The sequence below is a fragment of the Flavobacterium terrae genome (genome assembly GCF_900142035.1).
In the GTDB taxonomy this organism is placed as follows: domain Bacteria; phylum Bacteroidota; class Bacteroidia; order Flavobacteriales; family Flavobacteriaceae; genus Flavobacterium; species Flavobacterium terrae.
Window position 1 is genome coordinate 57,672 of sequence record NZ_FQZI01000006.1, and the last position, 57,671, is coordinate 115,342.

The following is a 57,671-nucleotide window of genomic DNA, read 5'->3' on the forward strand; positions in this document are numbered from 1 at the left end:
TTCTTCTCCTTTAGCCGTTTTAACTGTAGCCTTTACTCCTGCTCCAGTAGTATCAACTTTCTCAACAGAAGCATTTGTCATTACATTTATTCCAGCTTTCTTTAAAGAACGCTCAAATTGTTTTGAAATATCTTCATCTTCAACCGGCACAACATTTGGCATGAACTCTACAATAGTAACCTCAGTTCCCATAGAGTTATAAAAATGTGCAAATTCTACTCCAATAGCTCCTGATCCTACTACAATCATTTTCTTTGGTTGATCAGGTAATACCATAGCTTGACGGTATCCTATTACTTTTTTACCATCCTGTGGTAAATTAGGTAATTCTCTTGAACGAGCTCCTGTAGCAATGATAATATGGTCTGCAGAATATTCAGTTACTTTTCCATCTGCAGCAGTAACATCAACTTTTTTTCCAGGTTTCACTTTTCCAAAACCATCAATAACATCAATCTTGTTTTTCTTCATTAAGAATTGAACTCCTTTGCTCATTCCTTCAGCAACACCTCTTGAACGTGCAATTACAGCTCCAAAATCTTTATCAACATTATCTACTTTTAAACCATAATCTGAAGCATGTTTTAGGTAATCAAAAACCTGAGCAGATTTTAATAATGCTTTCGTTGGAATACAACCCCAATTCAAACAAATTCCGCCTAAATTTTCTTTTTCAATAACGGCAACTTTAAAGCCTAATTGTGATGCTCTGATGGCAGTTACATATCCTCCAGGACCACTTCCTAAAACAATAATATCGTATTTCATAACGTAAAATTTTCTAAATTTCAGAGCACGAAAATACATAATAAATATAGAGTAGTAAAATATTCTTATAATTATTTGGGCGTTACCCTTCGGGTCACGTGTTACGCGCTACATGGTAGCAAGCTTCACCCGTTAACGCATTAAAATGTTAACCCAACACCTATTAAACTTTACTAATTAAAAAAACTTCTAACTTCAAACATCTAACTTTTTTACACTGAGCTTGTCGAAGGGCAAACTTTACACTATCTTTGCACGCTCAAAATTAACATCATGCGATTACATAGAAACTTAGTTTACACAACAATAGACTCTTTAAATGCCATTTTTAATGAAGGTGAATATGCCGACAAAGTAGTTGCTCGTGCATTAAAAAAAGACAAACGTTGGGGAAGCGCTGACCGTAAATTTGTGGCAGAAACTATCTATGAAATTGTACGTTGGAAACGTTTGTATGCTGAAATTGCAGAAGTTAAAGAACCTTTTACTCGTGAAAATCTTTGGAGAATATTTGCAGCTTGGGCTGTTCTAAGAGGTTATACTATTCCAGATTGGAACCAATTACAAGGAACCCCAGAACGTAAAATTAAAGGTCGTTTTGATGAACTATCAAAACACAGAGCTATCAAAGAATCTATTCCTGATTGGATGGATGAACTTGGTGTAAAAGAATTGGGAGAAGAAACTTGGAAAAAAGAAATTAAAGCACAAAACGAACAAGCAAAAGTAATTTTGCGTGTTAATACTTTAAAAATTACTCCAGAAAAACTTCACTCTCGCTTAATGGATGCTAACATTGAGACTGAATTTATTAAAAACCAATCTCAAGCATTAGTTTTAAAAGAACGCGCTAATGTTTTTTTAACGCAAGAGTTCAAAGATGGTTTGTTTGAAGTTCAAGATGCATCTTCACAACTTGTAGCTCCTTTATTAGATGTAAAACCAGGAATGCGTGTAGTAGATACTTGTGCAGGCGCAGGAGGAAAAACATTACATCTTGCAGCAATGATGGAAAATAAAGGCCAATTGATTGCTTTAGATTTGTACGAAAGTAAATTGAATCAATTAAAACTTCGAGCACGTCGTAATGGTGTACATAATATCGAAACTCGTGTAATTGAAAATTCAAAAACTATAAAGAAACTACATGAAAAGGCTGATAGAGTTTTAATAGATGCTCCATGTAGTGGTTTAGGTGTTCTAAAACGTAATCCTGATAGTAAATGGAAATTACAGCCAGAATTTATTGATAATATAAAGAAAGTACAGGCAGAAGTTTTAGAAAATTACTCTAAAATTGTTAAACCTGGGGGAAAACTTGTTTATGCAACTTGTTCTATCTTACCATCTGAAAATCAAGAACAAATCAAACGATTTTTAACTACAGAAAGCGGAAAAAATTTTACCTTTGTAGAAGATCATAAGATTCTTGCTCATGAGTCAGGATTTGATGGTTTTTATATGGCTTTATTAGAAAGAAAAGCATAACAAAACTAAAAAAGTTCAAAAAAATAATTATTCCAAAAAGCAATACAATTAAAAATTACGATTGCTTATATTTTTTATTCCCAAACTAAATAAATTATTTTATGAAAAAAATCTACTTTTTTATCTGTTTGTTAGTATCTATTACAGCTATATCTCAAGATGGAGCTCCAGCTGCACCCTATTATAATGGATTCAATTGGACTATAACAGGGCAAAATTTGAAAAATGCCTTATCAACAAAAATTATTGATACGCATACTAATTTTCTTTCTTACACTCCAGGGGTTTGGGAAGCATCTAAGATAACTGATTTAGACCCAACAGATGCTACTAACACAAATGTTTTATTGCTTTATGGATTTAGCAATAATATTTGTCCAACATCAACATCTGACGATAACGACCATAGACGTAGAAATAAAGATTCTAATGGAGGAAATAACACATGCGAATGGAACAGAGAACATGTTTATGCAAAATCTCTTGGTACACCTGCTTTAGATGATGCTGCACCCAGTGATGCTGGTGAAGATGCTCATCATTTAAGAGCTTCTGACGTGCAAAGAAATGGAGCACGTGGAAATAGAAAATTTGCTGCTGGCTCTGGTAATTCTGGAAATGTAGGAGCAGACTGGTATCCTGGAGATGAATGGAAAGGGGATGTAGCAAGAATGATGATGTACATGTATTTGCGATATCCATCACAATGCTTACCTATAAATGTGGGAACAGGAGCTACAGTTGCTAACGATCCAAATATGCTAAATCTATTTTTACAATGGAATGCAGAAGATCCAGTTTCTCAATATGAAGATAACAGGAATACTTATCATGATTCTAATGGAACATATGCACAAGGAAATAGGAATCCATTTATTGATAATCCTTATTTAGCAACTGTTATTTGGGGTGGAACACCAGCTCAAAATCGTTGGCCTTCTGTCTTCCTTTCAACCAATGAATTTGTAGCACTTGAAAGATCATCAGTATATCCTAATCCATCCAATACAAACTCAGTAAATCTCTATTCTGAAGTAAATATTGAAGAAATTCAAATCATTAATTTGAACGGTCAATTAATACAAATTATCAAAAATTCAGAAACAGATAAGAAAAGTATTACAGTTAACAATTTACCTCAAGGCTTTTATTTATTGAAGTTAAGATCTGGTAATGCAATTTCAACAAAAAAAGTAATCATAAATTAATTGTTATAATATCTTTTTTGATAGATTTGTTGCCCCATTCTTAAAATAAAACTTAAATGTTTATGAAACAGAAAATTACTTTTCTTTTATTCTTAATTTCAGGAATAACTTTAGCACAAATTCCTGCAGGATATTACAATACTGCAACTGGCTCTGGAGCAGTTTTAAAAACTCAATTATATAATATAATTAAAGGACATACTAATAATGGATATGATGGTCTCTATACGACTTATCAAACGTCTGATATTGATAGTTTTTACGAAAATGATGGAACAATAATGGACATGTATTCAGAGCGTCCAACTGCTGCAGATCCATACAACTATGGTTCAGGTCCATCTCAAAGATGTGGAAATTATAGTTCGGAAGGGGATTGTTATAACAGAGAACACATAATACCACAATCAACTTTTAGTTCTGCTAATCCTATGGTTGCTGATGCACATTTTATTACCCCTACTGATGGTAAAGTTAATGGTATGAGAAGCAATTACCCTCACGGAAATGTTGCTACTGCATCATGGACTTCTCTTAATGGTGGAAAATTAGGTAGTAGTGCAGTTAGTGGATATACTGGAACTGTTTTTGAACCAATTAATGAGTTTAAAGGAGATATCGCTAGAATGTATTTTTACTTTGTAACACGTTATGAAAATACTGTTTCAGGTTATTCTTATGCTGCATTTAGTGGAAATACTTTTCCTGCATTAGATTCTGCTTTTTTATCAATGTTAATGACATGGCATAATAATGATCCTGTTAGTGCGTTTGAAATTACTAGAAATAATGCAATCTACGCAAGACAAGGAAACAGAAATCCTTATATTGACCACCCTGAATATGTTGCAATGGTTTGGGGAGGTGGAAGCTGTCCTGCAGACTCAGTTGCTCCTTCAGTACCAACAACATTAACTTCAACTGGAAACTCATCAAGTACAATAAGTTTAACTTGGGGAGCTAGTACTGATAATACTGCAGTAACAAATTATGACGTTTATGTAAATGGTGTGAAATGGGCATCTAGTGGTGGAACAACTTCTATTACATTATCAGGACTCGATCCATCAACAACTTATAGTATTTATGTAGTTGCAAAAGATTGTCAAAACAATGTATCTTCACCTAGTAATACTATTAACGTAAATACAGCAGCCCCTGGAACATGTTCATCAAATGTAAATGAAACTTTTGAAACAATTCCTGCTAATTCATCTGCATATACGACCAATTCTTGGACAACTGGAGGAATTACATGGACTGCAACAGATTCTAGAACTGATCAAACAATAACAAGTAGAGCAATTACTGTTAGAAACGGTACTTTATCTGCAACAGCATTTGCCGAAGGAATTGGAAGTTTAACAGTAAAAACACAATTAAAATTTGCGGGTTCAAGCGGTAGCTTTAACTTAAAAGTAAACGGTACAACTGTAGGGACAATACCATATAGCTCAACAGCAACTTCAACTACTATTTCTAATATAAATATTCCTGGAAATGTAATTATTTCCTTCGAAGATAACTCTACAACAACTAATAGAGTTGCTTTCGATGATTTAACTTGGATTTGTTTTGCTACTCTTAGCACAGAGAATTTTACAGAAAATACCTTTTCAATCTACCCTAACCCATCAAATGGTAATTTTAGAATTGAGTATGATCCAGCAATTGGAAACATAAATGTTGAAATTTTCTCCGCTATAGGACAAAAGGTATTTGAAAAACAAAATATAAACGATACTAACATTTCAACTAACAATCTTCAAAAAGGCATTTACCTGCTAAAAATCACAAATGATTCAAAATCAATTGTTAAGAAAATTGTTATTAACTAATTTAAAGCGGTCGTTTGACCGCTTTTTTTTTAACTATTTTTGAACCAACAACAACAAAAACAAACACTAACTAAATGAAAACAAAACTGTTATGGGTAGTGCTTCTATCCTCATGGCTTTGTGATGCCCAGGCTCCCTCTGGTTATTACAATTCCGCAACTGGAACTGGCTACACTCTAAAAACCCAGTTGTACAACATTATTAAGGGACATACTGACAGAGGTTACGCAGGACTCTGGACAACCTATCAAACTTCGGATAGGGATAATCAAAACGAAAATGACAACACTATTTTTGACCTGTATTCAGAAAACCCAAACGGAATTGACCCTTACAACTATTTTTACAGTACCGATCAATGCGGAACCTATGCTAAAGAAGGCGATTGTTATAATCGTGAGCATATGGTTCCGCAGTCTGTTTTTAATTCATCCTCACCAATGGTATCTGATGCACATTTTATTCCGCCAACAGACGGTAAGGTTAATGGTATGCGTTCAGACTATCCACATGGTAATGTTGCATCTACTAGCTGGACATCATTAAACGGAAGTAAATTGGGAACAAGCGCTGTTTCAGGATACACTGGAACAGTTTTTGAACCAAACCCTGCTTTTAAAGGAGATATTGCAAGAATGTACTTTTATTTTGCTACTCGCTACGAAAATGTTATTGCTAGTTATACTTATCCTATGTTTAACAAAACGAGCAATCAAGTTTTTACAACAGCATTTAGAGATATGCTCTTAGCTTGGCATGCTGCTGATCCTGTAAGCGCAAGAGAAATTGCTAGAAATAACGCAATCTACGCTAGACAAGGAAACAGAAATCCTTTTATAGACAATCCAAACTATGTAAACATGATTTGGGGTGGAGGAACATCTGATACTACTCCACCATCAGTTCCATCTAATTTAATAGCATCAAGTATAACTGCAACAAGTTTTACACTATCTTGGACTGCTTCGACAGATAATGTAGGTGTAACTGGTTATAACGTGTATCAAAATGGTTCTTTGAAAACAACTGTGACTGGTACTTCAACTACGGTATCAGGGTTAACTTCTTCAACAACATATTCATTTACTGTTAAAGCTAAAGATGCAGCTGGAAATATTTCAGGTTCAAGTACAACATTAAATGTTACTACTTCATCTTCAGCTCCAACAGTGTCTGATTTGTATTTTTCAGAGTATGTAGAAGGTTCTTCTAACAATAAAGCGCTTGAAATTACTAACAGAACTGGTGTTTCAATTAATTTATCTGCTTATTCGATAAAAAAACAAACTAATGGTGCTGGATCATGGAGTGCCGGATTAACATTAAGTGGGACTTTAGCAAATAATGGTAAATATGTAATTGTAAATAGTTCAATATCGACAGCTTGCTACTCCTCTGCAAATGTTTCGACATCAGCGACTGAAATGGCATATAATGGAAATGATGCCGTTGGATTGTTTAAAAATGGAACTCTTATAGATATTATAGGAACTTTTAATGGAGGCAGCGCGAATTTCTCTGCAGATGAAACATTAAGAAGAAAAACAACTGCAAATGTTCCTAAAAATACTTTTAATAAAACTGCCGACTGGGATATATACACAATAGATACTTGCAATGATTTGGGTAACAAAATGAGCAATGAAAATAATATAAAAGATAGTTCAGATATCAGTTTTGATATTTATCCTAATCCCGCTAAAGGTTATTTTAATATCTCTTTAAACAATTTCCAAAAAGGATTTATGGTTGAAATTTATTCTGTTTTAGGAAATAAGGTTTATGAAAATAACGATGTAACATCACAAGAAATAAATATTTCAAATCTGCAAACTGGGGTTTACTTGATAAAAATCTCAAAAGATTCTGAAACCAAAATCAAAAAAGTAATTATCAACTAAAAAATAAAGTGCCAATTGGCACTTTATTTTTTTTATTTAAAATTTGAAATAGTAAATTTGCAACACAAAACACAACAACACACTCATAATGATTCATTTTTTTGGTAACTCAACCAACACAGTCTTTGCTGTACAATCGCAAAACGAATTATCGACTGAAGACATCAACAAATTAAACTGGCTTTTTGGCAACGCACATAAAATAGAAAAATCCGTATTATCGGATTTTTTTGTTGGACCCCGCGCCGCTATGATCACGCCTTGGAGTACCAATGCTGTTGAAATTACTCAGAACATGGGGATTTCAGGAATTATCCGAATTGAAGAGTATGAAAAATCAACTGCAGATTTCAACGCTTTCGATCCGATGATTTCTCAAAAATATGCAGAATTAAACCAAGATATTTTCACCATCAACATTCAGCCGGAACCAATTCTGGACATTGATGATATCGCTGCTTACAACAAACAGGAAGGTTTGGCTCTAAGTGATGAAGAAGTAGAATATTTGAATAATTTAGCAACCAAATTGGGAAGAAAACTAACCGATTCAGAAGTTTTCGCTTTCTCTCAGGCCAATTCAGAGCACTGCCGTCACAAAATTTTCAACGGAACTTTTGTGGTAGACGGTGAAGAGAAACCAACTTCTCTGTTCAAATTAATCAAGAAAACATCGGAAACAAATCCAAACGATATCGTTTCTGCTTATAAAGACAATGTTGCTTTTGTAAAAGGTCCAAAAGTGACGCAATTCGCTCCCAAAAGTGCTGACAAGCCAGACTTTTATGAAGAGAAAGAATTTGACTCGGTACTTTCCCTAAAAGCGGAAACCCACAACTTCCCTACTACAGTGGAGCCATTCAGTGGTGCCGCTACAGGTTCAGGAGGGGAAATCCGTGACCGTTTAGCGGGAGGACAAGGTTCTTTGCCACTGGCAGGAACTGCAGTTTACATGACTTCTTACTCAAGACTAGAGGAGAACAGAGCTTGGGAAGAAGCGATGAACGAAAGACCTTGGTTATACCAAACACCAATGGATATCTTAATCAAAGCTTCCAACGGTGCTTCTGATTTCGGTAACAAATTTGGGCAACCGCTAATTACAGGTTCTATTTTAACATTCGAACACGAAGAGAAAGCTTCGACAGGCTCAGCTCAGGCTCGCAAAATTGGTTACGATAAAGTAATCATGCAGGCGGGTGGAATCGGTTACGGAAAAATAGACCAAGCTATTAAAAAGAAACCACAGGAAGGCGATAAAATCGTAATCTTAGGTGGTGAAAATTATAGAATCGGAATGGGCGGTGCTGCGGTTTCTTCTGCAGACACAGGTGCTTTCGGTTCAGGAATCGAATTGAATGCCATCCAACGTTCCAATCCGGAAATGCAGAAACGTGCCGCTAATGCCATTCGTGGTTTAGTGGAAAGCGACAACAACCCGATTGTTTCCATTCACGATCACGGTGCGGGTGGTCATTTGAACTGTCTTTCGGAATTAGTGGAAGATACGGGTGGTTTAATCGATTTAGATAAATTACCGGTTGGCGACCCTACCCTTTCGGCAAAAGAAATCATCGGAAACGAATCGCAGGAGCGAATGGGGTTGGTTATCGGTGAAAAAGACATTGATATTCTTCAGAAAATTGCCGACCGTGAGCGTTCGCCAATGTATCAGGTGGGTGATGTAACTGCGGATCATCGTTTTACGTTTGAATCCAAAACAACAGGCGCAAAACCAATGGATTATGCGTTGGAAGATTTCTTCGGAAGTTCGCCAAAAACCATCATGACCGATAAAACGGTTGCGACAAATTACTCGGATTTAAACTATGCAACAGAAAATATTCCAACCTATCTAAACCAAGTGCTTCAATTAGAAGCAGTAGCCTGTAAAGACTGGTTAACCAACAAAGTAGACCGTTGTGTGGGCGGACGTGTAGCGAAACAACAATGTGCCGGACCCTTACAATTACCCTTGAATAACGTTGGGGTTATGGCGTTGGATTTCAAAGGAAAAGAAGGAATTGCCACAACAATAGGACACTCTCCTGTTGCTGCTTTGGTTGATCCTGTTGCTGGTTCAAGAACTGCCATTGCAGAAGCGCTTTCAAACATCGTATGGGCTCCGCTAAAAGACGGTTTAAAATCGGTTTCGCTTTCAGCAAACTGGATGTGGGCTTGTAAAAACGAAGGTGAAGATGCACGTTTATACGAAGCCGTAAAAGGTTGTTCGGATTTCGCTATCGAATTAGGAATCAACATCCCAACAGGAAAAGATTCCCTTTCCATGAAACAGAAATACCCGAATGATGAGGTAATCGCGCCGGGAACGGTTATTATTTCAGCAGCTGGAAACTGTTCAAACATTACTAAAGTTGTGGAACCTGTTTTACAAAGAAATGGCGGAAACATCTATTATATCAATTTATCACAAGATACTTTCAAATTAGGAGGTTCTTCTTTTGCACAGATTTTAAATAAAGTGGGGACAGAAGTTCCAACCATTAAAGATTCTGTTTATTTCAGAAAAGCATTCAATGCGGTTCAAAACTTAATCAAAGAGAGAAAAATTAAAGCAGGACATGATATTGGAAGCGGCGGTTTAATCACAACTTTATTAGAAATGTGTTTTGCAGACGTGAATCTTGGTGCTCGCTTTGACTTGAGTGCTTTAGGAGAAACTGATACGGTAAAAGCTTTATTTAATGAAAATATTGGAATCGTATTCCAATCTACCGAATCTGAAGAAGCTATGGATTTGGCTTTTGCAAAACGAAATGTAAAAGTCTTTAAAATTGGTGAAGTAGTTGAAGGAGATTCAATCTCAATAACCAATGGTAATGATAATTTCAATTTTTCAATTTCTGAATTAAGAGATACTTGGTTTAAAACCTCTTTCCTTTTAGATTCCAAACAATCTAAAAACGGAACAGCTTTAGAGCGTTATAACAATTACAAAAACCAACCGTTAACCTATACTTTCCCTTCACATTTTGACGGAACCCTTCGACAAGCTCAGGGAACAATTGCTCCAGTTGGTTCAAGACCGAAAGCGGCTATTATTCGTGAAAAGGGAAGTAATTCGGAGCGTGAAATGGCAAATGCAATGTACCTGGCAGGATTCGATGTAAAAGATGTTCACATGACCGATTTGATTTCAGGTCGTGAAACATTGGAAGATATCCAATTCATCGGAGCTGTTGGTGGATTCTCGAATTCAGACGTTTTAGGTTCAGCTAAAGGTTGGGCCGGAGCGTTTTTATACAACGAAAAAGCAAAAACTGCGTTGGAGAATTTCTTCAAACGCGAGGATACGCTTTCTGTAGGAATCTGTAACGGTTGTCAGTTGTTCATGGAATTGGAGTTGATCAATCCGGAGCACGAAGTTCACGGAAAAATGCTTCACAACAATTCACACAAACACGAAAGCGGATTTACTTCGGTAACTGTTCAAAAAAACAATTCGGTAATGCTTTCAACTTTAGAAGGTGCTACCTTAGGAGTTTGGATTTCTCACGGTGAAGGTAAATTCAACTTACCATATTCAGAAGACCAATACAACATTGTTGGTAAATACGGTTATGAAGGATATCCGGCGAATCCAAATGGTTCTGCATTCAACACGGCTATGATGTGCGACAAAACTGGTCGTCACTTAGTAACCATGCCACACATAGAGCGTTCTACTTTCCCTTGGAACTGGGCACACTATCCAGATCAAGGACATAAAGACGAAGTAACTCCTTGGCACGAAGCGTTTGTGAATGCACGTAAATGGATTGAAAAAAAGAACAAATAAAATTTTCATACAAAAAAAAGCACTTTTATAAGGTGCTTTTTTTATGCTGTAATGGTATTTAATATAGTTTCATAAAGTTCTTCCACATCGACAGGTTTACTTAGAACTTTTTTAATTCTTGAAGCAGAAAACAATTCTTTATTGATATCTTCAGAAATGGCAGTCAATGCTATGATTGGTATGTATGGCTTTTTTTTAGAGATATAATCAGAAGCTTCAAAACCATCCATAATAGGCATCATAATATCCATTAAAATCAAATCATAATCATTTTCATCAACTTTTTTACAAGCTTCTAATCCATCATTAGCTACCTCGCAACAATACCCTTTTTTTAGAATAATTTTTTTAGTTATTAATTGGTTGGTTTTATTATCCTCAACTAGTAAAATTTTAACTTTTGAAGGATCTTTAATTTCTTTTATTACCTTTTTGTCATCTAAATTTTCCGAATAAATTTCAAAATCAAGTGAAAAAGAAATTGTAGTACCTTTATTAGGTTCAGAATCAATTGAAATAGATTTATTAAATAATTCTAATGTCTTTTTCACTAAAGTTAAGCCTAGACCAGAACCTCCATATTCATAATTTATTTTCTCTGAACCTTGGAAAAACAAATCATATATCTTCTCTTTGATTTCATCATCTATTCCTATTCCTGTATCTTTAATAAGAAACTGTATTTCAATATTTTTATCATCTCGACTTACTTCATTTAATTCAACGACAACACTTCCATCTTTAGAAAATTTAAATGCGTTATCTACTAGACTCACCAACACTTGATATAATTTAGATTCATCAAAAACTAGTTTTTTTGGTATCCCAATATCATATTTTAAAGATGCTGTATTGTTATTTCCCCTACTCTTTTTTACAGTTGTCAAAATCTTATTAACAAGCTCTTCTAATTTTATAATATCTCTTTTGGGAACGTAATCATTTTCTAAACTATCTATGACATTTATTTCTATGATATTCCCAGATAAACTATATAAGTTTTGTACTGATGCTTGTAGTTGTTCAATATTTTTTTCATAGTTACTCTTGTCTTCTTCCATCAAGTGTAATAATCCATTAAGAGTATAAATAGGTGTTCTCAATTCATGTGAGATAGTATCTAATAATTTTTTCTTAATATTTAACGCTGATTCCAAATCAGAATTTACCTTACGAAGCATTTCGTTTTTTTCGTTAAGCAAGTTATTTATTGAATTTTTAAACTTTGCATTACGATATTGGAAATATAACAAAACAACTAAAGTCAATATTGCAACTGAAAAAATAATAAGAAGATAGTTTTTGTACTTTTCGTTCTCACTTTTAAGTTTATTCTCCTTTATAATTGACTGGAATTCAATGTTTTTTATTTGCAATTCTCTTTTTTGATTTAAAGAATTATTCATTTTTACAATTCTATAAACCAATCGCTTTTTAAAGAAATCACTAGCTATTTTTAAATTTTCTGCCGCTTGTTTGTATTTTCCCTGCTTCTCATATAGTTTACCTAGTACAAAATAGTATCTTGATTTTAACAAAAAGTCTTCATCATGATTTTGAAAAATATTTGAGTTTTTAGCTATTTGCAAATACTTCAATGCATTATCAAAATCAAGCAAATTATAATAACTCTCTGCTATAAGTAAATTTACCTCTGGTTGATCTAAATCACCACCAGTTTCTCTATTAATCTCTAAATATTTCTTGCCATTTTCTAATGTTTTTTTCCAATCTTCTTTTTTTAAATATAAAAGTGTAAGATTGTAGTACATGTCTACTTGCTTAACTTTAGGTGCGTATTTTTTTAAAAATTGTTCGGCAAGCAAAGTATATTTTTCATCTAATTCTTCATTTCCTTGTGAATTGTAAAATACTGCTAGATGTTCATAGTATTCTCCTCTTATACAATTATTGCTATGCTCATTTAAAACTTTCTCGGCTTTATTGAGGACCTTTTTACTAGTAGTATAGTCAAACTTAGTAATGTGATAATAGGAAATTTCTAGATATAAGTAGAGTAATTGATCGAAGTTTTTTTCTTCAATTAACCTTTTTTCTAATTGATTTATGATTTTTGACCCTTTTTGGTAATGCTCATAATCATCTACATCAAGAATTTTTCGGGCATCCTCAAACTCTTTTAAAACTTTTGGGTCTATTGCTGTTTGATCTTGAAAAGCTAAAAGTTGAATAGAAATAAAACAAAATATTATAACAAAATAAGATGATGATTTTTTAAACATCATACTCAAAATTGTGGTAAAATAGGTTTTAGTTTTAAAATTCACCTTATCTGATTAATTTTTATCAATTTACAACAATAATTTATCCTAATCAAATTTTATAGTTCAAGGTGCTTGTTTTCTCGACATAATTTACTTGATATTATTATATTGATGAATTGACCTTTATCACCAGATTAGTATATTTGAATAAAATTTAAAAATGCATTTCCTATTATTAAGCATCATTTGCAGTGTATTTGTTGGTGTTTTACTCAAAGTTTCTCGTAAAAAAGAACTAAATATTTATCAAATTATTTCTTGGAATTACTTATTTGCTTTAGTCTCATTGCTAATATTTTACAATCCTCAATTAAACTTTAATTTTGATTTACCAACAGCAATCATAATAGTTAGTCTTATCATAATTTTACCTGTTGTATTTGTTTTTCAAGCAAATGCTATAAAGTATTCAGGAATCGTAAAAACAGATATTGCGCAACGTTTATCTTTATTTATCCCAATTAGTTTTGCATTATTTATTACCAAAGAAGTATTTAATTTACACAAAATCATTGGTTTAAGCATTGCTTTTATAGCTATCATTTTTACTTTTTATAAAAAACAACAAACAGAAAAAAAACAAAACAAATCCTATTTTCTTTTACTAACTCTCATTGGTTTTGGTGTTATTGATATATTATTTAAAAAAGTAGCTACTATTAGTAACCTTAAATTTACTGAGCTTTTATTAATTGTTTTTTGTGGCGCCTTTTTAGTGTCATTAATAATTTCAGCTTGGCAGTCAAGAAACAAAAAAGAAATTCTTTCTACTAAAAACTTATATTGGGGAATGTTTGTAGGTATTTTAAATTTTGGAAATATATCGTTTTATATAAAAGCTCATCAGTCATTATCGTCTAATCCATCAACAGTTTTTATTGGGATGAATATGGGAGTTATACTACTAGGAAGTTTGATTGGTATTTTATATTTCAAAGAAAAATTGACACAACTAAATTACATTGGACTTTTACTTGCTTTAATCTCAATAACTTTTATAGCTTATTCACAATTTAATTAGGTTTTAAAATTTTAATGTTTTTTTGTTAAGCACATAGAAACTATCTTTGCTTTGCTAAAACGATGTAGTTATGGAAGAATGTATTTCAGTATTTGATATGTTAAAAATTGGTGTTGGTCCATCAAGTTCTCATACACTTGGGCCTTGGCGTGCTGCCGAACGATTTTTAAATGAATTAAAAGAAGAAAACATTCTAAATAAAATCACTTCTGTAAAAGTCGATTTATATGGTTCCTTATCACTTACCGGAGTTGGTCACGCAACTGATTTAGCTGTTATGTTAGGACTAAGTGGTCAAGATCCAGAATATATACCAGTTCAAGATATTGAGGGTATTATAAAAGCAATAAAAACAAATCATAAACTAAAATTAGCGAATCTATTAAATATTAATTTTAATCCAGAAACAGACATTATTTTCAATAAAAACTTTCTTCCTTTCCATGCAAATGGGTTGACTTTTACTGCTTTCTATGATGAATCTCACTATGAATCTACATTTTATTCTATAGGAGGAGGATTTGTAGTTAAAGAAGAAAGAAGTAACGCTAAGGCCAATGAAATTATTAAATGTGCCTTTCCCTATCCTATAAATTTTGCTTCAGAATTATTGGAATACTGTCAAAATCAAAATAGAAAAATCTCTGAAATTGTTTATGATAATGAGAAATCTATTCGTACAGAACAAGAAATTGACAAAGAATTATTGAGAGTTTGGAATACTATGCTCGAGTGTATGTACATAGGCTGTCATAGTGAAGGTATTCTACCAGGAGGATTAAATGTTCGTCGTCGAGCGTTTGACATGCATCAAAATTTAATTGGCCTTGCCAATTATTCATCACCGCAAGAATGGTTAGAAACCATTCGAAAAACCGAAGTGAAATTCCGACAAATACTAAAATGGGTTTCGTGTTTTGCACTTGCTGTTAATGAAGTAAATGCATCACTAGGACGTGTAGTCACTGCTCCAACTAATGGAAGCGCTGGTGTAATTCCGGCTGTTTTGATGTATTATATGGTTATCGAAAATCACCAAGCCAATGAAGAGCAAGTAAAGCAGTTTTTGATGGTTGCTGGTGAAATAGGCTCAATTTTCAAAAAAGGAGCAACTATTTCAGCTGCTATGGGCGGATGCCAAGCAGAAATTGGCGTGTCATCAGCAATGGCCGCAGGAGCGTTATGTGAAGTAATGGGTGGAACACCAGAACAAGTTTTAATGGCTGCAGAAATTGCTATGGAACACCATTTAGGTTTGACTTGTGACCCAATTGGCGGATTAGTCCAAATTCCTTGTATTGAAAGAAATACTATGGGTGCAATAAAAGCTATTAACGCAGCAGAATTGGCAATTGAAACAGACCCAAAAAATGCAAAAGTCCCTTTAGATAAGGTCGTTAATACTATGTGGCAAACAGCAAAAGACATGAACAATAAATACAAAGAAACTTCCGAAGGAGGTCTCGCTGTAGCTGTTAATATGGCTGATTGTTAATCAAATGTCACTAAAGGTAAATTACAATTATTTATTAGTTGCCTTTCTAGTTATCTTTCTTGGAATCATATCAAGAAAAACAAGCTTTATTCCATTATTTATTGGAGATATTCTATATGCAATAATGATTTATTGTATGGTTGAATTTTTCATTTGGTCCAAAAATAATACCCTAAAATTTATTTTCCCATTATCAATTTGCTTCATAATTGAATTATCACAATTAATTGATTTAAATTGGTTAAACGCACTCAGACATACCGCTTTAGGTTATTATATCTTGGGTCAAGGATTTTTATATAGTGATTTGCTTTGTTATACTGTTGGAATTCTAATTGCTTTTACTGTTGATGCCAATAGAAAAGGTTAAATTCTCCTTCTTGTATCTATAATGTGAACAATTTTCCATTGACCATTCTCTTTAAATAAAGTAAATGAATTTACACCACTGTGACTTAATTTACCATCAATATAAAACTCGTAGGGTGTCCAAGCATGTGCCATAGAACCATCAATTTGGACTTTATATCCTAAAATTCTTTCTTCAAATTTTAAGTCTTTAGGAAATGTAGCAAATGATTTGATGAATTCTGATGCTTTTTCTTCCTCAAGCTTTGTGCCTTTTTTGCCCTCCATTATAGATTGTAAAAGCATTCTATCATGGCACACCGATTTTATTTTTGTGGTATCCTTTGCATGGAAACCTTCAAAAAAAGTTTTAATTGTATTTTCAACCTCTTGATTTTGTGCATTGCTATAAAAGGGAAGCAATATCAGCAAATAAATGATTAATTTTTTCATAGTTTTTTGATTTTTAATCGTTTGACGAAAACTTAAGTATTTTGTTACAAAACCATTCTTTTTAGTAATTTTACAATTCCTAAACATTCAAATTATGTCAACAGCTAAAAGTGATTACAAAAGAGTTACCACAAAATCATTAATTGATATGAAAGCCAAAGGTGAAAAAATTTCTATGCTAACTGCATACGATTTCACCATGGCAAAAATTGTTGACTCGGCTGGAGTTGATGTAATCCTTGTGGGTGATTCTGCTAGTAATGTAATGGCGGGCCACGAGACTACTCTACCTATTACACTTGACCAAATGATTTATCATGCTTCATCTGTAGTAAGAGCAGCAGAAAGAGCTTTAGTTGTAGTTGATTTACCTTTTGGTTCGTATCAATCAGATTCTAAAGAGGCGTTACGTTCAGCCATTCGTGTTATGAAAGAAAGTGGTGGACATGCTGTTAAATTAGAAGGTGGAAAAGAAATTAAAGAATCTATCAAAAAAATACTTCAGGCTGGAATTCCAGTAATGGGACATTTAGGGTTAACACCTCAATCAATTTATAAATTTGGAACCTATACTGTTCGTGCCAAAGAAGATGCAGAAGCTGAAAAATTAATCGAAGATGCTCAATTATTAGAGCGAATTGGTTGTTTTGCTTTAGTACTTGAAAAAATTCCTGCAGCTTTAGCAAAAAAAGTTGCTGAAAGTATTTCTATTCCGGTTATTGGAATTGGTGCTGGAAATGGAGTTGACGGACAAGTATTAGTGCTACACGACATGATAGGTATGACTCACGAATTTAGTCCACGTTTTTTACGTCGTTACATGAATTTATATGAAGATATGACTAAAGCTATAGGACAATATGTTTCTGATGTAAAAGCAGTCGATTTCCCTAATGCCAATGAGCAATATTAAAATTGATACCGAAAGAGTTTTTTCAAAACCTCTTGACATTTTAGACTACGAATTCATCTATAAATTACTTAATACAGAAGGATGGAAACGTTTCATAGGTGATAGAAATATTCACTCAAATGAAGAAGCTAAGTTGTATATAGATAAAATTGAAAAGGCTGAAAACATTAAATATTTTGTAATTACTGAGAAAAAAACTCACAAGAAAATTGGCTTATTTACAATCATAAAAAGAGAGTTTTTAAATCATCCTGATATTGGATTTGCTTTTTTACCAGAGTTTAACGGAAAAGGATTTGCTTATGAGACTTCAAAGGCTTTCATGGAAATTTTATCTAAAGAACATTCTGGACTTTCTGCAATTACAAATTTAGACAATGTAAATTCTATTAAACTTCTTAAAAAATTGGGTTTAAAATTCAAAGAAGTGATTAATGAAAATGATGAACAATTAAACCTTTTTGAAATTGAGTTCTAATACTAAAATTATTTCGACAAAAGATAATCTTCAAGTTTTACATGAAGACAATCATATAATTATAATCAATAAACGTGTTGGTGACATTGTACAAGGAGATAAAACTGGAGACAAACCTTTATCTGATATTGTAAAAGAATACATTAAGGCTAAATACAATAAACCTGGTGATGTTTTTTTAGGTGTGGTACATCGATTAGACAGACCAACTACAGGAGTTGTAGTTTTTGCTAGAACCAGCAAAGCTCTTGAGAGGCTTAACAAAATGTTTAGTGAACGAGAAACTCAAAAAACATATTGGGCAGTTGTGAAAAACAAACCACCAAAACAGGAAGATAATCTGGTACATTTCTTAAAAAGAAATGAGAAGAACAATACTTCAAAAGCTCATTTAAAAGAAATTCCAGACAGTAAAAAAGCGAGTTTAGATTATAAAATTATCGCTGAACTCAAAAATTACTTTGCGCTAGAAATCAATTTACACACGGGTCGTCATCATCAAATTAGAAGTCAATTATCAGCAATTGGTTCTCCAATAAAAGGGGATTTAAAATATGGTTTTGATCGAAGTAATCCTGATGGAGGTATACATCTTCATGCCAGAAAACTTAAATTTATTCACCCTGTCTCTAAAGAAAATATCGAAATCGTTGCTCCAGTGCCCGAAGATGTAATTTGGAAATCAATATAATTTTTATCTTTAGAAAAAAATAATACAATGTATTCAGTATCCGAAAGAAAAATAGCCCTGCAAAAGCTTTTAAAGAATATCATTATTCATGAAGATGAAATTCTAGACGCTTTGTACAAAGATTTTAAAAAACCAAGATTCGAAGGAGTTATTTCTGAAACATCCTATGTCGTTAATGATTTAAAATATACGCTGAAGAATCTATCTTCATGGTCAAAACCCAAAAGAGTCTTTCCTTCACTTTTAAATTTTCCTTCTACTGATAAAATTTACAGTGAACCTTACGGACGAGTATTGATTATTTCTCCTTGGAATTATCCTTTTCAATTGGCTTTTTCTCCACTTATTGCTGCGATTGCTGCAGGAAACAGTGTTACTTTAAAACCATCAGAGCTAACTCCCTATACATCGGCAATTGTTTCTAAAATTGTTCGTGAATCATTTGATGTAAAACAAGCATTAGTTGTAACTGGTGATTATACCATTGCTCAGGATTTATTACAGAAAAGATGGGATTATATCTTCTTCACCGGAAGTGTTCCAGTTGGGAAAATTGTCGCAAAAGCTGCTGCTGAACATTTAACTCCTGTAACATTAGAATTAGGAGGTAAAAGCCCTTGTATAATTGATGAAACAGCCAATTTACCTTTAGCAGCAAAACGAATCATTTGGGGAAAACTATTCAATGCTGGTCAAACCTGTATTGCGCCTGATTATATTTTGGTTCATTACCGAATGAAGAAAAAATTGATTCCGTTATTGATTCAAGAAATCGAAAATGCTTTAGGAAAAAATCCAGAACAATCAGAAGATTTTGCTCGAATTGTGAATCTAAAAAACTGGAGACGTCAAGTAGCATTAATTGAAAACCAGTTTGTTTTATATGGAGGTCAGCATAATGAAGAAAATTTATATGTTGCCCCTACTCTATTAGATGAACCTATGCCTGAAAGCGCTGTGATGCAAGAGGAGATTTTTGGACCAATACTTCCAATAGTAACTTATGAAAACAAAGCCGACTTACATAAAATAATATCGAGATACGAAAAACCACTTTCATTATATATTTTCTCTGATGATAAAGCCTTTCAAAACGAAATTTTAAATAAATACTCTTTTGGTGGAGGTTGTATCAATGACACTTTGACTCATTTTGCAAATAAAAATTTACCTTTTGGAGGTGTTGGACACAGCGGAATAGGTGCTTACCATGGTAAATTAGGTTTTGATACTTTTTCACATAAAAAATCGGTTGTAAAAAAAGCAAACTGGCTAGATGTTCCATTGCGTTACGCTCCTTATAAAGGAAAATTAAATATGATTAAACGAATTTTGAACTGGATATAAGTAAATAATATGGAAGAAATAAAAAAAGTTGATATCGGAAATACACTAAACGAAACTTTCGAGTTATTTAAAAAAACATTTTTAACAGCTGGACTGGCTTTTGGACTTCTAATGATATTGGTTATTGGTATGGCAATGGTTGGAATTCAATTTTTTGTAGGTTTTGACAACCTTCCAGAATTAGCAAAAAAAATTGATCCAAAAACAATGGATTTAAAAGCATCCATAATTTATTATTTTGTGGTTTTATTATTTTCAATACTAATAGCTCCTTTTAATGCGGGTATTTTAAAAATCATGGATAATGCAGACAAAGATGAAGAAATATCTACATCAAATATTTTTACCTATGTAAATAGCAAACATTACTTAGACATAATATTTGCAACATTTATAAATGTTTCTCTTTCTTTTATTATCAATTTTGGTTTACAATCTATCTTAGCAAATAATCTTATTTTGTCATCGCTTATTCCAACTTTAATATCAGTAGTAATTAGTGTATTTTTATTTTTAGTTATTCCTTTTATAATTTTTGATGAGCTAGATACGATTAAAGCAATCAATAAAAGTTTACAAACTTGTTCAAAAAACTTTTTCCCTATACTATTACTTATTATTATATCTGTGATTTTAGGTTATGTAGGTATAATAGCGTTTTGTTTTGGGATAATTTTCACTTTCCCAATTTATTATGCAACACAATATTGCATTTACAAAGCTGTAAAATAAAAAAAAGTGCGAAGGATATATCTTCATATTCTTCGCACTTCAAACCTAACCTAACCAAATTCATTCTAATTCGAATGAAGTTTTTATTACTAACTCTTTCTCATCAAAAATATATACTCTATATATACCTTTGTTAAGATCGTAAGTTTGTATGTCTGCTTTGACATCAATATCTTTATCAATATACATAACTGTCAATAAGTCGCTGTATTCTAAAGTCATGCTCCCAAAATCTTTACGTTCTTTTTTACCAACAATATTATTATTACTATCAACGATTTGTATGTAATAATTTTTATCTGTTGCTAATGAAATCTTACTTCCATTAACCGTGAAGGCCACTTGAATAACATCAGTACTTTTTGCTTTTTCTGTTTCTTTAAATTTACCATTACTTGATTCTTTTAAAAAATTCAATTTCACATTTGAAATCCAGACTTTAGAAGCTTTTTTAATGGTATTCTTTAAAATTCCATAGTATTCATTAGCATTCTCAATTACAGATAAAACACTATCTCTTTCTTTTCGCAAAAAGTTATTTTCTTCTTCTAAATATTCTTGTTGAGCTTTTAAAGATGCTACTTCATTTTTTAAACATTCTATTTCGGTTGCACTAGTTCTGGATTGAAAAGCAACACTTCTTTTTATCTCTTTACTATTTTTTTTATTATTTGTCTCATTAACAAATAATTCATTTGAAGCCATTTTCACTTCTTTTGCATTTAATACAGAAGCATTTTTCTTTTCTTGTTGAATATCAGCTATAAATTTAAAAGTAAAACTTAGGCAACTAAATATAATTATGGCAACAACTATACGACTCACATTTGATACTGTATTTTGAAAAACTGTTTTCATAATAATAATTTTATGCCTCTAATTTTACTTACTCAAATTTAACTGCATGCTAATTATGAACACAAAAAAATCGTTGTTTATCAAATAAAATCGTTATTCTGATATGTGGTTTATTTTAGATTATTTTTCTCTAACTAAATTCAGTTAGATGCAAACAAAGTCTTTGTAATCCAAGTCTTACACAATAAAAAAAGGCCTCAAAATGAGGCCTTAGAAATTTGATACTATAGTAATTATCTTAGATTAAAACTAGTTTTTGAAACTAGTTCAGATTTATCAAAAATGTTTACAAAATAAGTTCCTGCTTGAACATTATCTACTGGTAAATCTTTTTCAACTTTTACTGTTTTGTTTTCATACTTAACAGTTGCAATAAAACTATAGGTAAGTGCTTTTTCACCAAATGTTTCCATTTTCTTTTCACCTACAACATTATTTTTACTATCAATTACTTGAACATAATACATTTTATCACCTGACTTGGCAATTTGATTTTCAGCAATCATAAAACTAATTTTAAGAACATCGGCACGACTTGCTTTGTCTGTCTCAATTTGTTTTCCTGAACTTCTTTGTTTTAAAGCTGTTGATTGAAGATTTAACACAGTTAATTTAGAACCTTTTTCTACTGTTTTTGCTAAATAATCATTTTGTGATACCAAAGTATCATTTACTCTTCTAGCATCAGTTAAAACAACATTAGTACTATCAATTCTGGTTACTAGTGATTTATTTTCACTTTTAAGAACTTCAACCTCTTTCATTAATCTTGCAATACTTCCTCTTAATTTTAAGGCCTCTTCTTTATATTTGGCCATTGCTTTAACATCTCCTTGAGATTTTTCTATATCAGCCATTAATTTTTGTACTCTATCTCTTTCTGCAACTAATTCTTCAGACAAAGACGAATTTGAAGAAATTGCTGATTCTAAAGAGTCTTTTGCAATAGCAAGATCTTTAAGCACTGCATCTTTTTCAGTAATTAATACTTCTTCAACTTGCTTAGAATCAGAAGTTAATTTATACATATAAATTAAACTACCTATTAATAATAATGATAAAATAGCAATTATTGCTTTAAGTCCAGAATTGTTACTGTTTTGGGCACTCATCTTTTTTGGTGTTGGTTAATTTTAATTTGTTATACAATTATAGTTGTATAACGCAAGTTTCGATAAAAATAGTATTTTTGGCTTACAGAAAAAACAAAAAATGGAAAATTTAGTTCGCTTTAAGCAATCTGATTTAGCTAAAATCACCAACTTTAGAAACGGTGAAGTAAAGTTTGGTGAAAAAATGTATGTTGTTCCTAAAGATGAAGATGTTTCCAATTTTATACTTAACTGTGAAGCAAAATATGTCATTTTAGGTATTCCAGAAGATGTAGGTATTCGTGCTAATTTAGGGCGTCCAGGAGCTGAAAGTGCATGGAAAAGTGCTATTCAAAGTATTGCCAATATTCAACATAATAGATTTTGCAAAGGAAACTCTATTTTAGTTTTAGGACAGGTAGATGTGTCACAAGAAATTGAAAAAGCTAGTACTTTAAATGAAAATGATCCAGAAGAAAGAAAAAAGCTTTTTAAAATCGTTGAACAAATAGATAAAGAAGTTTCTCATATTATTTTTTCAATTGTTAAAGCTGGTAAAATTCCAATTATAATTGGTGGTGGTCATAACAATGCTTACGGAAATATAAAAGGAACAGCTCTTGCAAAGAGTAAGCCTATTAGTGCTGTAAATTTTGATGCACATTCTGATTTTAGAATTCTGGAAGGAAGACATAGCGGAAATGGATTTTCTTATGCCTATGAAGAAGGCTTTTTAAAAAACTATTTTGTTTTTGGCTTACACGAAAGTTATACCTCTAAAAGTGTGCTAGACAGTCTTAAAAAAATTAGTGATCGAGTACGTTACAATACCTATGACGAAATTAAAATTAGACAAGAAAAAAGATTTTATCAGGAAATGACTAATGCTCTTGAGCATGTAAAATACGACTCTTTTGGTCTTGAAATCGATTTAGATTCTGTACCCAATATTGCATCGAGTGCCATGACCTTAAGTGGATTCTCTGTAGAAGAGCTTCGCATCTTTGTAAATCATTTTGGTGCACATAAAAATGTTGCTTATCTACACATTTGTGAAGGAGCACCTTCACTTGGAGAAGAAAAAAACAATCACTTAATTGGAAAACTTATAGGATATTTAGTAACTGACTTTATTAAAGCCAACTCACCCAAATAAATTAATCTATCTTTGCATAAAAGTTTTTATATGCAATTTGAAGATCTTTCTATTTCCAAAAGTGTTTTATTAGCATTAACCGAAGAAGGTTATACTATTCCTACTCCTATACAAGAACAAGCAATACCAATTATTCTTGATGGGAAAGATCTAGTGGGTTGTGCCCAAACAGGAACAGGTAAAACTGCTGCTTTTGCAATACCTATATTAAGTCATTTGCATCCAGTAGTAAGTAAATCTGCAAAAGGGAAAAAAATTAGAACTCTTATTGTAACTCCTACTAGAGAACTCGCTATTCAAATTGGTGAAAGTTTTGATACTTATGGAAAGTACTTAAATACAAAACAGTTAACTATTTTTGGTGGTGTATCGCAAGTTCCTCAAGTAGATGAACTTAAAAAAGGTGTTGATATATTAGTAACCACACCAGGAAGGCTACTAGACCTTCATAAACAAGGTTTTATTGATTTAGATCATTTATACCATTTAGTATTAGATGAAGCCGATCAAATGTTTGATATGGGCTTTATAAACGATGTAAAAAAGATTATTAAGCTAACACCTACTGATAGACAAACATTACTGTTTTCGGCAACAATGCCAATTGCAATTCGTGAACTAGCTGAACAATTTCTAAAAAATCCTGAAACTGTTCAAGTAACACCTGTTTCATCAACAACAGAAATGGTACAGCAACGTATTTATTTTGTAGATAAACCCGAAAAAAAACAGCTTTTATTACATGTTTTAAGAGAAGATGAATTAAAAAACGTTCTTATATTCTCAAGAACAAAACATGGAGCTGATAATATAGTTAAATCTCTTAAAAAGAATAATTTTAGTGCCGAAGCCATTCATGGTGACAAATCACAAAGTGCTCGTCAAAGAGTTTTAAATGCTTTTAAAGATAAAGAAATAGATATTTTAGTTGCTACAGATGTAGCTGCAAGAGGTATTGATATCGAACAACTTCCCTATGTTATCAATTTTGATTTACCTAATATACCTGAAACTTATGTTCATAGAATAGGTAGAACAGGTCGAGCTGGAAATAATGGAATTGCAATTTCTTTCTGTGGAAAAGATGAAGAAGTTTATTGGAAAGATATTATTAAACTAACAAGATCAACTTTTAAAGTTATAGAAGATCATCCGTTTCCTTGGCAAGGTAAAGTACCATCAACAACAAAAGATAAAAAACCAACAGAAAATTCTGCACCTAAAAAGAATAATAGAAGTGGTAAAAGTAAATCTAACAATTCGAGAAAGTCAGAAAATTCAAAAAAGAAAAAGAAACGTTGGTACTAACTAAATGATGAAAAAGTGCCGAAATTGGGGATTTACGGCACTTTTTACAATCAAATAAACAAACTAAAAAACTAACTATTTTTTCACAAATATGTTGGTATAGTATTTTTCTCCTGCAGAATTAGTTCTAATTGAAATTCCAAAATGAGTAAAATCACCTTCAATATTTGCTCGGTGTCCTTCGCTATTTAACCATGCATTAACAACACTTTGCGAAGTTGAATATTTGTAAGCAATATTTTCGCTTACATTTTTTGCAGATAATGCACTCATTATACTTGAGTATCTTTCTGCAAAATTATTATGATTCACTGAATTAGTAGAAATCATATAATTTGTATGTTCTTCTGATTTAACAGAAACGTAATCTATTTTTTGTAACTTAACTAAACCTTTACCTTCTCTATAGTTATTGATAAGATTTAAAACTTCATCTTCATCAGTTCTGTACGAATAATTTGCATTTACACTTACTGTATCTTTTGGTTCCTCAGACACTGAATCTTTTGAACAAGAAAATAAAGAAATTGATAATAACCCAATTAAAGCAATTTTAGCAAAAGTCTTTTTCATAATCAATAATAGTTTGTGTGTGTGTGTTACTTATGTCATTTTGATTTCTCATTCTGACATGGCAACATTACAAACTTTATCGATAAAACACCAAAAAAAATCGATGAAATGTACTTTTTTTGTATTTTACTGAAAAAAATCTTACATTTTAAGAAGACAATCTTTCAATTTTCCAGCTTTGATCACTTTGAAGTTGGTATCTAATTCGGTCATGAAGACGGTTAGGACGACCTTGCCAAAATTCAACTTCTTGGGGTTCAACAATGTAACCTCCCCAAAATTTTGGTCTTAAAATTTCTTTACCAGATAATTCGTCTTCTAATTGTTTTAATTTATTGTCTAAATATTCTCTGGAAGGAATTACTTCACTTTGATTTGATACAATTGCACCAAGTTTACTTCCATTAGGTCTAGAATCAAAATAATTATCGGATATATTATCAGCAACTTTAACAGCTTTTCCTTTTATAATGATTTGTCTTTCCATAGAATGCCAAAAAAAAGACAAACAAACGTTAGGGTTTGCTTCTATAGCTTTACCTTTTTCAGAATTATAATTGGTATAAAAAATAAAACCTTCGTAAGAAAACTGTTTTAATAAAACTACACGTGCTTTAGGGAAACCATCTAGTCCAATTGTTGAAACAGTCATGGCATTTACTTCGTCTACACCACCAAAATCCTTAACTTCAAAAAACCATTTATTGAATAAATTAATTGGATCTTCGGGAAGATTCGTTTCTAATAATTCACTTTTATCATATGATTTTCTGTAATCACTTAAATCTTCCATAATAAATAGTTTAGAGATTAAAACTGAAAAGTAACTCCGTCATTAGAAAGCTGTGTTTGCTCAAAAATAGTTTGTGCTTCATCTTTAAATGACTCTATTGATTCATATCGAGTTGAATAATGCCCTAAAAGCAATTGTTTTACATTTGCTTGTTTAGCAATTTTTGCAGCTTGTTTAGCAGTTGAATGCATTGTCTTTTCAGCAAGAACTTCTTCAGATTCTAAAAAAGTAGACTCATGATATAAAACATCTACCCCATTTATGATTTCTACAATATCTTCATTGTAAACAGTATCAGAGCAAAAAGCATAACTTTTAGGTGCAGGAGGATCAAAGGTTAATAATTCGTTCGGTATTATTTTTCCATTGTCTAAAGTGATGTCTTTACCATTTTTTATATTTTGGTAATAACAAGTTTCTATTTGATATTCTTGAACTGCAGCAACATTAAGCTTTCGCTCTTTTGGTTTTTCCTGAAATAAATATCCGTTTGTATATATACGATGCTTTAAAGGAATAGTTTTCACAATCACTTTATCATCTTCGAAAACAACCTCAGATTGATTAGAAGACAATTCTACGAAGTTAAGCTCATATTGAGGCCAAGAATTTGACAATTTAAGTTGTAACTTAATTATTTCTTTTACACCTACGGGGCCATATACAGTTAACGGATTGTTTCTATTCAATAAATTAAAAGTCGAGATAAGTCCAATTAATCCATAAAAATGATCTCCATGAAGATGAGAAATAAATATATGATTAATGGCAGAGAATTTTACTTTATTCTTGCGCAGCTGAACTTGTGTCCCTTCACCACAATCAATTAAAAACAAGCGATTGCTAATTTCTAATACTTGTGATGTTGGATTAGTAAAAGTTCTTGGTGTTGCTGCATAGCATCCTAAAATGGTTAAATTCATTAGTTTTTACCCTTTCTTCTATCTCTTTCTCTTTTAATTAGAGTTAATTCTCTACTTGTTTGTCCAGCCACTGAAGTATTTTCTTCTGCTCTACGAATTAAATAAGGCATAACATCTTTAACAGGTCCAAAAGGAAGATATTTGGCAACATTGTATCCTTCGGCAGCAAGGTTGAAACTGATATTGTCACTCATACCATATAATTGCCCAAACCAAACTCTAAAGTCATTTTTTGCAATTCCGTTGTGTGACATTAATTCTATAAGCTTATATGAACTGTTTTCATTATGAGTTCCTGCAAAAATTGCCATAGTTTCAATGTGCTCCATCATATAAGTTACAGCGTCATCAAAATTATAATCTGTGGCTTGTTTTGAAGGACAAATAGGAGATTTGTATCCTCTTTCTTCCGCACGTTTATTTTCCTTTTCCATGTAAGCTCCACGAACCAATTTCATACCAATATGAAAACCTTCTTGTTGCGCTTGTGCATGTAGCTTTTTCAAATAATCTAAACGATCCCAACGATACATTTGTAATGTATTATAAACAATTGCTTTCTCTTTATTATACTTACGCATCATATCAGCGACTAAATCATCGGCTGCATCTTGCATCCAACTTTCTTCACCGTCAATTAAAAGGGCGATATCATTTTCATGAGCCGCTTTACAAACTCTATCAAAACGTTCCACTACTCTATTCCATTCTATTTGCTCAGCTTCATTCAGAGTTTTACCTTCTCCCAACTTTTCATACAATTCAAAACGACCAAAACCTGTTGGTTTGAAAACAGCAAAAGGAATCGCTTTTTTCTCTTTGGCAAAATTGATGATCTTTAATGTTTTATTCATTGCATCATCAAAAGCAGACTCATCTTCTTTTCCTTCTACAGAATAGTCTAATACTGACGAAACTCCACCTACATTATACATTTTATCCACTACAGGAATACAATCATCTTCAGATACACCTCCGCAAAAATGATCAAAAACCGTTGCACGAATTAAACCTTCTACTGGCAAGTGAGCTTTCAAAGCAAAATTTGTAACTGCAGTTCCAATTTTAACCAAAGGTTCAGAATCAATCAATTTAAAAAGAAAATAAGCTCTTTCTAATTCGGTATCACTTTTTAAAGAAAAAGCATTTTGTGTATTATCAAATATTTTATTCATTGTGTATTACGTAAATGTTATGCAAATATAAAACACCACGCTATTTTATTATAGTATTTTTACTTTATTTTGTACAACATTTTAATACATGTTTGTGAAATGAAATCGATTCAGGCCAATAATTATACAATACACATTAATAAAGAAAGTTACACCTATTTAAACAATTACTTAAAAGAAAATAATTTTTCTAAAATTTTCTTTATTGCTGATGAGAATACAAACGAATTATGTTTACCTAAAATTTTACCTTTAATAGAGACTGAAGTTCCCTTTGAAATAATTGAACTTGAAGCTGGCGAAGAAAACAAAACCATAGAAACATGCACACAGGTCTGGAAAGTTTTAATTGAACTTGGTGCCGATAGAAAAAGTTTGATTATCAATATAGGTGGTGGAGTTATTACAGATATGGGTGGGTTTATTGCTTCAACTTACAAAAGAGGAATTCCTTTTATAAATATTCCTACTACACTATTATCAATGGTAGATGCATCTGTAGGAGGAAAAAATGGAGTCGATTTAGACGGATTAAAAAACCAAATAGGAACTATTACAAATCCTGCAATGGTAATTATTGATTCGACTTTCCTTGAAACATTATCACAAAGAGAAATGAAATCAGGTTTAGCAGAAATGTTAAAACATGGCTTAATCGCCAAAAAAACTCACTGGGAAAAATTTAAAGAATTAGCTGAGATTGATTTTGATAGTTTTGATGAATTAATTGCAGAGTCGGTTGAAATTAAAAATAATATTGTCACTCAAGATCCAACAGAAAATGGAATAAGAAAGGCTTTAAATTTTGGTCATACATTAGGACATGCCATTGAAACTTTATTTTTAGAAAATCCAGAAAAAGAAAACCTACTTCATGGAGAAGCCATCGCTGCAGGTATGATTTTAGAAAGTTATATCTCTTTAAAAAAAGGATTAATATCTAATGAAGAATACTCAGAAATTAAAAGTTATTTACTATCAATTTATGAACCAATAACTTTCGAAGAAAATGACAAATTTGACATTATAAATTTACTAATTCATGACAAAAAAAATGAGTACGGTAAGGTTCAGTTTGCTCTACTAAATGGAATAGGAAATATAAGCCTAAATCAAACTACTGACAACGAGTTAATTATGAATTCTTTTAAAGATTATAACGGTTAAACTTTTTTTGAAAATTTGTTTTTATATCAGAAATATAATTTTTTAAATTTGCCCACATGTTTAGACACTACAAGAGAAATATAAATTACTTCTTCCAAGAATCCTTTTTTGAAGTATTCAATACTAACTTAAAAGCAATAAAGCTTAAAAAGTGTTTGACTAATGGACTCTTTGCTGGTAGCAAAAAAAATCATAACGAGTTAGAAATAGAATTTGCAAATATTAGAGTTTGAAAAAAAAATGTGTTAATTTTTTTTACTAATTTTAATTACAAATTACTGATAACTAAATGAATACAAAATATTACGACCTAATTAATCAAACTTTTTACTTCCCTCAAGAAGAGTTCTCACTTAACAAGGACCATTTACAATTTCATGGCATTGATCTTATGAAATTAGTTGAAGAATATGGAACTCCGTTAAAATTTACTTATTTACCAAAGATTTCAGAAAATATTAATAAAGCCAAAATGTGGTTTCGTAATGCTATGGAAAAGCAAGGTTACGAAGCAAAATATTTTTACTGTTATTGTACTAAAAGTTCTCACTTTGAATTTATTTTAAACGAAGCTTTAAAAAACAACATTCATATTGAAACATCCTCTGCTTTTGACATCAACATTGTTGAGAACTTAATGGAGCAAGGAAAAATAAATAAAAATACGTTTGTAGTTTGTAATGGATTTAAACGTGGCGCCTACATTACAAACATCGCTCGATTAATCAACAACGGCCATAAAAACACTATTCCTGTAATTGATAATTTTGAAGAATTAGATTTACTTGAAGAAGAAATCGACGGAAAATTTAAAATTGGAATTCGTATTGCAGCCGAAGAAGACCCTAAGTTTGAGTTCTATACATCTCGTTTAGGTATTGGTTACAAAGACATTGTTCCTTTCTACAGAAAAAACATTCAAGAAAATAAAAAAGTAGAACTAAAAATGCTTCACTTTTTTATAAATGCCGGAATTAGAGATACTGCATACTATTGGAATGAGCTTCTAAAATGTATGAAGGTTTACATTAATCTTAAAAAAGAGTGTCCTTCATTAGATAGCTTGAATATTGGTGGTGGTTTCCCTATCAAAAACTCATTAGCATTTGATTACGATTATCAATATATGGTAGAAGAGATTTTGAATCAAATCAAAATCGCATGTGATGAAGCTGAAGTTCCTGTTCCTCATATTTTCACTGAATTTGGATCATATACTGTTGGTGAATCTGGTGGAGCTATTTTTCAGGTTTTATACCAAAAAAAGCAAAATGATCGTGAAAACTGGAATATGATAGACTCGTCATTCATTACAACTCTTCCAGACACTTGGGCAATCAATAAACGATTTGTTATGCTTGCTGTAAATCGTTGGAATGATACCTATGAAAGAGTTCTTTTAGGAGGATTAACTTGTGATGGTGACGATTATTACAACTCAGAGCAGCACATGAATGCCATTTATCTACCTAAATACAATAAAGAAAAACCTTTATATATTGGTTTCTTCAATACTGGTGCTTATCAAGAAACAATTGGTGGACACGGAGGGTTACACCACTGTATTTTACCACAACCTAAACACATCTTGATAGATAAAGATAAAAATGGAATTTTTGCTCACGAAGTTTTTTCTGAGGAGCAAAATGCAGAACAAATTTTAGAGATATTAGGATACAATAAAAAATAATAACTTGCTATATTAGCAAAAAACAAACAAAATGAGCAAAGGACCAATTAGTCAATTTATTGAAAAGCATTACCTTCATTTCAATGCTGCAGCTTTAGTAGATGCTGCAAAAGGATATGAAGAGCATTTATTGGATAACGGAAAAATGATGATTACTTTGGCTGGTGCAATGAGTACTGCTGAATTAGGAAAATCATTAGCTGAAATGATTCGTCAAGATAAAGTACATATTATTTCATGTACTGGTGCTAATTTAGAAGAAGACATTATGAACCTTGTAGCTCATAATTCATACAAAAGAGTACCTAACTATCGTGATTTATCTCCACAAGAAGAATGGGATTTATTAGAAAACCATTATAATCGTGTAACAGATACTTGTATCCCTGAAGAAGAAGCTTTCCGTCGTTTACAACAACATTTATTCGATATTTGGAATAATGCTGATTCAAAAGGAGAAAGATATTTTCCTCATGAATTTATGTACCAAATGATTAATACTGGAGTATTACAACAATACTACGAAATTGATCCAAAAGATTCATGGATGGTTGCTGCTGCTGAAAAGAATTTACCAATTGTTGTTCCTGGATGGGAAGATAGTACAATGGGTAATATTTTTGCTTCATACTGTATCAAAGGAGAATTCAAAGCTACAACTATGAAAAGTGGTGTTGAGTACATGATGTGGCTTGCTGATTGGTATAAAGATAATTGTTCAGGAAAAGGAATTGGATTCTTCCAAATTGGTGGAGGTATCGCTGGAGACTTCCCTATTTGCGTTGTACCAATGCTTTATCAAGATATGGAAATGCACGACGTTCCTTTTTGGGCATATTTCTGTCAGATTTCAGATTCAACAACAAGTTACGGATCTTATTCGGGAGCAGTTCCTAATGAGAAAATCACTTGGGGTAAATTAGATATAACTACCCCAAAATTTATTGTAGAATCTGATGCAACTATCGTTGCACCTCTTATATTTGCATACGTTTTAGGACAATAATTAGAATACCCCATATATGAAAAGAGTTATAGTTGATTATTCAAAATTAACAAGCGAAATTTTAAACCTATTAGTAGAAAAGTTTCCTGATGGTTACGATGATTCAGATATTATCCGTTTCAAGAATGCTAAAAACGAAACTATTGAAGCTGTTGAAGTAAAAACTGAAGATACTATTTATCTTGTAAAAGTTAGTACTAAACTGGCTGATAGAATCGAAAACTATGATGAAGACGATGATATCGAAAATGGAGGAGATGATACGTTAGACGCATTAAAAGAATTAGAAATTGATTCTAATGATGATGACGATGATGAAAAAACTTCTAAAGAAGAGGATGTTGATGACGACGAAGATGATGAAGACGAAGATTCTGATGGAGGTAGTGACGATGATGAAGACGAAGACGAATAAATCATAATAAAAAAGGAACTCAATTGAGTTCCTTTTTTTATTGTCATATATTTTAAAAAATTAAAATCCTAAATCACGTTCAATCTCTTCCATCTCAATTAAATCATGTGCTTCTAAAACAGTAGGAACAACATGCAAAGAAACCAGAACATCATTAAAATCAATTCCTTCAGCAACAATTACAAAAGATTTTTTTTCCTTTTTAAATTTTTTAGCCAAATCAACAAAGTTTTTAATCGACTTTATATCTACGGATGTATCATGAGAAATATCCAAAATAACATTGGTTTCTTTGTAAGTCTGAAATTGATTGCTTACTTTTTCTAGAAATGTTAATGAATCACCCTCAGTATCTTTTATTATAGTTGTATGTCCTTTATGATCAACTTTCATTGTATATTATTTCATTCTCGTATGCTAATTTAAACAGAATTTAAATCTAAACAAACAGTTTGTTTATTTATTCTATAATCTTAAATCTGAAAAATGATTTATTGGAACTAATTATTGTTTAATCTTAGATGCCAATAAATAGATAACTGCCATACGAACAGCCACACCATTTTCAACTTGGTTCAAAATAACTGATTGTTTAGAATCTGCAACATCACTTGTGATCTCTACTCCTCTATTTATAGGTCCGGGATGCATCACAACTATTTCTTTATTCAAAGAATCTAAAAGCTCTTTATCAAGTCCATATTGCATTGCATATTCTCTTGTAGAAGGGAAGTAACTAATATCTAACCTCTCATTTTGAACCCTTAGCATGTTTGCTACATCACACCATTCTAACGCTTTTCGTAAATTAGGTTCTACTTCTACTCCAAGTTCTCTGATGTATCTTGGAATTAATGTATTTGGCCCACAAACCTTAACTTGCGCTCCTAATTTTTGTAAAGAATAAATATTTGAAAGCGCTACTCTTGAATGAAGAATATCCCCTACTATAACTACTTTTTTTCCAGCAACATCACCTAATTTTTCACGAATAGTATAAGCATCTAATAAAGCTTGTGTTGGATGTTCATGAGCTCCATCTCCGGCATTTACAATACTTGCATTAACATTTTTTGAAAGAAAAACAGCTGCTCCTGGAGATGAATGACGCATTACTACCATATCAACTTTCATCGAAAGAATATTATTTACAGTATCTATTAGCGTTTCACCTTTAGTAACCGAAGAACTTGATGCAGCAAAATTAACCACATCAGCCGAAAGTCTTTTTTGAGCTAATTCAAACGAAAGTTTTGTTCTTGTACTGTTTTCAAAAAATATATTGGCAATAGTAATATCTCTAAGTGAAGGAACTTTTTTTATGGGACGATTAATAACTTCTTTAAAATGATCTGCGGTTTCAAAAATCAGTTGAATATCTTCTTCTGTAATGTATTTAATTCCTAGTAAATGATTTACACTTAATTCTTTCATTTTATTTTGCTATTAATTCTACTGAGTCCTCACCTTGTTCACTGAGCGGTGCCGAAGTATCCTTCCATTTTACCACTACTTTTTCGTTATTGATAGCATCTACTTGTCGGCCACGATAATCTGGCTGAATAGGTAAATGACGACTAAAACGTCTATCAATAAGTACCAGTAGTTCTACTTCTTTTGGTCTACCAAAAGATTGTATTGCCGAAAGTGCTGCATTAATACTTCTTCCCGTATAAAGCACATCATCAATAAAAATGACTTTCTTGTTTTCTACTAAGAAATCGATTTGGGTCTTGTTTGCTTCCAGAGTTTCTCCACGGCGAAAATCATCTCTAAAAAAAGTAATATCCAAAAAGCCTAAAGCAATTTCTGATACTTGATATTCTTCTTGTAAAATTTGTTTTAATCGAGAAGCTAATTGTGTACCACGAGGCTGAATACCTATTAAAACCGTGTTACTAAAATCAAGGTGATTTTCTATTAATTGACAAGCCAAACGATGAAGTATAATATTGACTTCTGTAGCTGTGAGCAAAGTTTTTTGACTCATTGTAGTTAGTTGTGTTTGGAGTGTAAAATTAAGGATTTTTTTTGATAAAAAAAGTCCCGATTAAATCGGGACTAAAATTATTGTTTTATAAACTTTGTATTTGAGGTTCCTTTATCAGAATTTATTTTGATAAAATAATTCCCTGAACTCAAATTTGAAACATCAACAGTTTTTATGTTTTGTGGATTTGAAATTATCAAAATTAACTTCCCAAAAGTATTATAGATGTTTATTGAATTAATTTTTTCGTTCTCATTCGTTACAATTTTTAAAATATCACTAACAGGATTAGGATACATTTTAACTAATCCAATTGAACAGGTAGAGTTGATTTGACAATTAAAATAATTAAGTGTATTTAAAATATATTGAACATCCTCTATTTCTGAATCATCAGCACAAATAAAAACAAGATTTGGGTTATTATTCAAGAAAGGCAATTGAAACCTACCATTTTTCATGTACAACGAAGTGAGTTGATTATTATAACAATAAATATTGTCTAGGCTAACAAGATCATCTAGATTTAAACTTGTAAGTAAGTTATCATTAACATATAAATCAGAAAGATTAACTAATCCATCAAGATTAATACTTGTCAATTCATTATTACTACAAATAATTACTTCAAGATTTGTTAAACCATTACAATTTAAACTAGTTAACCTGTTATCATGACATTCTAATCGTATAAGATTATTTAAACCCGTTATATCAACACTTGTCAGTTGACTATTATTGTTAAAATAAAAATGTTGAAGATTAACTAAACCGCTAACATTTAAGGTAGTCAATTCTACATTATTAGAACAATATAAGTATTTTAGATTACTTAACCCATTTACGCTCAAATTTGTCAATTGACTATTGTAATCACAAGATAAATTGATTAGATTGGCTAAACCAGTAAGATTTAAATTCGTAAATTGATTATTACTACAAATCATATGAGTAATACTTATCAATCCACTGAAATCTATGTTAATCAATTGATTGTTATTACATAACAAATGAGTTAAATGAATTAAACCACTAACATTTAAATTATTTAAATAATTTGTATCGCATCTTAAATATTCTAAATTTATCAGATTTATCAAATCCAAACTTGTCAACTGATTATTCTGACATTCCAAATGTTTAAGATTAGTAAAGTTCGCAATCCCATTAAGTGATAAAATCCCAGCTGCATCAACCTTCAAGTAACTAACTTCTAGAGCCTCACTTAATTGAATTTCACCATCATTATTTACATCGATTTTAAAATAAGAACCACTTAAATTCTTGGCGATGTAATAATTTGGACTTGCTGCCAACAACTTAGCTTTAAAATTAGCATCTGGAATATTAATTATTTGGGCATTAACATCTGTAAAAAGGCATAAAGCCAATACTAAAAAGTAGATTTTTTTCATTTGGGAAAATTTAGTGGTGCAAAAGTAACAAAAAAAGCCTCACAGAAATGTGAGGCTTTTTTTGTTTATTGTTTTATAAACTTCGTATTTGAGGTTCCTTTATCAGAATTAATCTTAATGAAATAATTACCAGGTGCTAAACCAAACACATCAACAACTTTTACATTTTGAGCATTTGGCACAACTAAAACCAATTGCCCTAACGTATTGTAAAATTGATTGAACTAATTTGAATAGTATCTTTAGCATCTATATTTAAAGTAGTACTTACTGGATTAGGATATACTTTAAAATAAGTAGAAAATTCAAAATCCTGACGGCTTAAGGCTTGAATTGTTGTAGTAGCAGTATTAGTCACGATTGGGAAATTGTAATCAAAATAAATACTTGCTGAATTACTGAATGTATCTCCGTTAGTTAAAGTTGGTTTTGTTTTAATTTTAAAAGACACATAACCATCGTTATTAGCATCATCAAAAGGAAGATTAATATTTTCAAAAATCAACTCGACTTTATTTCCAGCAGAAATATTAGTCACAAAAGAATGACTTCCTTTAATTGGAACTAATGAACTAACATCAAACTTATTAGTATCAATCATATCTTTAACCACAATGTTTTGAGCATTAGCAGTACCATTATTTTCAAAACGAATCACATAATGCACATAACCTCCAACTTTACTTGGTGGAATTGTAGCTCCTTCTAAACAGGTTTTATCATTAGGATCATAAGAGTTCACAACCGTTTGATTAAGCACAAAAGTATTATCATTTGGTAAATCATCTGTTGCTGGTGAAGTAATTGTCACTGTATAGTTTAAAACATCTCCTCCATTTACTGCTGGAATTTCCATAGGAGAATTAACATTCAATGTAAAAGCTATTTCTCTAGACTCAAAAGGTGCTAAATTCGTAAAATTCCAAGATAAATTATTTACTGATTGAATTGTAACAACTGGACTTGCTGAAACAAAATCTAAAACCGCATCATTAAAAACTAAATTAACCGATCCCGACTGAGTAGTATTCCCTTTGTTTTTATAAATCAATTTATATGTTGCATCAAAACCAGGTCTAGCTGCGTTAATTGGCAAAATAGAAACTTCTAAATCTGGATGTACACCATTTGCAGTAATACAGAAATTTTGTGTAAATGGACTTGTTTGAGTAGGGAAAGTAACATCTACAGTAGATGGAGAAACATTAAAATAAGAAGGGTTTTCCAATACTGGTGTTATACTGTAAGTTCCAGATTGTACATCATAATAATAACCACCAGTTTCATCACAAACCAGATTTACTGTATTTATACCGTTTTCAATCTGCAATTTCAAATTAGGGTATTGCTGATCAGCTGCGCTACATCCGTTATTATTTTCATCATACCTGTTATTTCCTCTAAACGTATAAAAAGTTCCCCCAGGTGAAAATGTACAATAGGAATTGACATTACAATTTGCATATCCGTATTCTGTTATTTTATTTTGGACTTGTATAATCTGTTCTTCATCAGCACAAATAAAATTCAAGTTTGGGTTCCCCGAGAAAAATAATTCAGATTCATTATTGCCGTTTTTAATAAATAAAGACGTTAACTCATTATTTTCACAATAAAAATATGTAAGATTTGTTTCATTACTCAGATCTAGTGTTGTTAACTGATTACCCGAACAACGCAAATCCCAAATATCATTATTTGCAAAATCCAAGGTAGTTATATCATTATCAGCACACCACAGAGAGGATAAATTTGTTAGTCCGTCAAGGTTTAATGAAGTTAATTGGTTAAAACGACAATCCAAACTTTGAAGACTTGTTAAACCTATTAAATTTATCGATTCTAACTGATTTAAATAACAATTAATTTGATTGATCTGCGTCAGTGAATTTATATCCAACGTAGTCAACTGATTGTTTGAACAATCTAGTTGAATCAAATTACTTAGGCTGTTTACATTTAAAAAAGATAACTGATTATTATTACATTGCAGAAATCTTAAAGCCGGTAATGCGCTTAAATTTAATGAAGTAATTTGGTTATAATAACAATAAATCCCATCAAGATTATTCAGACCACTTATGTCCAATGATATTAATTGACCATAACAGCAGGTGAATGATTTAAGATTTATTAACCCATTCAAATTAAGAGTCGCAAATAAATTATTGCTTGCATTAATTTCTAAAAGGTTAATTAAACCCGACATATCTAATGTCGTGAGATGGTTAAATTGTGCATGCAATTTTTTAAGATTAACAGCACCGTTAAGATTTAATGACGTTAATAGATTACTACCACAATTCATAGTTTCAAGAGCAGTCAAATTACTTACATTTAATGATGTCAATTGATTTAATTCACAATCAATGTTTTTAAGATTCAATAATCCTGTAACATCTAAAGATATCAATTCATTTCTACCACATTGAAGATCAGTTAACTGAGAAAATTCAGTCAAATCTAAAGAAGTTAAATGATTGTCATAACAATGTAAATTTTTCAAATTTGTTAACCCATTCAAATTCAAAAACGTTATTTGGTTGTCACAACAATATACATCAGTTAATAATGTCAAACCTGTTAAATCTAACATTTCAATATGATTTGCACAACAGCTCAAATATTTAATATTGGTAAAATATGACAATCCAGTCATTGAACCCACATACGAGCCATATACATTAAGGTAGCTTACATTTAAGGCCTCACTAGCCTGTATTTCTTGATCGTTATTAGCATCAATCTTGAAATAATTTCCAGTTAAATCCTTGGCAATTGTATTTGTAGAACTTGCTTCTAGTAATTTTTGTTTAAAATAAGAATCCGGAAAGTTAATAATCTGTGCATTTGCTATTCCTACAAAGCACAATGCAATGAGCAGTAAGTAGAGTTTCTTCATTTAGGAATTTTAAAAAGTAAATATAACAAAAAAAGCCTCACATTACTGTGAGACTTTTTTTTATTGTTTTATGAACTTCGTGTTTGAGGTTCCTTTATCAGAATTAATCTTGATGAAATAATTCCCTGAACTCAAATTTGAAACATCAACCATTTTTAAGTTTTGAGCATTTGGCACTACCAAAACCAATTGCCCTAACGTATTGTAAATATTGATTGAACTAATTTGAATACTATCTTTAGTTTCGATATTTAAAGTAGAACTTACAGGATTAGGAAATAATTTAAAGTAATTAGAAAACTCAAAATCCTGACGGCTTAAGGCTTGAATTGTTGTTGTAGCAGTATTAGTAACAATTGGAAAATTGTAATCAAAATAAATACTTGCTGAATTACTGAATGTATCTCCGTTAGTTAAAGTTGGTTTTGTTTTAATTTTAAAAGACACATAACCATCGTTATTAGCATCATCAAAAGGAAGATTAATATTTTCAAAAATCAACTCGACTTTATTTCCAGCAGAAATATTAGTCACAAAAGAATGACTTCCTTTAATTGGAACTAATGAATTAATATCAAATTTATTTGTATCAATCATATCTTTTACCACAATATTTTGAGCATTTGCAGTACCATTATTTTCAAATCGTATCATATAATGAACATAGTCCCCTACTTTGCTTGGCGGTATTGTTGCGCCTTCTAAACACGTTTTGTCATTAGGATCATAAGAGTTTACAACCATTTGATTAAACACAAAAGTATTATCATTTGGCATATCATCTGTTGCTGCCGAAGTAATTGTAGCTGTATAGTTTAAAACATCTCCATTATTAACAGCAGGTGTTTCCATTGGAGAGTTAACATTCAAAGTAAAAGTAATTTCTCTGGTTTCAAATGGCAATAAATTGGTAAAATTCCAAGTCAAATTATTAACCGTTTGAGTTGTTACAACTGGATTCGCAGAGACAAAATCTAAAACAGCATCATTAAAAACTACATTTACGGTTCCTGACTGAGTCGTATTTCCTTTGTTTTTGTAAACAAACTTATATATTGCATCAAATCCAGGACGAGCAGCATTAATTGGTAAAATAGAAACTTCTAAATCAGGGTGCACACCATTGGCAGTAATACAAAAATTTTGGGTAAACGGACTAGCCTGTATCGGAAAATTCACATTAACCGAAGGAGGAGCAACAAAAAAATATCCAGGATTTTCTAAATAAGGGGTTATATTATGTGATCCATCATGCAAAGGTATCGCATAATTTCCGGAAGCATTAACAATAAAACTTCCAGCATCTACTCCTCCCGTTATTGTAAATCTTAAATACGGAAACTGAAAATCGCTCGCATCACAACCATTGTTCTGAGTATCAACCCTGCTTGTGCCTTGAACTGTATAAAATACTCCGCCAGGTTCCATTGAGCAATACGAATTCGCCGTACAGTTAGTATAACCGTACTGATTTATTAAGCTTTGAATCTGGTACACATAGTATTCATCCTGACATACATAATGCAAGTTTGGACAATTAGAAAAAACAACAGTATCATCGGGAAGTGTCCCGTTTTTAAGTATTAACGATTCCAAAAAGGGATTGTTCTGACAATTCAACTGATTTATTTTACGTATAGAACTTAAATCTAAAGTTGTCAGTCTATTATCCGAACAGTTAAGATACAAGTAACCAGCTATAGTCGACACTTGGCTTAAATCAAGAGCCGCAAGCAGATTATTCCGACAATCAATACTACTAAGATTCCCTAAACCCATTGTATTTAAAGTCGTTAACTGATTATTGAAACAACCTAAATAATTAAGATTAGACAAGTTACTAGGATTAAGACTTGTCAGTTGATTACTAAAGCAAGACAAATGAGTAAGACTAACCAAACTAGAAACATCCAAAGAAGTAAGGAGGCAGTTGCTTGTACTAAGTGATGTTAAATTAATCAACCCATTCACATTCAAAGAAGCGAGGCTAGGATTATTGGAACAATTCAAAGTTTGTAAATTAACTAATGCCGAAACATCTAAAGCAGCCATCGCCGTATTAGTACAACTTAATTTTTTTAATGCTGTTAAGGAATTAAAATTAAATCCGGTAAAAGCAGGACTGTAACTGCAGTACAATTCCTGAAGATTGGTAAAATTTTCAATTCCCGTAAGATTGGCGATTAAAGAAGGAGTGCCAGCAGAGTCTCCTCCAATACTCAATTTCTTGACCAACAATGCTTCCGCTACTTCAATTTCTCCGTCATTATTGACATCAATCTTAAACCCTGCATCACTGAAATTTACTGCAATTAAATTTCCAGTACCAGACATCATTAGCTTGGATTTTAAATTCGCATCTGGAAAATTAATTATTTGTGCTTTAACACCTGTAAAAAGGCATAAAGCCAATACTAAAAAGTAGATTTTTTTCATTAAGGAAAATTTAGTGGTGCAAAAGTAACAAAAAAAAGCCTCACATTTCTGTGAGGCTTTTGCTTATTTATTGCTTTATAAACTTCGTATTTGAGGTTCCTTTATCAGAATTAATTTTTATGAAATAATTTCCTAAAGTCAAATTAGAAACATCAACAGTTTTTACATCTTGAGCATTTGGCACAACTAAAACCAATTGCCCTAACGTATTGTAAATATTGATTGAACTAATTTGAATAGTATCTTTAGCATCTATATTTAAAGTAGTACTTACTGGATTAGGATATACTTTAAAATAAGTAGAAAACTCAAAATCCTGACGGCTTAATGCTTGTATAGTAGTTGTAGCAGTATTCGTTACAATTGGAAAATTATAATCAAAATAAATACTTGCTGAATTACTGAATGTATCACCGTTAGTTAATGTTGGTTTCGTTTTAATTTTAAAAGCTACATAACCATCATTATTAGCATCATCAAAAGGAAGATTGATGTTCTCAAAAATAAACTCGACTTTATTTCCTGCAGAAATATTAGTTACAAACGAATGACTTCCTTTAATTGGAACTAATGAATTAATATCAAATTTATTTGTATCAATCATATCTTTAACCACAATGTTTTGAGCATTAGCAGTACCATTATTTTCAAAGCGAATCATATAATGAACATAGTCTCCTACTTTGCTTGGCGGTATTGTTGCGCCTTCTAAACATGTTTTGTCATTAGGATCATAAGAGTTTACAACCGTTTGATTAAGCACAAAAGTATTATCATTTGGTAAATCATCTGTTTCTGGTGAAGTAATTGTCACTGTATAGTTTAAAACATCTCCTTCATTAACTGCTGGTGTTTCCATAGGTGAATTAACGTTCAAAGTGAAAGTAATTTCTCTGGTTTCAAAAGGCAATAAATTGGTAAAATTCCAAGATAGATTATTTACTGTTTGACTTGTTACTACTGGGTTAGCAACAACAAAATCTAATACGGCATCATTAAAAACTACATTTACAGTTCCAAATTGTGTTGTGTTACCTTTGTTTTTGTAGACCAATTTATATGTAGCATCAAAACCTGGACGAGCAGGACTTAATGGCAAAATAGTTACTTCTAAATCAGGGTGAACTCCGTTAGCAGTTACACAAAAATTTTGAGTAAATGGACTAGTTTGTGTTGGGAAAGTGACGTTAACTGTCGATGGAGTAATGCTAAAATAATTTGGATTTTCTAAAATAGGGTTAATTGCATGAGTTCCTGCCTGAACTGGAATAGAATAATTCCCTGAAACATTAGCAATAAAACTTTCAATAATGCTTCCATTAGTGATATTGAACTTTAGATTCGATAATGCAACATCAGAAGCATCACAGCCGTTATTATTTTCATCAAATTTACTATTTCCTTGAATGTTGTAAAATAGTCCTCCAGGCGTAAACGAACAATAGGAATTTACAACAATATTATTAAAACCATTGTTATTAAGATAGTTAGAAAGGTCTTCAATTTGATCCTCAGCAACACAAATATATTCTAAAATCGAAGTTGGTGTAAAAGACAAACTACCATTTGGTTTTTTGTAAATAATTGATTTTAAATTGGGATTATCGCCACAAAACAATATTCCGATATTGTTTTGATCTGGAATTTCTATAGATGTTAATAAATTATTACTACAATCTAATTCATCCAAATAAACATTTGATAAATTAAGAGTTGTTAAAGAATTTGATTGACACCAAAGAGTTAAAGCTATTCCAAGTTGACTTCCTAAATTTGACAAGTCCAAAGATGTTAGATTATTATTTTGACAATACAAATGAGTTAACTCTTGTAAGTTATTTAGAGTTAAACTTTCTAATTGATTATTCGAACAATATAATTCCGACAATCTAGGCAAACTAGAAAGAGCTAAACTTGTTAATTGATTATTAGAACAAGTAAAATTAACCAATTGAGGTAAATTTGAAACTGTCAAGCTTATTAATTGATTATTTCCATAAAAATTCATTCCTAATAAATTAGGATTATTAGCAACTATTACACTAGTAAGATTATTATTATTATTACACTCTATTGAAGATAAATTTTGAAAACCAGATAGATTTATTGAATTAATCGGATTGTTATTACATATAAAATTATCAAGATTCAAAAAATAATTCAACCCTGTCAAATCTGAAATATATGAAGAACTTATATCTAAACTATAAGTATTAAATGCCTCTTCTTGACTAATTTCCCCATCAGAATCTGTATCATGACCTAAAGCAATCAATTTTGCTTTAAAATTTGGATCGGGAAAGTTAATAATTTGAGCATTAGCACTTGCAAAAAGGCATAAAGCCAATACTAAAAAGTAGATTTTTTTCATTAAGGAAAATTTAGTGGTGCAAAAGTAACAAAAAAAGCCTCACAATAATGTGAGGCTTTTGCTTATTCAGTCAAGAAAGAATTATTTTCCTCCTTTTTCCATTTTAGCTTTTAATTCAGCTAATGCATCAATATCACCTAAAGTAGATGCTGGTGCATTGTTGCTTGAAGATGTAGTTTCAACAGATGATTTCACATTTTTCTCTTCTTCTTCACGGAAGATAGCTGTGTGAGATGCCACTACTCTTTTGAATTCTTTGTTGAATTCAATTACTTTGAAATCAGCAGCTTCACCTTTTTTCAATTTTTTACCATCTTCTTTTTCTAAGTGACGAGTTGGGATAAAAGCAACTACATCATCTCCGAAATCTACAGTAGCTCCTTTGTCAACGATTTCAGCAATAACACCGTTATGGATAGTTCCTACAGCGAATGCATCTTCGTGTTTGTCCCAAGGATTAGCTGTAGTTTGTTTGTGACCTAAAGATAATTTACGTCCGTCAACATCTAATTCTAATACTACTACATCTAATTTCTCACCAACATTGATGAATTCAGATGGATGTTTGATTTTCTTAGTCCAAGATAAGTCAGAAATGTAAACTAAACCATCGATACCTTCTTCTAATTCTACGAAAATACCAAAGTTTGTAAAGTTTCTAACTGTACCAGTGTGCTTAGAACCTACTGGATATTTAGACGTAATGTCTGTCCATGGATCTTGAGTCATTTGTTTGATACCTAAAGACATTTTTCTTTCTTCTCTATCAAGAGTTAAGATAACTGCTTCAACTGTATCTCCAATTTTCACGAAATCTTGAGCCGAACGTAAGTGTGTAGACCAAGACATTTCAGAAACGTGGATTAAACCTTCTACTCCTTCAGCAACTTCGATGAAAGCACCGTAATCAGCTAAAACAACTACTTTACCTTTAACTTTGTCACCAACTTTTAAGTTAGCATCTAAAGCATCCCAAGGGTGAGCGTTTAATTGTTTTAAACCTAATTGGATTCTTGTTTTCTCATCATCGAAATCAAGGATTACAACGTTTAATTTTTGATCTAATTCAAGAACTTCAGATGGGTGATTGATTCTTGACCAAGATAAGTCAGTGATGTGGATTAATCCGTCTACACCTCCTAAGTCGATGAATACACCGTAAGAAGTAATGTTTTTAACAACACCTTCTAATACTTGTCCTTTTTCTAATTGACCAATGATTTCTTTTTTCTGTACTTCAATATCAGCTTCGATAAGCGCTTTGTGAGAAACAACAACGTTTTTGAATTCGTGGTTGATTTTAACAACTTTGAATTCCATCATTTTGTTCACATATTGATCGTAGTCACGGATAGGTTTAACGTCAATTTGAGATCCAGGTAAGAAAGCCTCGATTCCAAATACATCAACGATCATACCACCTTTAGTACGACACTTAACGAAACCATTAACGATTTCTCCAGATTCGTTTGCAGCGATTACTCTATCCCAAGCTTTGATAGTACGAGCTTTACGGTGAGATAATACTAATTGACCTGTTTTGTCCTCACGAACGTCGATTAATACTTCTACTTTGTCTCCTACTTTTAAGTTTGGATTGTAACGGAACTCATTTAAAGAAATTACACCTTCAGATTTAGCGTTGATGTCAACGATAGCATCTCTTTCAGTGATTCTAACTACAACTCCTTCTACAACTTCTTCGTGGTCAGTTGAAATGAAAGTTTTAGCAACTAATTCTTCAAATTCTCTTAAGTTTTTTTCATCAACAGCATCAATTCCTTCAGCATAGTTATGCCAGTTAAAAGTTGATAAAAAATCCTCTTGTGTTTTGTTTAATTCAGACATGTCTGATAAATAATTTGTATTCTGCATTTTCTTGAGTTTCTAAAAGTGATAGAAAACAACAGAAGTGTTTTACATAAATGATTGATACCTAAGGGAAACTCTACTCACCAAAAGGTGTGCAAAAGTAGTAATAAATATTTAATTACCAAAGATTTTATTTACAAGCTTTTAGCAATCTGAAGTAGTTTTTAAAAATAGATTTACTCATATTCATTTTCAAACTAACAAATTACAAAACTAAGCACTTTGTTTTAAGTGTCGTTTTAGTTTTTTATTTGTCTTTTTATAAGCCCATTGCTGCTTAAAATCGACCCATTTTTGTTTTAAAATCTTACGCATTATTTTATCACTATACCTCATCACAAATACATGGTATAGCATATTTGTAAACTGTAAAGGTTTTGTAGGTAAAGCTCTTAATGATAATGAGAATCCAGCTTCTAAATATCTATTAAAATGCCAAAAAGCACCTGGTATATATAAAGCATCTCCATGCTCCATAAAAATCTCATAACCTTGAGCGTATTTTAAAGCTGGGAATTTTTCATAATCTGGATTTTCATAATCGACATCATAAATGGTATGAACCGAAAGGGGTACTTTATATAAAAAGGAAGATTGATTTTGATCAAATAATAAAATCCTTTTTTTTCCTTCAAAATGCACATGTAGAAAATCACCCAAATCAACATCATAATGCATTAAAACCTTAGCTTCACTCCCACCAAAAAACAATGTAGGCAATCGCTTAAAAAACTTCATTCCTAAATCTGGATAAGTAAAATTATTAAGCAATTCAGGCATTTTATCAGTTATTATATAGAAAAATATACGTAAATCTGAAGGTTTCGATTTTATCAAATCTATATAATCTCTGAATTTCATTTTTTGTACGGGTGTATCTGTACTTTTATTAGCATCAGCAGGTTTGCTATCATACAAAGGAACTTCTTGCTCATTTGCTTTTTGTTTAATGTAGTCTAAATTCCACTTTTCATATTCAGACCATTGCTTTGCAAAACCCTTAATCAGTAAAGGTTTTTGAGGTTTAAAATATTTTGAAACGAATTCTTCTTTCGAAATACTATCAACAATATCTGCACTTCTTAATCTCATATAATTTAAAGCTTTAAAAACATTAACTTATAAAAAGGTTTTATAGTATTCTCAAAAATAAAAAAAATGCCCTTTGAATTTTAAAGGGCATTTTTTTATTAATAAATTTCTAATTGCAAATTCACAGAAAAGATTTATTCTCTACAGCAGTTTTCACTAGAGAAGCAACATTTTTTGCACCAAATTTAGCAAGCAAACTTTTACGATGTGTATTTGCTGTAGGAAGGCTTATAAAGAGCTTTTCGGCTATTTCAGGATTTGTAAAGCCTTCACAAATTAAACCAAGAACTTCTTTTTCGCGCTTAGTTATAATTGGAACCAAATTCTCTGTATTTTGAAGTGACTCCTCTGCCTCAAAACAAAGATATTCTTCGTCAGCCATTACTGCTTCTATGGCATCCAAAAGCTCTTCTTTTGAAGCATTTTTTAAGAGATATCCTGAAGCACCACTTTTCATAATATCCTGAATAATTGATTGTTGATTATAAGTGCTCAATCCGAGAATTTTAATTTTAGGATATAATTTCACTACTTTTTTACATAAGTCAATTCCGCTTTCATCTGGTAAACTTATATCCATAAAAATTACATTAGGTTGATATTTTTCTAAAAACTCTAAACATGAAGAGGCATTTACAGCATGTCCCAGCCAATTAATATTTTCCTCGTCCTGTAAAATAGATCGGATACCTTCTATAACCATAAAATGGTCGTCAACAATAAAAACATTTGTACTCATACTATTGGAATTTCTATTAGCACTGACGTTCCTTTTCCAATTTCAGAATTCAAGTCAATTTTCCCTTTTACTAATTGAACTCTATTTTGAATATTTTTCCAACCAATACCTTCTGCATTTAACAATTTATTTTTATCAAATCCTTCTCCATTGTCTTCTACTGTAATTTGAAGTATTTTTTCTTCTTCAGAAAAATGTGCCTGCACCAAAAGATCTTTTGCTTTAGAATACTTAAGAGAATTATTAACAAGTTCTTGAATGATTCTATAACAAGCAATCGAAATCTCTTGTGAAAACTGATGTTGTTCCATATCGATTGATTGATAACTTGCTTTTAAAGTAGTAGAACGATTGAGTTCTGAACAAAGTTCTCTTAAAGCGCTATCCAAACCATACTTCATTAAGTTTTCTGGTAACATATTGTGAGCAACACGGCGCATTTCACGAATACTGTTGTCAAGTTGATCGATACTTCTTTCAAATGCCATAGCATTGTCAGGAGTCATAATAAGATTTTCTTTCATAGCATTAAATGAGAATTTCACTCCGCTTAACATCCCACCAAGTCCATCATGCAAATCTTTTGCAAGTCTTGAACGTTCCTGTTCTTCTCCACGAAGAACAGCTTCTGTTGCGGTAAGTTGTTTTTCGGTTTCGAGTTCGTTAATTTTTTGTTGTTGAATGGTTTGCCCTCTTTTTAAATTACGATAAACTAAAAAGGCAATAAGCAAAATTGCCAAAACAGTTCCTGCAAATACGTAATTTAATAAGCGACGATTTTTTAACTTGGCTTCTTGCTCTTTTATTTGCAAATCTTTTTTTGCAGCTTGATATTTGGTATCGAGATCCTGTAATTGCTTTTGTAAATCATTAGAACTAACACTATCATTTAATTGATTATATTTTTCTAAATAATTATACGCTAATTCATAGTTTTTATTTTTTTTATTAAGCTGAGCCAATTCAGGATAAATTAATAACAAATGACTTTTCATATCATTTTTTAATGCCAAATCTTCTGCAATTTTCAAATTTTGTAATGCATTTTGATACTCACCACTATCCTTTTGATATATTGACAAAAAAGTCAAGGCGTTAATTTTGTAAAAATCATTGCCTGTTTCAGTATAATAACTTAATGACTTTTTTATCAAATCAATCGCTTCTTTATACTTCTTTTCTGAGTATAAAACTCTTGATAAATAATAATCTAAATTTGCTAAATTAGGTAAGCTTTTTAATTTGGTTGCAACCTCTTTCCCTTTAAGTATATACGGTTTTGCTGTTTTAAATTGACTTTTTTCCAAATAATCAGAACCAATATTTTCATAAGCCTTTGAAATTGTTGCGCTATCCTTAGCTACAATAGCCTGTGACAACGCCTTTTTAGAATACTCGATTGCCTTATCAAGGTTTTTTGAATTTGAAAAACAAACACTAATCATTAAGTTTATTTTTCTCTCAAAATCATATTCTTTATTTTTATTAAAAAGCTGAATTCCTTTTTGAAAATATTGTAATGCTTTTTGAAATTCTGCATTACTCATAAAAGCATTGCCTAAGTTTACAGTAAATTTTGCTTCATTATGCTTATCATTATACTTTTTTGCATTTTCTACTGAAATCTTCATCAGCTTTATAAGCTCATCATATTTACCTTGATACAAATAAACATTACCTTGATTTGAAGCATAATCAAAAACACCTTCTTTATATTTTATTTCTTTGCTTATTTCATAAGCCTTTTTATAATATGCTGTTGCAGAATCATAGCTTATTGCAAACCAATAATTTCCCAACTCGTTTAGCGCATTAACCTTCTCTTTTTTTGTCTTTGATTTAGAAATATTGGCTTGAAGTTCATCTAAAGTAACATCCTGTGAATATCCAATAAATACGTTTGCTAATAAAAATAACAGTATTAGTTTTTTCATGATTACATTTTACTTTTTACTGCTTTATAAACAGTTTTATTTTTAGAAATCAATAATATCCTCCAATTAAATTATCCAATAACTAAAAATACTACAACATCATAATGATTATAAGTTTTCAATTGAAATAATTTCAAACAAATGTAAAGATTTAATCATTTTCAAAATATCATTCAAAAGCATGATATTTTAAAAACTATAAAAATATCATCTTTTTGGATGATTGATTTGAGTTTGTTTTCTAATCAAATTTGCCAAAGAGAAATTAAAAACAATCAATAAAAAATGAACTAATTACAAATTCATCAATTGACTGACAATAAAAACTCTCTTAAAAATATTAGATAACTAAAAATAAACTATTATGAAAACTACTAAAATTTTATTCTTTTTTGCGCTTCTACTTTCTATATGTAGTTGCAGTAACGATGATTCACCAAATGACGTGACCAATCCAACTATTACAACAGACAATCCTGTTACTTATACAGACAATCCATATGCTACTCTTGGTGGAAAAATAAACGATGCTGGAAACCAAAACATTACTGAAACCGGAGTTTGTTTAGCACTAACTGCAAATCCGATTGCCGTTAATGACAATAATAATACCAGTATCGCTATTACAGCAACGAACAATGCATTTTCAGATACATTTGACTTTGCGGGATTTGAAGGGCAATTAATACATGTCCGCGCCTATGCCAAAATTAATGGTTCTCTTATATACGGTGAGGACAAAACTTTTATTCCTTTAGAGGCAAATAATCCTAACTCATGCAATACAGTAATAGTAAATACAGATATTACAACAGCTACTACTTGGACAACTGGGAACGTGTATATGGTAGAAAACTGGATTGATGTTGATGCTCCTCTAGTAATACAACCTGGTGTAATTATAAAATTCAAAAATGGTAATGCTGGCCTAGAAGTATTTGCAAAAATAACAGCAAATGCTTCAGAGACTAATCCTATTATTTTTACCTCTTATAAAGATGATAGCTATTGTGGGGATTCTAATGGAGATGGCGCTGCTTCTACTCCTGCAAAAGGCGACTGGGGAAGATTAACAATGAGAGGAGATCAACACGGATCAATTTTTAGATATTGCAAATTCTTATGGGGTGGTGCATCAAATGGTGGAGTAATTGTAGTGAACACAGGAACCGGAAACATTCATGATTTTACTTTTGATCATTGTACTTTTGCCCATACTGCTGGTACAAATACTTATTATACAGCTGCATTCAATGGAGGACAAATGTATGATGAAAGCATAAGCGTAGTAACAAACAATATCTTTTACGATAATGCTATACCTATTTACATTCAAGCTAAATATTCTTTAAACCCTAACAATGTTTACCACAATCCAGACAATGCAGCTGAAATCAACAAATACAACGGAATATTTGTTTATGGAGGGGGTTTGGGAGGAAGATCTGTTGTATACGGTGAGACAGAAGTCCCTTATGTGTTCAATGTAGGAGGAAATGCAACACTTAGCGTTGGTAGCTCTGATTTTCTAAAAATAGACTCTAACGTAATCTTAAAATTTGGACAAACATCGGCCTCACTTGATTTAGGTGATTATTCAAACAATGCAAATATAAGTGGAACAGCAGTATTTACATCATATCGAGATGACACTCGTGGCGGAGATACTAATGGAGATGGTTCAACTTCATCACCTGCAACAGGAGATTGGAATGGATATGGATATTGGACAACAGGTCATGGTAGCTATGTATGGGTTCAAAACAATGTATTTTATGATTCACATTAAACATTTATTTACAAAGGACAGTTTATTCACAACTGTCCTTTACTTTTTGAATAAGAACAAAATGAGTGTTTCAAAATTATCTGGTTTTGTTTTATAAGGTAATCAATGATGTATATCTGAACGTAGCCACAGAGTTTCTTCAGAAGAAAAAATAATACTTCGGTTTAACAATCACCATTAAATTTTAAAAAATGAAAAAAATAATTTCAATTCTAACAGTAACAGTTTTACTAACTGCTTGTAGTAAAAGTGATGATGAAGTGGTAACACCAAAACAAGTAAAAACATACCTGAAATCGGAAGCAATAGATGTTTTTAATGGCACAACAACTTTCACTCTAAGTTCTAACTATACTTACAATAGTCAAAATCAAATTATCGGCATTGAAGAAACTAGTAGTGATACCTATTATAGCTCAAACAAAAGTTATACAAATTTTGTATACAACAGTAAGGGAAAATTAGAAAGCTATCAATTACAATATACAGTGAATGGTACAATTTACAATTATAAAAACACTTATATTTATTCGCCTGAAGGCGTTGTACAGGAAATAACCACAACTAATTTGGCTACTAATACAATTACCCAACGCAATACTTATGAGTACACTACAAATGGGCTTATATTTAGATATGTTCAAGCTTCGGGTAATGTAGGGCAAACCAATATATACACTTACAATGGAGATAATATTTCTCAAATAGAATACAAAAATCAATCAGGAACTACTGTGCAAATTCAAAATTTTAATGGATATGATAACAAGCCCAACCCATTTCAATTAAGATGGGCATCGGTACCAGATAAACTTAGAAGTATCAATAATTGCAGCTCAGAAGTAAGAACTAATTCAAGCACTGGAGCAGTAACCACAACTCAGTATAACTACGAATATAATGCTGATGGATACCCTACTAAGCGAATTGATATTTCAAGTGGTAGGACTGCTACTTGGACATATGAAAAAAGATAATGAGAATATAAAAAAATATAAAGTAATGATATTAAGTTCGTTTTATTTATTTGAGTTATTTAAACAAAAAGCCCTTTCTAATAGAAAGGGCTTTTTAATTATTTTTAATGAGCTATGTTCTCTACATCTTTTGGATTGTGCTTATGCTTAAACAAAACTGCAAATGCAATCGCTATAATTAATGCATAAACGGCAAATGAAAACCAGATTCCATGCCAATCTCTATTTCCATCAACTGTATAATATCGATCAATCAAAATACCACTAATTCTTCCTCCAAAATAAGCTCCAAAACCATTTGTCATCATCATAAATAAACCTTGAGCAGAAGAACGCATTTTTGAATTTGTAGTTGTTTCAACAAATAAAGAACCTGATATATTAAAGAAATCGAATGCCATTCCGTAAACAACACAAGAAAGAATAATCATCCATAAACCTCCAGCAGGGTCACCGTAAGCAAACAATCCAAAACGTAATACCCATGCTAACATAGAGATTAACATCACTTGCTTGATTCCAAAACGCTTTAAAAAGAAAGGAATCGCTAAAATGAATAATGTCTCTGATATTTGAGAAATAGACATAATAATTGTAGAATACCTTACTACAAATGAATCAGCATATTGTGGGATTTTTTCAAATTCTGATAAATAAGTATCACCATACATATTTGTTAACTGTAAAGCTCCCCCTAAAAACATAGAGAAAATGAAGAATAAAGCCATTTTATATGTACCAAATAATTTGAAAGCATCTAATCCTAATTTTTTAGTTAAAGAAGCATCTTCATCAATTAAGTTTTGTGGTTTACATTGTGGTAATGTAAATGAATATACACCTAATACAAAAGCTGCAAATGCAGAGATATAAAACATGTTAACAGAAGCTTTATTACCTGTTAAATTAGTAATCCACATAGCTACAATGAAGCCAACTGTTCCCCAAACACGAATAGGAGGAAAAACTTTGATTACATCATAATCACTATTTTTAAGAATCGTATACGCAACTGAATTTGATAATGAAATTGTTGGCATATAGCACATCATGGCACCAAAAATAACCCAATAAAAAGTCGAAGGGTCTTCAACTTGAGGAAGATAAGCTATAAATAATCCACCTATAATATGCAAGATTCCGTATAACCTTTCAGCATTTAACCATTTATCAGCAACAATACCTGTAATAGCAGGCATGATAATAGAAGATATTCCAAGTGTAGAAAAGATGGCCCCAAATTCTGCTCCGCTCCATTGTTTTGTACCGAACCAATAGTTTCCTACTGTAATTAACCAAGCTCCCCACACAAAGAATTGTAAAAAGCTCATGAGTGTTAATCTAAATTTAATATTCATAATTTTGTTTTGGTTTTTGTTTGATTTAAAAAAGCCGGTAAATCTATAAAAAAAATAGTTTTTACAACGTTTTCGAAACGAATTTTATCCAGCTTTTTTCAAAATTATTACAATTTAGCTTCGACTAATTGCAGTACTTTTTGAAATTGAGCTTCTCTTGTTAACTCCGAATTATCTATTTCTACAGCATCATCGGCCTTAACCAATGGAGAATCTTCTCTGTGAGTATCTATGTAATCTCTTTGTAGCACATTTTCTAAAACTCTGTCATAAGAGACTAATTGACCTTTTTCTGAAAGTTCATCAAAACGACGTTGAGCACGAACATCAGGACTGGCATTCATGAATATTTTTAATTCGGCATCAGGGAAAACAACTGTACCTATATCTCTTCCATCCATCACAACACCTTTATCTTTGCCCATTTGTTGCTGTTGCTTTACCAGCATAGCGCGAACTTCAGATACTTCGGCTACTTGACTCACAAAATTTGAAACTTCTAAAGTTCGTATTTGCTTTTCAACATTTATATCATTTAAATACATCTCAGCAAAACCCAATTGTGAATTAAACTGAAATTTTAAATTAATCTCGGGGAGTCTTTTTATGAGTTGCTCTTTATCGAATTCGAAAGCATCAATTAAATTATTTTGCATTGCAAACAAAGTAACTGCTCTATACATTGCACCAGTATCTACATAAACATATCCTAATTTTTTTGCGACTTGTTTTGCTAATGTACTTTTACCTGTCGAAGAAAAACCATCGATAGCTATCGTTATTTTTTTCATTTGTTTAAAAAATGCCTAAAGTTTGTGTCTAGCCCCGATGGAAACGATATCCTTTTTGTTGACTGAGGTTCTCGAAGGCAACAAAAAGATTTAGTGAGCAGCGGGAATTACAAATGTACTATTATTCCTATTGATTGGCTACAAATTAATCATTAAACCAAATTGACTTGTATTTGATGCAGATGTGTATCGTGAATACGAATAATCAAATCTGAATTTATTGAAACGAATTCCAAATCCAGCAGATATACCAGAAAAGGTTCTTTGATCAAGAATTTTAAGTTCGGCGGCTCTTCTGAAATTGTAACTTAATCTGATATTAATAGCTTTTTGTGGAAGAACTTCAACACCAAAAATTACATGACGAAATGCATTTGCCAGGAATCCTACTTTTTCTTCTTGTACTCCTCCATCGATAGTTTGTTCGCTTCGGGCTGGGTTAGCAAAAGCCACTTTCCATTTTTGAAGATTTTCAAGAGTTAAGTGCCAACGCACAGGAACGTTTTCGAGTTCTTGTGAAATACCTGCAATGACTTCAAATGGTAATTTTTCTTTTTCACCATTATAAGTCGTGATTTGTGTACCAAAATTACGAATCACCAATCCGTAATTTATATCGTTTTTATCATCTACATAAATTGCTCCTAAATCTACTGCAGCTCCAAAGGATTGATAACTTTCTAATGTTGACGATATAAATTTAGCATTGGCTCCTAAATATAAATTTGTCCAGGGAACATTATATGCATAACCCAAAGATAACGCAACTTCACCCCCAGTAAATGTTCCAGTAGCATCTCCAAACTCATTACGACCATCAAATTTACCGTAATTAATATATGTTACACCTGCATGAAAAGTATTTACATGCTTGTCATGTGTATAGGCATAAGATGCGGTTCCGTAGTTAACATCTCCTAAATAATTTGAATAATTTAAAGCTAACCTTCCGTTCATTTCTTCGTTTATTGAAGCTGGATTAAACAAAGGCTGGTTAACATCATAGTCGTAAGTTGTTATGGTTTTGCCTCCTAAAGCTGCTTGTCTGGGTGAAGATATTAGATTTAGAAACTGATAGACATTCTCTCCTCCAACTTGTGAAAAAGCTGGACAAGCCAATAAAATTAGTAAGAGAACGGTTAATTTGTTTTGCATGAATGTAGCCTGTTATAGTATATATAACGCATGGCGAATATATTTATTTTTTATAAAAAAACGGCTAAAAAAATTAGCCGTTTTAAATTATAAGGTTTTTGCGAACTTTACTTTGTCTTTAGTTATTGCTAGTTCTAAGACTTCTTGCATATCATTTACAAAATGAAAAGTAAGACCTTGAACATACTCCTTCTTGATTTCTTCAATATCTTTTCTGTTCTCTGCAGAAAGGATAATTTCTTTAATCTTAGCTCTTTTTGCAGCCAATATTTTCTCTTTTATTCCTCCAACAGGTAGTACTCGTCCACGAAGCGTAATTTCGCCAGTCATAGCCAAATTCTTTTTCACTTTTCTTTGAGTTAATAAAGATACGAGTGAAGTAAGCATTGCAATACCCGCACTTGGTCCATCTTTAGGAGTTGCTCCTTCTGGTATGTGAACGTGAATGTTGTATTTAGTAAATATTTCAGTATTAATTCCTAGCTTACTAGCATTAGCCTTAACATACTCCATAGCAATAGTAATTGATTCTTTCATTACTGTACCCATATTTCCCGTAAAAGTCAATGTTCCTTTTCCTTCAGAAATAATAGATTCTATGAATAAAATATCTCCTCCTACACTAGTCCATGCTAATCCTGTTACGACTCCAGCGGTATCATTATTTTCGTATTTGTCGCGTTCTAATTTTGCTGGCCCAAGAACGTTTACAATATCTTCATCTGTAACTTTTACATTATACTCTTCTTCTAATGCAATAGATTTTGCAGTATTGCGAACAACTTGAGCTATTTTTTTCTCTAAACCACGAACACCTGATTCTCTTGTGTATCCTTCAACAATTTTCTCAATTTGTTTTTTTCCAATTACTACTTGAGTATTATCTAATCCGTGTTCTTTTATTTGCTTAGGAACTAAATGTTGCTTTGCAATTTCAATTTTTTCTTCAATTGTGTAACCTGTCATAGTTATAATCTCCATACGATCACGTAGAGCAGGCTGAACATTAGCAATATTGTTTGACGTGGCAATAAACATTACTTTAGACAAATCAAATCCCATTTCTAGGAAGTTATCGTAAAATTCCTTGTTTTGTTCTGGATCTAATACCTCTAATAATGCAGATGATGGATCACCATGATTACTAACAGATAATTTATCTATTTCATCTAAAATGAAAACTGGGTTTGAAGTACCTGCTTTTTTAAGACTTTGAATGATTCGTCCTGGCATTGCACCAATGTACGTTTTTCTGTGTCCTCTTATTTCTGCTTCGTCTCTCAAACCTCCCAAAGACATACGAACATATTCTCTACCCAATGCTTCAGCAACTGATTTACCAATGGAAGTTTTACCAACTCCCGGAGGGCCAGTTAAACATAAAATAGGCGATTTCATATCGTTACGAAGCTTAAGCACCGCTAAATGCTCAATAATTCTTTTCTTAACATCATCAAGACCAAAATGATCTCTATCTAATATTTTTTGAGCTCTTTTTAGATCGAAATTATCTTTTGAAAATTTATTCCAAGGCAATTCTAGAAACAATTCTAAATAATTTCTTTGTATTCCAAAATCTGGTGAATTTGGGTTAGTGCGTTGCAATTTAGAAATCTCTTTATCGAAATGTTTTCTGGTCTTTGCATCCCAGTCCATATCGTTAGCTTTGCTTTTCATTTCTTCAATCTCAGCTTCATGAGAAACACCTCCCAATTCTTCTTGGATGGTTTTCATTTGCTGTTGCAAGAAATATTCGCGTTGTTGTTGATCTAAATCAAATCGCACTTTAGACTGAATATCGTTTTTTAACTCCAATTTTTGAAGTTCAATATTCATATGCTTCAACGTATTTAAAGCTCTATCTTTTAATTTATTTACTTCTAAAAGTTCCTGTTTTTCAACAACTGTCAAATTCATATTAGAAGAAACA

46 protein-coding genes (2 of these 46 cut by a window edge) are annotated in these 57,671 nt (G+C 31.6%); 21 read left to right on the top strand and 25 right to left on the bottom strand.

What is annotated here, in order from left to right:
- On the bottom strand, positions 1-768 hold the 5' portion of the coding sequence (gene lpdA, locus BUC09_RS13335) for a dihydrolipoyl dehydrogenase (RefSeq protein WP_073312108.1). 621 nt of this gene lie to the left of the window's left edge; 768 of the gene's 1,389 nt are visible here — the first part of the coding sequence; the start codon lies at positions 766-768; its stop codon lies off the left edge, out of view.
- 273 nt (positions 769-1,041) lie between these two features.
- Between lpdA and BUC09_RS13340 the strand changes: the two genes are divergently transcribed.
- The 5 genes from BUC09_RS13340 to purL all read left to right on the top strand — a co-directional run bounded on the left by BUC09_RS13340 (position 1,042) and on the right by purL (position 11,002).
- Complete coding sequence (locus tag BUC09_RS13340) at positions 1,042-2,256, top strand: RsmB/NOP family class I SAM-dependent RNA methyltransferase (protein ID WP_073312109.1); 1,215 nt, start codon at positions 1,042-1,044, stop codon at positions 2,254-2,256.
- 101 nt (positions 2,257-2,357) lie between these two features.
- Positions 2,358-3,464: an endonuclease gene (locus BUC09_RS13345; RefSeq protein ID WP_073312110.1), complete on the top strand. Its 1,107-nt coding sequence runs from the start codon at positions 2,358-2,360 to the stop codon at positions 3,462-3,464.
- Between the two features lie 62 nt (positions 3,465-3,526).
- Positions 3,527-5,302, top strand: a complete 1,776-nt coding sequence (locus BUC09_RS13350; RefSeq protein WP_073312111.1) for an endonuclease — start codon at positions 3,527-3,529, stop codon at positions 5,300-5,302.
- 74 nt (positions 5,303-5,376) lie between these two features.
- Entirely contained in the window at positions 5,377-7,203 is a 1,827-nt protein-coding gene (locus BUC09_RS13355; protein ID WP_073312112.1) for an endonuclease, read from the top strand.
- 88 nt (positions 7,204-7,291) lie between these two features.
- The gene (gene purL / locus BUC09_RS13360) at positions 7,292-11,002 is read left to right on the top strand and encodes a phosphoribosylformylglycinamidine synthase (RefSeq protein ID WP_073312113.1); all 3,711 of its coding nucleotides are present in this window, start codon (positions 7,292-7,294) and stop codon (positions 11,000-11,002) included.
- A gap of 41 nt (positions 11,003-11,043) precedes the next feature.
- On the opposite strand, the gene BUC09_RS13365 is transcribed toward purL, so the two are convergent.
- Positions 11,044-13,248 carry an ATP-binding protein gene (locus tag BUC09_RS13365; RefSeq protein WP_073312114.1) on the bottom strand — a complete coding sequence of 735 codons (2,205 nt, stop codon included), beginning with the start codon at positions 13,246-13,248 and terminating at the stop codon, positions 11,044-11,046.
- Between the two features lie 199 nt (positions 13,249-13,447).
- On the opposite strand from BUC09_RS13365, the gene BUC09_RS13370 reads away from it, so the two are divergent.
- The 3 genes from BUC09_RS13370 (at position 13,448) to BUC09_RS13380 (ending at position 16,173) form a co-directional block, all read left to right on the top strand.
- A complete protein-coding gene (locus BUC09_RS13370) occupies positions 13,448-14,308 on the top strand; it encodes an EamA family transporter (RefSeq protein ID WP_073312115.1) in 861 nt (286 codons plus the stop codon).
- A gap of 70 nt (positions 14,309-14,378) precedes the next feature.
- The gene (locus BUC09_RS13375) at positions 14,379-15,803 is read left to right on the top strand and encodes an L-serine ammonia-lyase (protein WP_073312116.1); all 1,425 of its coding nucleotides are present in this window, start codon (positions 14,379-14,381) and stop codon (positions 15,801-15,803) included.
- A 4-nt stretch (positions 15,804-15,807) separates the two neighbouring features.
- A complete protein-coding gene (locus tag BUC09_RS13380) occupies positions 15,808-16,173 on the top strand; it encodes a ribosomal maturation YjgA family protein (RefSeq protein WP_073312117.1) in 366 nt (121 codons plus the stop codon).
- Here the strand turns inward: BUC09_RS13380 and BUC09_RS13385 are convergent.
- A complete protein-coding gene (locus BUC09_RS13385) occupies positions 16,170-16,604 on the bottom strand; it encodes a nuclear transport factor 2 family protein (protein ID WP_073312172.1) in 435 nt (144 codons plus the stop codon). The genes BUC09_RS13380 and BUC09_RS13385 overlap by 4 nt on opposite strands.
- Before the next feature lie 94 nt (positions 16,605-16,698).
- Between BUC09_RS13385 and panB the strand changes: the two genes are divergently transcribed.
- From panB to BUC09_RS13410, 5 genes are read left to right on the top strand one after another with little or no spacing between them, the layout of a single operon-like run.
- Positions 16,699-17,517, top strand: a complete 819-nt coding sequence (gene panB / locus BUC09_RS13390) for a 3-methyl-2-oxobutanoate hydroxymethyltransferase (RefSeq protein ID WP_073312118.1) — start codon at positions 16,699-16,701, stop codon at positions 17,515-17,517.
- Positions 17,504-17,995, top strand: a complete 492-nt coding sequence (locus BUC09_RS13395; RefSeq protein ID WP_159432954.1) for a GNAT family N-acetyltransferase — start codon at positions 17,504-17,506, stop codon at positions 17,993-17,995. The genes panB and BUC09_RS13395 overlap by 14 nt, the downstream gene beginning before the upstream one ends.
- Positions 17,985-18,686 (top strand): RluA family pseudouridine synthase, encoded by a 702-nt coding sequence (locus tag BUC09_RS13400; protein WP_073312119.1) that lies wholly within the window; start codon positions 17,985-17,987, stop codon positions 18,684-18,686. Before BUC09_RS13395 ends, BUC09_RS13400 begins: the two co-directional genes overlap by 11 nt.
- A gap of 27 nt (positions 18,687-18,713) precedes the next feature.
- The gene (locus BUC09_RS13405) at positions 18,714-20,033 is read left to right on the top strand and encodes an aldehyde dehydrogenase (protein WP_073312120.1); all 1,320 of its coding nucleotides are present in this window, start codon (positions 18,714-18,716) and stop codon (positions 20,031-20,033) included.
- Between the two features lie 9 nt (positions 20,034-20,042).
- A complete protein-coding gene (locus BUC09_RS13410; RefSeq protein ID WP_073312121.1) occupies positions 20,043-20,765 on the top strand; it encodes a hypothetical protein in 723 nt (240 codons plus the stop codon).
- A gap of 60 nt (positions 20,766-20,825) precedes the next feature.
- On the opposite strand, the gene BUC09_RS13415 is transcribed toward BUC09_RS13410, so the two are convergent.
- The gene (locus BUC09_RS13415; protein ID WP_073312122.1) at positions 20,826-21,623 is read right to left on the bottom strand and encodes a hypothetical protein; all 798 of its coding nucleotides are present in this window, start codon (positions 21,621-21,623) and stop codon (positions 20,826-20,828) included.
- A 233-nt stretch (positions 21,624-21,856) separates the two neighbouring features.
- Positions 21,857-22,735, bottom strand: a complete 879-nt coding sequence (locus BUC09_RS13420; protein ID WP_073312123.1) for a hypothetical protein — start codon at positions 22,733-22,735, stop codon at positions 21,857-21,859.
- 100 nt (positions 22,736-22,835) lie between these two features.
- Between BUC09_RS13420 and BUC09_RS13425 the strand changes: the two genes are divergently transcribed.
- The gene (locus BUC09_RS13425) at positions 22,836-23,870 is read left to right on the top strand and encodes a formimidoylglutamase (protein WP_073312174.1); all 1,035 of its coding nucleotides are present in this window, start codon (positions 22,836-22,838) and stop codon (positions 23,868-23,870) included.
- A 30-nt stretch (positions 23,871-23,900) separates the two neighbouring features.
- Positions 23,901-25,178: a DEAD/DEAH box helicase gene (locus tag BUC09_RS13430; RefSeq protein WP_073312124.1), complete on the top strand. Its 1,278-nt coding sequence runs from the start codon at positions 23,901-23,903 to the stop codon at positions 25,176-25,178.
- 75 nt (positions 25,179-25,253) lie between these two features.
- Here BUC09_RS13430 and BUC09_RS13435 read toward each other — a convergent pair whose 3' ends face one another.
- From BUC09_RS13435 to BUC09_RS13450, 4 genes are all read right to left on the bottom strand, one after another.
- On the bottom strand, positions 25,254-25,751 hold the full coding sequence (locus BUC09_RS13435; RefSeq protein ID WP_073312125.1) for a CAP domain-containing protein: 498 nt from the start codon (positions 25,749-25,751) through the stop codon (positions 25,254-25,256).
- A 148-nt stretch (positions 25,752-25,899) separates the two neighbouring features.
- On the bottom strand, positions 25,900-26,544 hold the full coding sequence (gene pdxH, locus BUC09_RS13440; RefSeq protein WP_073312126.1) for a pyridoxamine 5'-phosphate oxidase: 645 nt from the start codon (positions 26,542-26,544) through the stop codon (positions 25,900-25,902).
- Positions 26,545-26,561: 17 nt separating this feature from the next.
- Positions 26,562-27,467 (bottom strand): ribonuclease Z, encoded by a 906-nt coding sequence (locus BUC09_RS13445; RefSeq protein WP_073312127.1) that lies wholly within the window; start codon positions 27,465-27,467, stop codon positions 26,562-26,564.
- Positions 27,467-28,642 (bottom strand): proline dehydrogenase family protein, encoded by a 1,176-nt coding sequence (locus BUC09_RS13450; RefSeq protein WP_073312128.1) that lies wholly within the window; start codon positions 28,640-28,642, stop codon positions 27,467-27,469. Before BUC09_RS13450 ends, BUC09_RS13445 begins: the two co-directional genes overlap by 1 nt.
- Positions 28,643-28,741: 99 nt before the next feature.
- Between BUC09_RS13450 and aroB the strand changes: the two genes are divergently transcribed.
- From aroB to BUC09_RS13470, 4 genes are all read left to right on the top strand, one after another.
- The gene (gene aroB, locus BUC09_RS13455) at positions 28,742-29,809 is read left to right on the top strand and encodes a 3-dehydroquinate synthase (RefSeq protein WP_073312129.1); all 1,068 of its coding nucleotides are present in this window, start codon (positions 28,742-28,744) and stop codon (positions 29,807-29,809) included.
- Between the two features lie 289 nt (positions 29,810-30,098).
- Positions 30,099-31,499: a type III PLP-dependent enzyme domain-containing protein gene (locus BUC09_RS13460; RefSeq protein WP_073312130.1), complete on the top strand. Its 1,401-nt coding sequence runs from the start codon at positions 30,099-30,101 to the stop codon at positions 31,497-31,499.
- A gap of 31 nt (positions 31,500-31,530) precedes the next feature.
- Complete coding sequence (locus BUC09_RS13465; protein WP_073312131.1) at positions 31,531-32,505, top strand: deoxyhypusine synthase family protein; 975 nt, start codon at positions 31,531-31,533, stop codon at positions 32,503-32,505.
- 16 nt (positions 32,506-32,521) lie between these two features.
- Positions 32,522-32,920 (top strand): DNA primase, encoded by a 399-nt coding sequence (locus BUC09_RS13470; RefSeq protein ID WP_073312132.1) that lies wholly within the window; start codon positions 32,522-32,524, stop codon positions 32,918-32,920.
- Positions 32,921-32,980: 60 nt separating this feature from the next.
- Here BUC09_RS13470 and BUC09_RS13475 read toward each other — a convergent pair whose 3' ends face one another.
- The 12 genes from BUC09_RS13475 to BUC09_RS13530 all read right to left on the bottom strand — a co-directional run bounded on the left by BUC09_RS13475 (position 32,981) and on the right by BUC09_RS13530 (position 49,671).
- Positions 32,981-33,313, bottom strand: a complete 333-nt coding sequence (locus tag BUC09_RS13475; protein WP_073312133.1) for a ribonuclease Z — start codon at positions 33,311-33,313, stop codon at positions 32,981-32,983.
- Positions 33,314-33,424: 111 nt separating this feature from the next.
- A complete protein-coding gene (locus BUC09_RS13480) occupies positions 33,425-34,354 on the bottom strand; it encodes an aspartate carbamoyltransferase catalytic subunit (protein ID WP_073312134.1) in 930 nt (309 codons plus the stop codon).
- A 1-nt stretch (position 34,355) separates the two neighbouring features.
- Complete coding sequence (gene pyrR, locus BUC09_RS13485; RefSeq protein WP_073312135.1) at positions 34,356-34,910, bottom strand: bifunctional pyr operon transcriptional regulator/uracil phosphoribosyltransferase PyrR; 555 nt, start codon at positions 34,908-34,910, stop codon at positions 34,356-34,358.
- Between the two features lie 77 nt (positions 34,911-34,987).
- Positions 34,988-36,325 (bottom strand): T9SS type A sorting domain-containing protein, encoded by a 1,338-nt coding sequence (locus BUC09_RS13490; RefSeq protein ID WP_073312136.1) that lies wholly within the window; start codon positions 36,323-36,325, stop codon positions 34,988-34,990.
- A gap of 65 nt (positions 36,326-36,390) precedes the next feature.
- Positions 36,391-36,507, bottom strand: a complete 117-nt coding sequence (locus tag BUC09_RS15035; RefSeq protein WP_394333007.1) for a T9SS type A sorting domain-containing protein — start codon at positions 36,505-36,507, stop codon at positions 36,391-36,393.
- A gap of 17 nt (positions 36,508-36,524) precedes the next feature.
- On the bottom strand, positions 36,525-39,227 hold the full coding sequence (locus tag BUC09_RS13500; RefSeq protein ID WP_073312137.1) for a DUF7619 domain-containing protein: 2,703 nt from the start codon (positions 39,225-39,227) through the stop codon (positions 36,525-36,527).
- Positions 39,228-39,287: 60 nt separating this feature from the next.
- A complete protein-coding gene (locus BUC09_RS13505) occupies positions 39,288-41,663 on the bottom strand; it encodes a DUF7619 domain-containing protein (protein ID WP_073312138.1) in 2,376 nt (791 codons plus the stop codon).
- 67 nt (positions 41,664-41,730) lie between these two features.
- Entirely contained in the window at positions 41,731-44,034 is a 2,304-nt protein-coding gene (locus BUC09_RS13510) for a DUF7619 domain-containing protein (protein ID WP_073312139.1), read from the bottom strand.
- Between the two features lie 81 nt (positions 44,035-44,115).
- Entirely contained in the window at positions 44,116-45,882 is a 1,767-nt protein-coding gene (gene rpsA, locus BUC09_RS13515) for a 30S ribosomal protein S1 (protein WP_073312175.1), read from the bottom strand.
- 237 nt (positions 45,883-46,119) lie between these two features.
- Positions 46,120-46,998: a cupin-like domain-containing protein gene (locus BUC09_RS13520; RefSeq protein WP_073312140.1), complete on the bottom strand. Its 879-nt coding sequence runs from the start codon at positions 46,996-46,998 to the stop codon at positions 46,120-46,122.
- A 121-nt stretch (positions 46,999-47,119) separates the two neighbouring features.
- On the bottom strand, positions 47,120-47,737 hold the full coding sequence (locus BUC09_RS13525; protein ID WP_073312141.1) for a response regulator: 618 nt from the start codon (positions 47,735-47,737) through the stop codon (positions 47,120-47,122).
- Positions 47,734-49,671: a tetratricopeptide repeat-containing sensor histidine kinase gene (locus BUC09_RS13530; RefSeq protein ID WP_073312142.1), complete on the bottom strand. Its 1,938-nt coding sequence runs from the start codon at positions 49,669-49,671 to the stop codon at positions 47,734-47,736. The genes BUC09_RS13525 and BUC09_RS13530 overlap by 4 nt, the downstream gene beginning before the upstream one ends.
- A 364-nt stretch (positions 49,672-50,035) precedes the next feature.
- Here BUC09_RS13530 and BUC09_RS13535 point away from each other — a divergent pair, with 364 nt between their 5' ends.
- Together BUC09_RS13535 and BUC09_RS13540 are read left to right on the top strand one after the other, a co-directional pair.
- A complete protein-coding gene (locus tag BUC09_RS13535) occupies positions 50,036-51,460 on the top strand; it encodes an ETRAMP family protein (RefSeq protein WP_073312143.1) in 1,425 nt (474 codons plus the stop codon).
- A gap of 191 nt (positions 51,461-51,651) precedes the next feature.
- Positions 51,652-52,437, top strand: a complete 786-nt coding sequence (locus BUC09_RS13540; protein ID WP_073312144.1) for a membrane lipoprotein lipid attachment site-containing protein — start codon at positions 51,652-51,654, stop codon at positions 52,435-52,437.
- A 104-nt stretch (positions 52,438-52,541) separates the two neighbouring features.
- Here the strand turns inward: BUC09_RS13540 and BUC09_RS13545 are convergent, their stop codons facing one another.
- The 4 genes from BUC09_RS13545 to lon all read right to left on the bottom strand — a co-directional run.
- A complete protein-coding gene (locus BUC09_RS13545) occupies positions 52,542-53,795 on the bottom strand; it encodes a nucleoside permease (RefSeq protein ID WP_073312145.1) in 1,254 nt (417 codons plus the stop codon).
- Positions 53,796-53,902: 107 nt separating this feature from the next.
- Positions 53,903-54,586: a (d)CMP kinase gene (gene cmk, locus BUC09_RS13550; protein ID WP_073312146.1), complete on the bottom strand. Its 684-nt coding sequence runs from the start codon at positions 54,584-54,586 to the stop codon at positions 53,903-53,905.
- 138 nt (positions 54,587-54,724) lie between these two features.
- Positions 54,725-55,741, bottom strand: a complete 1,017-nt coding sequence (porQ, locus tag BUC09_RS13555) for a type IX secretion system protein PorQ (protein WP_073312147.1) — start codon at positions 55,739-55,741, stop codon at positions 54,725-54,727.
- 87 nt (positions 55,742-55,828) lie between these two features.
- On the bottom strand, positions 55,829-57,671 hold the 3' portion of the coding sequence (gene lon / locus BUC09_RS13560) for an endopeptidase La (protein WP_073312148.1). It continues 608 nt past the right edge of the window; only the last 1,843 of its 2,451 coding nucleotides appear in the window; its start codon lies beyond the right edge, outside the window — the gene reads right to left on this strand; the stop codon is at positions 55,829-55,831.

Bases quoted from the DNA above. Each gene is read 5' to 3' on its own strand.
- aroB (WP_073312129.1), top strand. From the start codon at position 28,742: ATGAAATCGATTCAGGCCAATAATTATACAATACACATTAATAAAGAA.
- BUC09_RS13395 (WP_159432954.1), top strand. From the start codon at position 17,504: ATGAGCAATATTAAAATTGATACCGAAAGAGTTTTTTCAAAACCTCTT.
- BUC09_RS13385 (WP_073312172.1), bottom strand. From the start codon at position 16,604: ATGAAAAAATTAATCATTTATTTGCTGATATTGCTTCCCTTTTATAGC.
- BUC09_RS13465 (WP_073312131.1), top strand. From the start codon at position 31,531: ATGAGCAAAGGACCAATTAGTCAATTTATTGAAAAGCATTACCTTCAT.
- BUC09_RS13435 (WP_073312125.1), bottom strand. From the start codon at position 25,751: ATGAAAAAGACTTTTGCTAAAATTGCTTTAATTGGGTTATTATCAATT.
- BUC09_RS13490 (WP_073312136.1), bottom strand. From the start codon at position 36,325: ATGAAAAAAATCTACTTTTTAGTATTGGCTTTATGCCTTTTTACAGAT.
- BUC09_RS13525 (WP_073312141.1), bottom strand. From the start codon at position 47,737: ATGAGTACAAATGTTTTTATTGTTGACGACCATTTTATGGTTATAGAA.
- BUC09_RS13460 (WP_073312130.1), top strand. From the start codon at position 30,099: ATGAATACAAAATATTACGACCTAATTAATCAAACTTTTTACTTCCCT.
- BUC09_RS13540 (WP_073312144.1), top strand. From the start codon at position 51,652: ATGAAAAAAATAATTTCAATTCTAACAGTAACAGTTTTACTAACTGCT.
- BUC09_RS13450 (WP_073312128.1), bottom strand. From the start codon at position 28,642: ATGAATAAAATATTTGATAATACACAAAATGCTTTTTCTTTAAAAAGT.
- BUC09_RS13480 (WP_073312134.1), bottom strand. From the start codon at position 34,354: ATGAAAGAATTAAGTGTAAATCATTTACTAGGAATTAAATACATTACA.
- BUC09_RS13470 (WP_073312132.1), top strand. From the start codon at position 32,522: ATGAAAAGAGTTATAGTTGATTATTCAAAATTAACAAGCGAAATTTTA.
- BUC09_RS13340 (WP_073312109.1), top strand. From the start codon at position 1,042: ATGCGATTACATAGAAACTTAGTTTACACAACAATAGACTCTTTAAAT.
- BUC09_RS13475 (WP_073312133.1), bottom strand. From the start codon at position 33,313: ATGAAAGTTGATCATAAAGGACATACAACTATAATAAAAGATACTGAG.
- pyrR (WP_073312135.1), bottom strand. From the start codon at position 34,910: ATGAGTCAAAAAACTTTGCTCACAGCTACAGAAGTCAATATTATACTT.
- BUC09_RS13505 (WP_073312138.1), bottom strand. From the start codon at position 41,663: ATGAAAAAAATCTACTTTTTAGTATTGGCTTTATGCCTTTTTACAGGT.
- panB (WP_073312118.1), top strand. From the start codon at position 16,699: ATGTCAACAGCTAAAAGTGATTACAAAAGAGTTACCACAAAATCATTA.
- rpsA (WP_073312175.1), bottom strand. From the start codon at position 45,882: ATGTCTGAATTAAACAAAACACAAGAGGATTTTTTATCAACTTTTAAC.
- BUC09_RS13370 (WP_073312115.1), top strand. From the start codon at position 13,448: ATGCATTTCCTATTATTAAGCATCATTTGCAGTGTATTTGTTGGTGTT.
- BUC09_RS13350 (WP_073312111.1), top strand. From the start codon at position 3,527: ATGAAACAGAAAATTACTTTTCTTTTATTCTTAATTTCAGGAATAACT.
- BUC09_RS13375 (WP_073312116.1), top strand. From the start codon at position 14,379: ATGGAAGAATGTATTTCAGTATTTGATATGTTAAAAATTGGTGTTGGT.
- BUC09_RS13355 (WP_073312112.1), top strand. From the start codon at position 5,377: ATGAAAACAAAACTGTTATGGGTAGTGCTTCTATCCTCATGGCTTTGT.
- purL (WP_073312113.1), top strand. From the start codon at position 7,292: ATGATTCATTTTTTTGGTAACTCAACCAACACAGTCTTTGCTGTACAA.
- BUC09_RS13380 (WP_073312117.1), top strand. From the start codon at position 15,808: ATGTCACTAAAGGTAAATTACAATTATTTATTAGTTGCCTTTCTAGTT.
- BUC09_RS13410 (WP_073312121.1), top strand. From the start codon at position 20,043: ATGGAAGAAATAAAAAAAGTTGATATCGGAAATACACTAAACGAAACT.
- BUC09_RS13415 (WP_073312122.1), bottom strand. From the start codon at position 21,623: ATGAAAACAGTTTTTCAAAATACAGTATCAAATGTGAGTCGTATAGTT.
- BUC09_RS13420 (WP_073312123.1), bottom strand. From the start codon at position 22,735: ATGAGTGCCCAAAACAGTAACAATTCTGGACTTAAAGCAATAATTGCT.
- BUC09_RS13425 (WP_073312174.1), top strand. From the start codon at position 22,836: ATGGAAAATTTAGTTCGCTTTAAGCAATCTGATTTAGCTAAAATCACC.
- pdxH (WP_073312126.1), bottom strand. From the start codon at position 26,544: ATGGAAGATTTAAGTGATTACAGAAAATCATATGATAAAAGTGAATTA.
- BUC09_RS13345 (WP_073312110.1), top strand. From the start codon at position 2,358: ATGAAAAAAATCTACTTTTTTATCTGTTTGTTAGTATCTATTACAGCT.
- BUC09_RS13430 (WP_073312124.1), top strand. From the start codon at position 23,901: ATGCAATTTGAAGATCTTTCTATTTCCAAAAGTGTTTTATTAGCATTA.
- BUC09_RS13520 (WP_073312140.1), bottom strand. From the start codon at position 46,998: ATGAGATTAAGAAGTGCAGATATTGTTGATAGTATTTCGAAAGAAGAA.
- BUC09_RS13530 (WP_073312142.1), bottom strand. From the start codon at position 49,671: ATGAAAAAACTAATACTGTTATTTTTATTAGCAAACGTATTTATTGGA.
- BUC09_RS13500 (WP_073312137.1), bottom strand. From the start codon at position 39,227: ATGAAGAAACTCTACTTACTGCTCATTGCATTGTGCTTTGTAGGAATA.
- BUC09_RS13365 (WP_073312114.1), bottom strand. From the start codon at position 13,248: ATGATGTTTAAAAAATCATCATCTTATTTTGTTATAATATTTTGTTTT.
- BUC09_RS13545 (WP_073312145.1), bottom strand. From the start codon at position 53,795: ATGAATATTAAATTTAGATTAACACTCATGAGCTTTTTACAATTCTTT.
- BUC09_RS13445 (WP_073312127.1), bottom strand. From the start codon at position 27,467: ATGAATTTAACCATTTTAGGATGCTATGCAGCAACACCAAGAACTTTT.
- BUC09_RS13405 (WP_073312120.1), top strand. From the start codon at position 18,714: ATGTATTCAGTATCCGAAAGAAAAATAGCCCTGCAAAAGCTTTTAAAG.
- porQ (WP_073312147.1), bottom strand. From the start codon at position 55,741: ATGCAAAACAAATTAACCGTTCTCTTACTAATTTTATTGGCTTGTCCA.
- BUC09_RS13535 (WP_073312143.1), top strand. From the start codon at position 50,036: ATGAAAACTACTAAAATTTTATTCTTTTTTGCGCTTCTACTTTCTATA.
- BUC09_RS13510 (WP_073312139.1), bottom strand. From the start codon at position 44,034: ATGAAAAAAATCTACTTTTTAGTATTGGCTTTATGCCTTTTTGCAAGT.
- cmk (WP_073312146.1), bottom strand. From the start codon at position 54,586: ATGAAAAAAATAACGATAGCTATCGATGGTTTTTCTTCGACAGGTAAA.